The organism is Rhodoglobus sp. GW821-FHT12B09, assembly GCF_058809925.1.
Window position 1 is genome coordinate 56,957 of the sequence record NZ_JBXATB010000002.1, and the last position, 57,218, is coordinate 114,174.

Here is a 57,218-nt window from a genome sequence, read left to right on the forward strand (position 1 = left end):
AGCTCCGCCTGGCCGAAGCCGGTGAGCCACTCGATGAGCTCGTCGAGCTCGGCCCGGGTGCGGCCCTTCTTCTCCACCTTGGCGACGTACAGCGGGTACACGCGGGCGAAGGGCATCGAGAAGAACCTGCTCACCGTTCCAGCGTAGCTATCATTCGAGGATGCTCGTCGAACACCGCGGAATCCGGCCCCAGGTCCACCCCACCGCGTTCATCGCGCCGACCGCGGTCGTGAGCGGGGAGGTGTCCGTGGGCGCGGGCGCGCGCATCCTGCACGGGGCGGTGGTGACCGCCGAGGACGGCGCTGTCGTGCTGGGCGAGAACGTGGTGGTGATGGAGCAGGCGCTCGTGCGCGGCCGGGCGGGTCACCCCGCGACCGTCGGCAACGCCGTCATGATCGGGCCCCACGCGCACGTCAACGGCGCGACGATCGGCAGCGGAGTCTTCATCGCGACCGGCGCCTCGCTCTTCCCCGGGGCGGTGGTCGGCGACGGCGCCGAGGTGCGCATCAACGCGGTGGTGCAGGTCAACACCCGTCTGGATCCCGGGGCCGTGGTGCCGATCGCCTGGGTCGCGGTGGGCGACCCCGCACAGCTCTTCCCGCCCGACCAGCACGACGCGATCTGGGCTGTACAGCGCGAGCTCGACTTCGTGGGCACCGTCTACGGCGCCACCCGCGAGACCACGATGGCCGAGCTCATGGCCGCCCAGTCCGACTTCTACGGCGCGCACCGCGATGACACTGTTGTCGGCTGACGAGCCCTCCACCCGGCTGCGGTTCGGCCGCGGTGCCGAGGGCATCGAGCGCATGGAGGCCACGTTCCGGGGTGGCGGCTTCGAGCCGCACCGGCACGACCGCTACGCCATCGGCGTCACGCTGCAGGGGGTGCAGAGCTTCGCGTACCGGGGGTCGCAGCACGCGGGGCTGCCCGGCGAAGGGCACATCCTCCACCCCGACGAGCTGCATGACGGCGTGCCGGGCACCGAGGCCGGCCTGCGCTACCGCATCGTCTACGTCGACCCGGCGCTCATCCACCGCGCCCTGGACGGCGGCGCCCTTCCGTTCGTCGCCGACCCGGTGGTCGAGCGCCGTGCGGTGGCGCCGGCGCTGCTCTCCAGCCTCCGCGACCTGGACGAGCCGCTCGGCGAGCTCGAGGCGGTGGAACTGGTGACGGCGCTCGCGGACAGCCTTCGGCAGGGCTCGTCGGAGCGCCCGGCGCGGCGCGGGCCGCTCGCGGTGGACGCACTCGCGCGCGTCCGTGGGCTCATCAGCGACGACCCCGCCGCGCAGCACTCCCTCGCCGAGCTCGAGGCCGTCTCCGGCCTGACCCGCTGGGAGCTGGCCCGGCAGTTCCGCGCGGCGTACGGCACGAGCCCCACGCAGTTCCGCATCATGCGCCAGCTCGATCAGGCCCGTCGGCTGCTGATGACCGGCGCTGCCGTAGCGACGGCCGCAGCGGAGTCCGGGTTCGCCGATCAGAGCCACCTGTCGAGGCTGTTCAAGCGGACCTACGGCATCACGGCCGCCGCGTGGCGCAGCGCCGTCGCACAACCGTTCACGACGGGCAGCACCGCCGCCCGCTAGAACGGGAGCATGGCAACCGGATTCATCGGCCTCGGCATCATGGGACAGCCGATGGCGCTCAACCTCGCGCGCGCCGGCGAGGAGCTCGTGGTGTGGAACCGCTCCCCCGCCCGGTGCGAGCCCCTGCGCGCTGCGGGGGCGCGAGTCGCGGCGGATCCGGCCGGGGTGTTCGCCGCGGCATTCACCGTCATTCTCATGCTCATCGACGAGGCGGCCACCGACGCCGTGCTCGCGCGCGGCACGCCCGACTTCGCGCGGCTCGTCGCGGGCCGCACGGTCGTGCAGATGGGCACAGTCTCGCCGGGCTACTCGCGCGACCTCGAAGCCGACGTGCGGGCCGCGGGCGGGCGCTACGTCGAGGCGCCCGTCTCCGGCTCGAAGGTGCCCGCCGAGAACGGCATGCTGGTCGGGATGCTCGCGGGCGACCCGGAGGCTGTGGCGGAGGTGTCCGCTCTCCTGGCACCGATCTGCCACGAGCGCATCGAGTGCGGCGCCGTGCCGGGCGGACTGCTCACGAAGCTCGCCGTGAACATCTACCTCATCACGATGGTCACCGGTCTGATGGAGTCCGTCCACTTCGCGCAGCGGCAGGGACTCGATATCGCGACCGTGGCCGCCGTCCTCGACGCCGGCCCCATGGCGAGCCCGATCTCGCGCCTGAAGCTCGCCAAACTGGCCGCCGGCGACTACTCGGCCCAGGCGGCCATCGCGGACGTGCTCAAGAACAGCCGCCTCGTCGCCGAGTCGGCGCGAGAGGCGGGCATTGCCGCGCCGCTGCTCGAGGAGAGCTATGCGCTCTACGCGGAAGCGCTCGACCTCGGGGAGGGAGCGTCGGACATGATCGCGGTGCTGCGGGCGATCGAGGCTCGGGAGAAAGAGTAACTCTCTCCATTTTCAAGGTATATCCGAGTGGGGGGCTTGCCGCAAGACCCCCTCGCGGCGGATGATCGATGACCGTGACTACCAGCGCCTTCGACCTGCCCGCCCGACTCTCCGCCAAAGCCGACCCCGCCCTCATCGCCACCGACGAGGCGCACTTCGCCGCGCTGGGCGCGAGCCTCGAGCACTCGGTCGCAGAACTCTCCGCCCGGCTGGACGCGGAGCGCAGGGCCCCCGGCGGCACCGGCCAGGCGGCACTGGAGCGCGATCTGGAGGTCCACCGCCTCACCGCCCGGCTGCGCGCGCTGCGGCGCTACGGCCTCGACCTGTGCCTCGGGCGCATGGTCGCCGACGACGGCTCCGAGCCGGTCTACGTCGGCCGCTTCGGGCTGACCGACAGCGACGGTCGGCGCCTCCTCCTGGACTGGCGCTCCCCCGCCGCGGAGCCGTTCTTCGGCGCCACCCACGCCAACCCGATGGGCCTCGTGAGCCGCCGCCGATACCGCTGGACCCGCGGGCGCATCAACGACTACTGGGACGAGGTGTTCACGGCCGACGGCCTCGAGGGGCACGCCGCCGCGCTCGACGACCAGTCGGCGTTCATCGCCAGCCTCGGCAGCAGCCGGTCGCCGCGGATGCGCGACGTGCTGGGCACGATCCAGGCGGACCAGGACGCGATAATCCGGGCGGGCGCGCGCGGCGCCCTTGTCGTGGACGGCGGCCCCGGCACCGGCAAGACGGTCGTGGCCCTGCACCGGACCGCCTACCTCCTCTACTCCGACCCGCGCCTGAGCCAGAGCCGCAGCGGCGTGCTCTTCGTCGGGCCGAGCCAGGGCTACCTCGCCTACGTCGACGACGTGCTCCCGAGCCTCGGCGAGGAGGGTGTGCACACCTGCACCCTCCGCGACCTCGTCACCGAGGGGGCTGCCGCGATCAAGGACACTCCGGATGCGGCCAGGCTCAAGTCGTCCGCCGAGCTCGTGGGCGCGGTCGAGACCGCGGTCCGCGTCTTCGAGCTCCCGCCGACGAGGACCGTGACCGTGGAGACCGCGTGGGCCGACATCCGGATCACCCCCGCCGACTGGGCCGAGGCCTTCGAGGCCGCCGACGCCGGGACCCCGCACAACGAGGCGCGCGAGGAGGTCTGGGACGCGCTGCTCGACATCCTCCTCGACCAGCTCGGGGAGGAGCGCGAGGAGGAGTCCGCCGACTTCGACGCGTACGGCCTCTCCCGCGACCGGGACGGCGGGCTCCGCGAGGGGCTCGCGGACGACCCCGAGCTCGCCGCCGCGTTCGCCCGGGCCTGGCCGCTGCTCGAGGCGGCGGACGTCGTGGCCCGGCTCTGGACGGACCGGTCGTTCCTACGCCGGTGCGCGCCGTGGCTCGGTCCCGACGACGTGGAGGCCCTGCAGCGGTCGGATGCCCGGGCGTGGACGGTCTCCGACCTGCCGCTGCTCGACGCCGCCCGCCTGCTGCTCGGCGACCCCGAGGCATCCCGACGCCGCCAGCAGCAGAGCGCCGCGGCGGCCGCCGAGCGCAGGCGGATGTCTGACGTGGTGGACGACCTCATCGCGAGCGACGACTCCGATCTGAAGATCATGTCCATGCTCCGCGGGCAGGATCTGCGCTCCACGCTCGTCGACGAGGCCGCCCTGCCGAGCATCGACCCGGACGTGCTGGCCGGCCCGTTCGCGCACATCGTCGTCGACGAGGCGCAGGAGCTTACGGATGCCGAGTGGCAGATGCTCCTCGCCCGCTGCCCGTCCCGCAGCTTCACCATCGTGGGCGACCGCGCGCAGGCGCGGCACGGGTTCACGGAGTCGTGGCGCGAGCGGCTCGAGCGGGTAGGACTCACCCAAGTGTCGCTGAGCTCCCTGAGCATCAACTACCGCACGCCCGAGGAGGTCATGGCCGAGGCGGAGCCCGTGATCAGGGCGGTGCTGCCGGATGCCAACGTGCCCACCTCGATCCGGAGCAGCGGCATCCCCGTGCTGCGCGGAGCGGTGGAAGAGCTGCGCGCGATCCTCGACGCCTGGCTCGCCGCCCACGACGAGGGGATCGCGTGCGTGATCGGCGAGCCCGCGCTCCCCTCGGGGCCGCGGGTGCAGTCGATCGCGCCCGAGCTGTCGAAGGGGCTCGAGTTCGACCTCGTCGTGCTCGTGCATCCGGAGCGCTTCGGAGCTGGCATCGAGGGCGCCGTCGACCGGTACGTCGCCATGACGCGGGCGACTCAGCAGCTGGTACTGCTCAGCTGAGCGCCGCCGCCTTGGCCATAAGCAGGTCGCGCTGGCGGTCGTTGCCCGCGAGCCCGGCCGCCGTGACGAGCTCTGACCGCGCCTCCTCCGTGCGGCCGAGCCGCGCGAGCAGCTCGCCCCGCACGCTCGGCAGCAGGTGCGACCCGCGGAGGGTGCCCTCCGCCGCCAGCCGGTCCACGATGAGCAGAGCGTTTGCCGGCCCGGTCGCCATCGAGACCGCGACCGCGCGGTTGAGCTCGACGACCGGGTTGGGCGCGAGCTGGCCGAGGGCCTCGTAGAGCAGGACGATCCGCTCCCAGTCCGTCTCCTCCACACTCGGCGCGGTCGCGTGGCACTCCGCGATCGCGGCCTGCAGCGCGTACGCGGTGCGCCCACGGCCCAGCGCGTCTGCGTGGGCGAGGGCCGCGGAGCCGCGGGCGATCTGGGCGCGGTCCCAGCGCGACCGGTCCTGGTCGGTGAGCAGCACCGGGGTGCCGTCGCGCCGCGTCCGGGCGCCGAACCGGGAGGCCTGCAGCTCCATCAGTGCCACCAGCGCGTGCACCTCCGGCTCCCGCGGCAGCAGCACCGCGAGCACCCGGCCCAGTCGCAGCGCCTCATTGGCGAGCTCGGTGCGAATCAGGCGGTCGCCGGATGTCGCGGCATACCCCTCCGTGAAGATCAGGTACACCACCGCGAGCACGCCGGCCAACCGCTCCGACCACTCACTCGGATCCGGAACCTCAAACGGCACTTTGGCGAGCGAGAGCGTCCTTTTCGCCCGCACGATGCGCTGCTGGATGGTGGCCACCGGCACGAGGAACATCCGCGCCAGTTCCTCCGTGCCGAGACCGCCCACAACACGGAGGGTGAGGGCGACCTGCGCCTCCCGGGTGAGCACTGGGTGGCAGGCGGTGAAGACGAGACGCAGGAGGTCGTCGTCGATCGGCTCCCACTCGTCTTCCGCCGTCCGGCTGGCCAGGTCGTGCGCGATCGCCTCGTGGCGGGCATCCAGCCGCTCTCGCCGGCGCCAGCCGTCGATGGCCTTGCGCTTCGCGACGGCCGTGAGCCAGGCGCCCGCGTTCTGCGGGACGCCCGACTCCGGCCACTGCACGAGCGCGTCGGCGACAGCCTCCTGCGCGAGGTCCTCGGCGAGGCCGAGGTCGCCGGTCATCTTCGCGAGCGTGGCCACAATGCGCCCGCCCTCGATGCGCCAGACGGCGTCGACCGTGCGACGGATGTCGGTCACGCCTTCTTCGCCTCCTCGGCCCGCCAGCCCTTCTCCTTCTGGATGAACTCGTTGTCGGCGTAGTCGGCGAAATCGCTCTCGTCGGTCACGCGGCGCACCTCGAGCTTGTTGCCGGGCGTGAGCGGAGCGCGGCTCGCCCACTCGGCGGCCTCCTCCTTGGAGGACGCCTCGATGATCCAGAAGCCGTTGAACAGCTCGTTGATCTCGCCGTAGGGGCCGTCGGTGATGATCGGCTTCTCTGCCGAGAAGTCGACGACGAAGCCCTGCGCCGCGTCGGTGAGGCCCTCGCCCGCGAGCAGCACGCCCGCCTTGATCATCGACTCGTTGTAGGCGCCCATCGCATTGATGACCTCCTCGAAGTCGAGCTTCTCGTACGCCGCGACTGCCTCTGCCGAGCCGCGCATGATGAGCATGTACTTCATGGTGTTTCTCCTTAGACCGGGGCCGCCCGATGCGGCCTCATACTCACACGTCGACTGGCGAGAGCGGATATCGACATCGTCGCGAAACTATTTTCCTAGCGCCACCTGAAGCTCCCGGATGACCTCGCCGAGGCCACCCTTCGCTAGCAGCCCTGCGCCCAGCGGGCCGGCTGAATCCGTGCCCAGCGCGGGCAGCCTGCGGAGCGCCTCACGGACCTCCTCGGTCATGTGCTCAAGCTGCCACCCCACCTCGTCGTCGCGCGTGCCCGGAGCCGCGAGCTCCGCCGCCTTCGCTGCATAGGCTGCCGCGCCGAGGGCATGCGCCCCCATGTGAGCAACGCCGGATGCCTGCCCGGCGGCTCGGGCGGCGGCGATCGCGGCCGGGCTCGTGGCGGAGTTCGCGGCCCGTCCCGCCTCGAAGCGGCGGCGGATCTCCCCCACCGCGGTCAGCTCGCCGCGGCCGAACGCCCGCGCGCGGGCGATGCCGTCGCGCGCCCGGTCATCCTCCGGCGCCTCGGCCTCGAAGAGGTGGAGCACGCGCTCGGCGCAGTCGGCCGCCCAGAGTGCCACGATGCGGCGGTCGGTCTCACTGAGGGACTGCGGGGAGGGCATGGGACTACTCTGGCAGGCTGGGTCGGAGCGGGCACGTCAATCCAGGGATCGACGAACGCGAACCGGACCTCCCTCGAGGACCGCTCCAGAGTGACCAGCTCCTGATGAGTGATGTACTCCACCCCGCGTGCGCAGCGGGCTACATTCGCCAGTGAGGTCTCTTCATATGCCGGTCCGCCACGTCGTAGCTCAGCGTCTGATCCGCCAGCAGCGTCGTGTTGCCGTGCCCGTCGTACTCCAGCGTCGGGATCGGCCCGACCGTGGTCAGCGTCCCCGCCGACACCGGCGACACGGCGTCGACGATCGCCGCCTTGACCACCACTCGTACCCGGAGACTGACGTCGGTTCTCTGCGTCTCAGTCCAACCGGTTTAGTTTCTCGTCCACCTACCCGACAGTTCATCCGCCATGGAAACTAGTTCGACAGCCGGCTGCCGGGCGGATGGGGCGAATACGGATGGCACCCCGGCGTCAGCAGTCGAGACCAGGATTTCATTGCCCGACCTGGTGTGCTCGATCCACCCACGATTCTCGGGTAGGTCAGGGCGGCCGTAGTACGGCCACTCCCACCGAACCCGGCGCGCGTCGCCTATTCGAAACGAGTCGTGGTCGACAGTAACGTCAGTCGGATTCCATACCTCAAGTGTCTCACCGAGGTTGAACATGACGACTAGCTGCCCGGAGTCGCCGACGGTCGCGGCGACGACAGAGTGGATGTTGTCGATCCGGCCACCAAAAACGTCGCCGAAGACCACGAGGGAACCCGACTTTACGCTAGGAAGCAGGCCGTAGATGGTTTCTGCAACTTTGACAGGATCAGACACCGCATCTTTCATCTTCCCATTCTCTTGCGCCTCAATAGTTTCCAGGCAGCGTAACGATCATCTCCAATTGACCTGAGACGTCGGTGGGCGAAATATGCATGACACCAGACACAAGAGCGTCGTACTCGGTCGCTGCTTCATCCCGAAAATCTCGGACTCCGGCTGGGTCAAATTCCCACAATAGATCCCGGATCTGGTCTCGCACGCTCTGATCGTGCACGCTCAAAAAGCTCGCCTCCCGTCCGACCTAGCCCACATAGTGATGATCAACCTAGTCGTTGGGTTCACGGCCACGACCGCGATAGTTCTCGGGGTGCCATCCGCAAGAAAACTGGATCGCCATAGCCTGCCCGAGAGCAGTGTTGACGACTACGAAGGCGTCCGCCAGGAAGGCGATCATCGTGACGACGCTCACTTCGCGACAAAGCTGGTCAACTCGGCGTCGAGCTTCTTGCCAGACCCGTCAACATGAACTGTGCATGACCATTGGTAGGTAAGGGTGTTGCCCGCCCGCACTTGGGTGTCACCTGTCACGTCATAATAAAGGCCATCAGCGACCCGCTGATCGGCGGATGTAATTGTAAGGATCACGCTATTGACTGGTGCCTGATCCTCACGTAGCTGCGCCGAGGTCGCAAGTTGCACGCACGGGCCCACCTCCAATTCGAACGGACCTGCTTGGTCCAGGTTCACGCGCAGAGCGTCGGATGAACAACCACCTAGAAGGGCAATCAATCCGAGCAAGATGGCTATTGCGAGCATCGCCGAGCGGTTGCCTGGCCTCATTTGACTCATCCTTTCGCCATTGTGATCCGACTCACCAGTTGCAAGCTCCTGCAGGCGTCCCTTGATCCCACATGCGCCCTGGAGCCGTAGCCAACCAACCCGGATTGTCCGAGCGGTATGCCCCCCGTTGAAGGGATGGCGCCTTTGGATTCCTTATAAGTCTCGAGACGACGCCGTGCCGACCATGCGGTGCAGGAGTACCTCAGTCGTCGTCGTGCCTCTTCGCGGCGGCACGACGACGTTCACGGTCAAGCCAGATGGCAATTGGTGCGAATATCGCGATAAGAAGCAAGGACGCAGCCCACACCCAGAGGCGCGGCAGGTTCGAAGGCGGAAATCCCGCGATGAGACCTGCGAACACGACGACCGTCGCCGAGACCCACCACAAGATTTGTTTGCCTGTGCTCACCGTCCCACACTCTCTCTTCTGATTGCTAGACCGCTCCCACGTCCCATTACTACTTCCGACCCATCAGGTGACCCCAGAAGACCTTCGAAACTTTCGGAGGTTTAGGGGCGAGCCCAACGCGAATTCTGGCACCGTCCACAATTCCCTCTCTAAGCGCTCTCATGACCGCTCCGCTTGTTCCGCGCGTCACCGGATCCACAAGATAGCTCACAGCCTCTAGCGGTTCCGTCTTGTGCCCAAAAGCACCGTCAATCAGGAACTGCCCAGGCACCATGATCGGCATCGCGATTGCTATCGCTCCGATGGCGACACATCCCAATCCCGCTGTCGCCCCACAAACCGCGGCGGCCCCTGCGACTGCTAGCGACGCAACCGCGTACGTGAAGAGTACCTGCGTGACGACGCGGAGCGAGATATCAAATCCGAAGATGTCGAACGTGACGTCCGACTCGGCGGCGCCGGTCAGGTCCCAGCGCCCAATCGGATCTATGGCGTACGCATAGCTGTCACTTGTGCCACGCCTCGACGGCGTCGACGGAGAGGAACCGTCCAAGCGCGGCGACGTACTGCCGCACGCCCATCTCGATGGTCGCGATCGACCCTTGATGCTCGAGGAGTTTCCTAGCGCCGCCGACCCAGGCGTAGTCCACCTCCCCCGGCGAGTTGTCCGCCACAGAGTCGTCCGCGGTCAGGGTCCCGATGCATCCCGTGACCGGGTCGATCGGCTGCCCGAACGGGTCATAGCTAGCCCGCACCCCGACCCGCACACCAGCACTGTCGGCGGTGAGGATGCTGTCGCCGTGCAGATTCGGATACGACCACGACTGCGTACCGCCCGACACCGGGATGGACACACTGGCCCCGCCCGGCAGCGACAGATCCCGCTGGATCAGCGTGCCGACACTGTTGAGCACCCCGAACTGGGCCCCGTTGCCGAACGTGTACTTGATCGTCGTCGCGCCCGTCGGACCGGGCGGGTCGTCCGTGCGGGCAACGACGCGCCCCGTGGCATCCCGCTGGTACTCCACCGTCGTGCCATCGGCCAGCACCGTCTTCATGTGCCGGTCCGCCACGTCATAGGTCAGCGCCTGATCCGCCAGCACCGTCGTGTTGCCGTGCCCGTCATATGCCAGCGTGGGGTTCGGCCCGACCGTGCTCAACGTCCCGGCCGACACCGGCGACGCCCCTACCGGTGGGTTGGTGACACTGGTCGACACCAGCCGGTCCGCGTTGTCGTAGCAGTACGACGTCACACTCGGTGTTCCGCCGTCCTGCACATCCGTGAACGAGGTGCGGTTGCCGTCTCCCGTAGCGAGACACTAGACCCGACCCGGGCATCTCTAGTCGTCGATGACAACGTCCTTGAGCCAGTGATTCCACAAATTTTCGGAATAGTTGCTCTTCGGGAGTATCCCGATGCTCTCCTGTGAAAGGAACCTGCGGAGTTCGGCCATCGTCAGGCCCCCGCTGTCAGGGGGTGTCATTCGTCGCCATCCACCGGGGACGAACTTGCAGTCAGCGCGCAATACATCCGACTGCGTCCAACGAATCGATACGTAGGAACCCTTGTACCGACCGTCGGTGACGATTCCGATTAGCGGTTCGTCGAGGTCAATTGAGGAAGCCGACGGCAAGGCCGGGCTGGAGCGTTTGACTGATTCGGCCTCGCTGAACACTTCTCGTTTAGTTTGGGCGCGGCGATACTGGACAACCGACGCGAGGAGAATGGCCGCCGAGACTAACGCCCACGTGAGTACCCTGGTCACAACCGGACCGCCAAAGAAAACGAGAAGAACTGGCGGAATGAGCAATACCCAGACCCACCCTGCGCGCCACAGGTGAAGCAGCCAACCGCTCATTTCATCCCCATTTGGCCAAGCTTCGCATAAGTCCATCGAACTGACTCAACGGCGCGTCATCCGTGCGGGCCACAATCCGCCCCGTGGTATCCCGTTCATACTCCACCGTCGTGCCGTCGGCCAGGGCCGTGCCCACGTGCCGGTCGGCCACGTCGTAGGTCAGGGTCTGGTCCGCGAGGACCGTCGTGTTCCCGTGCCCGTCGTACACCAGCGTGGGGCTCGGCCCGACCGCGTCGTGCCAGTACGACGACGTCTCCGCTACAGAACCATTCGTGAGCGTGTTCTGGCCTAAGGCCATCTACCCGCCGACCCGGAGATTGATCCGAGTTCGCCTCGCGCGTCAGGGACCGCGGTCGAGTAGAACGGCGAGCCTGCCAGAGCGAATTTCCGGCGTAGGCCCATGACGCGGTCCTCGATTTCGAGATCGAGGTCGTCGGGTGCCCAATCCACCTTGAGTTCATCAACAACCTTCTGCATTAGACCTGAACGATGGTCCACGAAGATCTCGCCACCGAACTCGTCGGGACTGGGTTCGAAGAACGCCTGCCAGAAGGCGGCGTTAGGATCTCGATCTTCAGTTGCGAGGTGAAGGAACACGTACCGCCCCACCATGTCTCCGTCATGGCAGTACCCAATTCGGCCAGTTCTCGGCCACGTTAGAGGGTTCAGGTCATGGATGCTCATGCGTCCGTCCGTTCCTAACTAAATTCGGTGCATCACGTGCAGCCCGCCGCGAACGCCCACCGCACCGAATACTGATCTCCACTGTCCCTGAACATTGAGATAGGGAATGCGATACGTATTCCCTAAAGTTGCCGCACGAGTCGATGTAAGCAAAATTCCACCACCGTCCGCGGTGATTCGCACGGTTGGATTGCTGCCGACCCAGTCCTTTCCTGCCTGAATCGAGGCTTCGACTGACCCCGGCATACTCTTATTGGCCTTGATCGACTGAGCCGCGTATCTTGCCGCCGCCGCCGAGATGGCAAGCGCTTCGCGATCCAATGCACCGGCCGCGGTTGAGAAGGCCATCCGACCGGCACGGATGGTTGAACTCGCCCATCCAGCCTCCGCAAGGCTATACATCTCAAGGAGTTGCAACCCCTGATCCATCGCAACAGCCTGCACGTACAGGTCCTGGTCGGTCCAGTTTCCGGCAGCCAGAAATCCTTCGCACTGAAAGTACTCCATACCAGCCATACCACCGCAAACGCTGCGACCGGAAAGGTCCGAGCTGTTGATGGGGTCGGCGGGGTAGTCGTAGCTGTTGCTCACCCCGCCCTCTACGGGGTCGACGGACAGGAACCGTCCCAACGCTGCGACGTACTGCCGCACCCCCATCTCGATCGTCGCGATCGAGCCCTGGTGCTCGAGGAGCTTTCTAGCGCCGCCGACCCAGGCGTAGTCCGCCTCCCCCGGCGAGTTGTCCGCGACGGAGTCGTCCGCGGTCAGGGTCCCGATGCATCCCGTGACCGGATCGATGGGCTGCCCGAACGGGTCATAGCTAGCCCGCACCCCGACCCGCACACCAGCACTGTCAGCGGTGAGGATGCTGTCGCCGTGCAGATTCGGGTACGACCACGACTGGGTGCCGCCCGACACCGGGATGGACACACTGGCCCCGCCCGGCAACGACAGATCCCGCTGGATCAGCGTGCCGACACTGTTGAGCACCCCGAACTGGGCCCCGTTGCCGAACGTGTACCGGATCGTCGTCGCACCCGTCGGACCGACCGGGTCATCCGTGCGGGCAACGATCCGCCCCGTGGCATCCCGCTGGTACTCCACCGTCGTGCCATCGGCCAGCACCGTCTTCATGTGCCGGTCCGCCACGTCATACGTCAGGGTCTGATCCGCCAGCACCGTCGTGTTGCCGTGCCCGTCATATGCCAGCTTGGGGTTCGGCCCGACCGTGGTCAGCGCCCCGGCCGTCACCGGGCTCGCCCCGGCTGGCGGGTTGGTGGCACTGGTCGACACCAGCCGGTCGGCGTTGTCGTAGCAGTACGAGGTCACCGACGGTGTTCCGCCATCCTGCACATCGGTGAACGAGGTGCGGTTGCCGTTCATCCCCGCGTTCGGGTTCGACACGCACCCGCCCGTCGAGGCGAACGCGTACGACAGCGTGTGCCGCGGGATCACCGCCGAGATCAACCTGCCCGCCGCGTCGTACCGGTAGGACGACACCTCCACCGTGGCACCGTCCGTGAGCGTGTTCTGCAGGATCCGGCCCGACTGCGACCGGATCACACTGTCGGTCACCGACGCCTGAGGCGCAGTGCCCGCCGGGACCTCCTCGTCCCACGCATCCTCGACCACCGAGATGTCATCGACCAGGATGCTCGCATCCTCCGTCACCGCCAACCCCGACACCGTCACCTCGTGACTGGCCGCCGTCGCCGTGAACGTGTACGTCGACTCCGCCCACACCGGCACACCCGACACGGCACCCGCCGCCAGCACACCATCACCAGCGCCGACATCAGTGACGCCGAGCGAGGAAGTCGTGACCACCGTCGCATCGTCGACCGAGGCCAGCCACGCGTGGACCGTGTACGACCGGCCAACCGTCAGACCCTCGACGATGCGGGTCAGGGTCACCGGGTCCGGTCCAGTCTGCTCCAGGACGGCAGACAGAGCTCCGCCGTGCGCGTTTGCGCTGGTGGCCTCGCCGGAGCTCGCGACCCATCCGTCGTGGCCCGCCTCGAACCCGGCCTCATACACAGTTGAGTCCGAGTGCGGAACCGTGGATGCCGCGGTCGCGACATCCGGGAACGACCAGGTGATCCCGTCCGTCGACCCGGTCGCACCGCGGGTGATCGCCGCCAACGTGCTGCCGTTGACGTAGTTCACCGACGCCAGCAGCTGGTCAGAGCCGTAGACGGGGTCGGCGTACTCCACACCGTCGAGGTAGAACTTCTCCACCTTGCCGTCGAGGTCGTAGTCGAACGACTGCACCGACGCCGCCCCGCCCGGCGGAGTGGTCGACACCGACAGCACCCGGCCGGTCAGCGGCTCGTAGCTCGGGGTCGTGACGGTGTTCCACACGTCGGTGTACGACACCACCCGGCCCAGCAGATCGGAGACGGTCGTGATGCGGGAGCCGTTCGGGGAGCCATCGACCGCGCCGTCACCGACGGAGGTGACAAGCGGGTTGAAGGTGGTCGCGTCGCGGTACGAGTTCGTCACCGTCCGCGCGGCGGTCCCGTTGAACGACGACAGCACGGTCGAACTGACTCGGCCGCGAGCGTCGAAATAGGTGCACGACCAGCCGTCGTCCCCCGTGCGCTTCGTGCCGACGGTGCGGCCGAACAGGTCGTACACGTACTCCGTCACTACCGCAGCGCCGGTGCCGGGGGTCGGGCCAGTGCTGGACTTGAGGAAGCCGTACTGCGGTGTGTTGGCGGGAAGGCCGCAGATGATCGAGCCGAGCTTCTCGGTGTCTCCCCAGTACGTGAAGGTGGAGCCAGCAGTGTCGGCGGGCAGATCCTGGGCTACGGCGGAGGGCAGCCTTTTCGTGAGTCGGCGCATCCACCCGGTGGGGTTGCCGCTGTTGACCTTGAGGTCGCCGGTCGCTGTCGGGATCGAGAGCAGGGTCATCTGTCCAGATCCGTTGTTGCTGCGCGCCCAGAGGAGGGACTTGAGCCCCGACCAGCCGGAGCCGAGGAGAACACCGGTCGCGCTGACCCCGCCGCTTCCGGTGCCGGCGTGAACTTTCAGGGAGCCGTCGGAGAGTGCGGCGAGCACGTCTGCGTTGCCGTCACCGGTGAAGTCGCCCGCACCGACGAAGGCGCCGTAGCTCGCGAACCCCGAGCCGATCGTCGGGTACGGCCCGCTGAATCCTCCGGTTCCGGTGCCGGGATACAGCTGCAGGGTTCCGTCTGTTTTGACGGCGATCAGGTCGGAGGTGCCGTTGCCGTTGAAGTCGCCGGGGGCGATCACGATCCTGAACGTCTCCCAGCTCGAGCCGATCTGCGGGTACGACCCGGTCCACCCGCCCGCCCCGTTTCCGGGGTATAGGTAGAGCGCGCCGTCGGAGGCGAGGGCGAGCACGTCGACCTTTCCGTCGCCGTTCCAGTCGCCAGGAGTGATGACCTGTTTGAAGCCCGCCCAGCCGGTACCGATGGTGGCCCCCGCGCCATACCCGCCGACGCCGTCGCCTGAGAAGAGCTTGAGCACGCCGTCGGTCTGGATGGCCATGAGGTCGGAGTTGCCGTCGCCGTTGAAGTCGCCCGGAGCGAGGACGGACTTGTAGCTCGCCCATCCCGTGCTGACTGTCGCCGCGGAGCTCGCCTGGAACGCGTTGGTCGCCGTGAGCCCCTCGTAGGTGTTCTCGGTGCGAAGTGCGAGCCCGTCCGGGTCGACGGTTGTCGACAGAGCGGTGCGCATCCACGGTTGGTCCCCGTAGCCGTTCTCGATAACCGTCGATGGCACATCAGCGCTGGTGAAGCCAGCGGGCGCAGAGTCGTCCGTCGTTGACCTCACCGCAAGCCCGTAGTCCGGCGAAAGGTTGCTGACGGGAACCGGTGTATACGTCAGGGAGCCGGGCGTCTTCCAGTCGAGCCGGAGTCTGGCGGTGCCCGTGAAGTCGGCGTACTCGATGCGGATGCGGTGCTTCTGCCCGGCCGTCGTCGAGATGGGGACACCCGTGGGCGAGTCCTTGATCGCGGTACTGGTGTTCCAGTTGTCCACGACAAGGAGGTCGTCCACCCACACGCGGGTAGCGTCGTCGGAGAAGGTGCTGAGCGTGTACGCGCCCGCGTCCGGGAACGTGATCAGACCGCTCATCCTGACCGAGAAGTTGTCGTTGGCGCCCACGCCGTACGGCCCCAGCCTCGCCCAGTCCTCGTCTACCGCACCGTCGTCCGCGTCGACAGCTGCCGACCCGGTCAAGCCCAGGCTGAAGAGGCGGGGCTGGCCCGACAGCCTCGAGTTCGCGTAGTAGGCGGTGTGCAGACCGCTGAGGCTGTCGTACGCAGTCGAGCTGTGCGCTGGGGTGATCGGGCAGGAGGAGGGCGTGTCGAAGCAACCAACGGGAGCCGGCCCTGTCGTGCCCACTGGGCGGTCCTGGTCGTCGTAGGTCGTCGTGGTCCTCAACCCCTGAGGGCTGGTGGAGGTCGCGATTGCGTCCTTCGCTGTCCAAGTCTGCGAGGCGGTCAGCCCCATCGGACTGGTCACCGTCTCCTGCCGCCAGGAAGCGTCGTAGGTCACCGTTGAGACGGGCCCGGTCACGCCCGCAGCCGTCACGACGGTCGTTCCAGCGCCTTCGTTCGTCGGCTTGCCGTAGTCGTAGAAGCGCGCCGGCCGCTCGACCGGGCTCACGCCGTCTGGGTCGGGCAGAGTCACGGAGGTGATGCGCCCCACCGTGTCGTACACGATCGAGGTGTGGTGGATCGCCGTCTCGCTCACCGACGGCTGGGTGGCGAGCCACTCCGTCACTAGCGGGTTGGTGATCTCGGATATGCGGCCCGTGCCGTCGTAGACGAAGCTGACAACGCTCATACTCGTTGCAGCGGTGCCCGGATCCTGGATGCGCACCAGCTGGCCGTTGGCGTTGTAGAACAGCTGAGTGGTGTCGTCCGTACCGGGCACATGGCCGGGGTAGACGATGCGGCACAGCATCCCGACGGGGGCGTTGACCGTGCCCGTGGCCGTCTTGCACGCGGAACTGGACGCACCGGCGTCCGCCGCCCCCAGACCTAGCGAGGTATTCGTCACAAGGTCTCCGCCGTAGACGAACTGCACCTTGCGCTGCGTACCGCCCGACCGGACTGTCACGGCGTCGGTGATCTTGTCGGCCTGGCCCGTCGGCCGGTAGGAGATCACGGGCGCAGCCGATTTCAGGATGTCGGCCGCCCCGGTGACGCTGGAGACCTTGCCCTGCGCAGTGAACTGGTAGACGGTGCCGCTGTCGTCGGTCAGCACCACTAGCCCGCCCTTGTCGAGCGACAGGATGCCGTACTCCCCGTACGGCGCGGTATACCCGCCGGTGTCGTTCTTGGCGTAGGTGTGTACCCCGCCGCTACTGTCGGTCAGGATGACGGCGCTCTCCGTGATCCGCGCCGCCGAGTAGGCGCTGCCTGCGCCGGCGATCGCCGTGGACGTCGACCACCCCTCGGGAAGCGTCCGGATGTCCGGCGAGAACCACTCCGACGGCACCCGCTTGTCGTCAGAGCCCGTGGACGAGCCGCCGGGCGGGCGGTACCAGAGGTCCACCGACGCGGAGCCGGTGTCTTCGAAGTAGTCGAGCTGGAACTTGTACGGAGTGCCCGGCGTGATCGCCGCTGTAGTGGTCGCCCACTGCTTCGTGGATCCGGTCACGTTGCCGACCACCCACGACTTCAGAAGTTCGATCTTGGTCTGCCCCCAGAGGATCTTCACACCGTTGTCTCGAGTGACGCCGAAGGTGTAGTTGCCGTTCTTGAGCAACGGGTCAGAGCTGCCGGTGGGCACAGTCAGGTACCCCGACCAACTCGCCAGGAACTTGTTTGGATCGACAGCCTCGGCCGGCGACTTGTCCTCCCAGTTGAAGTTGATCGACGGGTCGGTGCGCACCATCACCGGAGTCTTGTTCGTGATGTCGTACGTCGGTGCCGTCGCGCCCGGGCCCTGCGCGTTGTAGTACGAGCCGACAAGCCCGTGGTAGCTCTCCGGCGTGCGGAGGGAGTTGTACGTGAACGTCAGGCCCATCGGGCCGCCCAGCGTGGTGACCGTCGGCGACGAGAAGCTCAGGTTGCCGTTGCCGTTGGCCAGATTCACTGAGACCGCCCCGGCCTGGTCATATGGCGAGGGGCCGGATGCCCCCAGGCGCAGATTGACCTTGAAGTGACCGGTGAACGCGGGCGCCGTGACGTCCCTCTTGTTGTAGGTCGATACCGACCAGGTGTAGGTTCCGCCGTCCTGCAACGCACCCATCGGAACCTTGTCCCAGAACGGCTCGTCCAACCAACCTGAGCTGGCGATCGCGCCGCTCTGCCCGTCGCTACCGGTGGCAATCCGGAACTGGTACTGCGGGATCACCGCATCGGGCGACGTGACGGCGGCGACGGACAGTTTCGGCTGCAAGGTGGTCAGTGTTGCGTTGTCCAGGGGTGCGAGCGCTGCTGGCGGTGCGGGCATCCGGGGCTGCTCGGTGAAGGACGTCGTCGCGCTCACCGTCGTGCATCTCTCAGTGGTCTGGTCGAGCCGGCCCTCATAGAAGGCATCTCGTACGCAGCCCTGCCAGTAGTACAGCGCCCCTGGGACAAGCCCTGCGGTGGAAGGCACCTGATACTGCGGCTTGTCGGACCAGGTGCTCACGTGCAGCGGTGTACCGCCCGCACCGAGGGAAGCGACAGTCGTCCCGACTCTGAATCTGTACTGCAGCGCGTTTGGCCCGGTCGAGGCAACTTGGAACTTTGCGCCGCCAATGCCGCCGCTGACGGTCGAATAGGGCGTGACGACAGTGGGAACAGTGGGCATGTTCTGGTAGATGATTACCAGCCGGGTATCCATCGCCTTGCGGCTGTAACTACTTCCTTCGTCCCCTGTCATCAGCAGGTTTCCCGCCGGTGCCGATGCTTTCACCCACGCTGCCAGGTACCAAGCCAGGGAGCCGTGTGCCAGGTTCTGGGTATCCGTCGCCCAGTCGACATCACCAGTGAACGTGAGGGGCTGCATGTAGGCCGCGGACGGGCAGGAGTACGCCCAACAACTCGTCGCGTAAAGACCGCCGGTGAACGTCGATTCGCTCCCGTTGAGGTACGCGGCCTGGATTCCGGCCCCGAGGACCTGCTTGCCGAAGAGCGCGTCATACGGGTAGTGGACGACCGTGCGCCAGTACTTCGCGGTCGCCTCACCGCTGTTGCCCACTTGAACGTAACTGGAGTCGACGGGCCCGTCGGACTTGTAGGCGATCAAGCTGCTGGCGGCTATCGGATCGGTCTGGAGGGTCGGGTCAACGAACACCGGGTACACGCGCTGCGGGTCGTCCAGCCACTCATCGCTCGCGATCGCGGTCAGTCGCCAGATGTCGCCGTACTTCGCGAGCGACGTCGCCAGAGGGAACGCATCCTGCCGCTCCCCGTCCGTTCCGGACGAGTCCCACATCACCATCGCCGGAATCGTCATCACAACCCGGTTGTCGGAATCCTTGAACCTGATGTCGCCTGCCGCGCCGCGCACCAGGGTCAGATCCGGGGCGGAGATGTCCCACACCCAGCGGTTGTCGCCGGGCGCCGGCGCGGAGTTGAGCACGATGGTCTCTTTGATCCTGCCCGCGTCCACGTTGTAGGTCAGGTCGGCATCTTCTAGGGCGTCCTCGTACACAATCTCGTCGCGCCAAGTGCCGTCGTCCGAGTCATGGACTCGCGCGGATGCGGCTTCCGCACCCACGAGGGAGATCGCTACCGTGTGCCCGTCGCGCGTGACAGTGAATGCGCCGTCCTCATCTGCATGGTCGGCGAACTCAGGCTGTAACGGGTGCGCCTCGACACCCCAGTTGCCGTCGCTCCCCCGCGTGATGACCGTCGTGACGTCCTGCCACTGACCGTCGACGAGCGCGTTGATCGGATCGGCGGACAGCTCGGCGATCATCCTGCCGTCGCCTAGTTCGTATGCGTTGGACCACTCGGTCTGCTCCACAGGCGGCTGAGCATCCGGATCGAAATCGAAGTTGCTCGGCTCAGTGGGACGGTAGCCCGTGCCTCGACCGACCTCCTCGGATACCGGCACCGGAAGCTCCTGGGCGACCGTGTAGTCGCCGTCCTGGGGCGTTGGAACCTCCGGCACCACCGGTGCGGAGGGCAGCACCGGAACGTCCGCTGCTGACGGCAGCACGACCTCCTCCGCGGTCGCCGGGACCGGCGTCAAGAGGGTGACGACCAGTGCCCAAGTTGCAGCGATCGCGACAAATGGCACAGCACGGAGCAGCTTCAATTTCACCAGACCCAGGACGACCCGAGCTCGGGAGCGCTGCGGGAGTGAGGCCAACGTATGGGGCGAGCTCACAGGAACGCCAGAGTGAACGCAAAGATTGCTCGGAAGTGGGCTACCCCACTTCGGGGGTCACGGAGTCGAGGGCTTCCGCAGCGCATCGGAACACACTCGGGACGGCCAGAAATCCGCAAGGTCTCGCGGAGATGAGCGGTGTTGGCTGAAGACAACAGCAATGCCCCGCAGGTAAGACGGAAACGGCCACCGATATCGGTGGCCGTTTCTGTCATCTCGGTCGGGCTGACAGGATTTGAACCTGCGACCCCCTGACCCCCAGTCAGGTGCGCTACCAAGCTGCGCTACAGCCCGTGACAACTCGAATAGCTTAGCGTGTTCGCGAGGGGCGAAAGCTCAGTCGCCGATTCCAGTGGAGCAATGTCGGTGGAATAAGACATGATGTTCACAACGTTTACTTTCCGTGCGGGCCGGGTTGCCCGTGTCCTCCGCAGCTCAATCGACGGGAACATCCATGTCTGACGACACCCTTACAGCACCAGCCGCCACGGGCGTGGCTCCCGACCACCGTCGGCGCAACAGCCTCGTCATCAACCTGATGCTCGTGGCCACCTTCGTGGTGTTCCTCAACGAGACCATCATCAGTGTCGCGATCCCGGCAGTCATGGCCGACCTCAGCATTCCCGCGAGCACGGCCCAGTGGCTCACGACGGCATTCATGCTGACGATGGCCGTCGTCATCCCGACTACCGGGTTCCTCATGCAGAGGCTCAACACGCGCACCGTGTTCATCCTCGCTATGAGCCTCTTCAGCCTCGGAACGGCGATTGCGGCAATCGCGCCCGGGTTCGAGATCCTGCTCGCCGGCCGCATTGTCCAGGCGAGCGGCACCGCGATCATGATGCCGCTGCTCATGACGACGGTGATGACCCTTGTCCCGCCGCACGAGCGCGGCAAGACCATGGGCAACATCTCCATCGTCATGTCGGTGGCGCCGGCCCTCGGCCCGGCAATCGGCGGTGCCATCGTGCAGGGCCTCCACTGGCGCTTCATCTTCATCATCGTGCTGCCCATCGCGATCGCCGCGCTGGTGCTCGGCGCGATGCGCGTGCAGAACGTCACCGAGCCGCGCAAGGTGCCGCTCGACACCCTGTCGGTCATCCTCTCGGCGTTCGCATTCGGCGGCCTGATCTACGGGCTCTCGAGCCTGGGCGAGTCGGCCGCGGGCGCCGCCCCGGTCGCGCCGTGGATCCCGCTCGCCGTCGGCGGCACGGCACTGGTCCTGTTCATCGTGCGGCAGCTGGTGCTGCAGCGCGGCGACCGCGCGTTCCTCGACCTGCGCACCTTCAAGTCCCGCGGGTTCACCGTCGCGATCGTGCTCATGGTCATCATGATGGGCGCGCTGTTCGGCACCGTCTTCCTGCTGCCGATCTACACGCAGAAGGTGCTCGGCATCGACCCCGTCTACAGCGGGCTCCTGCTCGTGCCCGGCAGCCTCCTGATGGGTGTGGCCGGCCCGTTCATCGGTCGCCTGTACGACCGCTTCGGGCCGCGGCCGCTGATCGTGCCCGGCGCCGTTGTCGTCAGCATCGCACTCTGGGGCTTCTGGATGCTGCTGGGCGAGGGCACTCCGTGGGGCGTCGTCCTCGGGCTGCACGTGTTCCTCAGTGTGGGTCTCGCGTTCATGTTCACGCCGCTGTTCACGTCGTCGATGGCCGCGCTCAACCCGCGCCTCTACTCGTACGGCAGCGCCACGATCGCCACCGTGCAGCAACTCGCGGGTGCTGCCGGAACGGCGCTCTTCGTCGCGCTGTTCACCATCGGCTCGATCACGGCCGGCGGCGATCCCGACGGCGTATCCGCGGAAGCGGTCGGCGTGCACAACGCCTTCATGGCCGGCGCGTTCATCTCGCTGCTCGCCATCGTGGCCGCGCTCTTCGTGCCCAAGCCGGTCGAGTTCGACCACGCCGGCGCCGAGGGCGGGCACTAGTCCTCAGGCGGTTGAGTAGGGCGCTCTGGCGCTCGTATCGAGACCAGGTTTCGATACGGCCGCGGGCGGCCTACTCAACCCGCCTACTCAACCAGCAAGAGGCGCAGGGCGGGCCAGCTCGCCGCGAATCCGGGATGCAGCGGCAGCCCATCCACGTCGGCGACCGCGACCCACGCGAGAGCCTCGCTCTCAGCATCCCCGATGACCGGAGTGAACTCCTCGAGCGCCTCCGCCACCACCGTGGTGTAGCTCCACACCTCGCGGTCGTACACGCTCGTGGACATCACGCGCAGGAGGTCGGCGGGAACGCCGGCCTCCTCGTTGGCCTCGCGGAACGCGGCATCCACCGCGCTCTCTCCCTCTTTGCGGGCGCCACCGGGCAGCCCCCAGGTGCCGCCGAAGTGGCTCCACTCGACCCGGTGCTGCAGCAGCACGCCGAGCGTGCGGTGCCACACCAGCAGCCCGGCCGCGCCGTACGTGCCCCAGTACCGCTCCCCGCCCGGGCCGAACACCCACGCGTCGCCCTTGTCGTGGGGGCGGCGTGGCAGGTCGTTGGGCGGCGTCATCGCTAGCGCTTGCGCTTCTCGCGCACCCGCATGTTCACGTTGATCGGGCTACCCTCGAAGCCGAAGATCTCGCGCAGGCGCCGCGTGATGAAGCGGCGGTACTGCGGGTCGAGGAATCCGGTCGTGAACAGCACGAACGTCGGCGGGCGCGAGGCGGCCTGGGTGCCGAACAGGATGCGCGGCTGCTTGCCGCCGCGAACGGGGTGGGGATGCTCGGCAGTGAGCTCGGCGAGCAGCGCGTTGAACTTGCCGGTGGGAATGCGGGTGTCCCACGACTCGAGCGCGAGCTCGAGCGCCGGCACGAGCTTCTCGAGGTGTCGGCCCGTCTTCGCGGAGATGTTGACGCGCGGGGCCCACGACACGTGCGAGAGGTCCTGCTCGATCTCCCGCTCGAGGTATATGCGGCGCTCGTCGTCGAGGAGGTCCCACTTGTTGTAGGCGAGCACGAGCGCGCGGCCCGACTCGAGCACGAGGTCGACGATCTTGAGGTCCTGCGTGCTGATGGGCTCGCTCACGTCGAGAACGACGACGGCGACTTCGGCCTTCTCCAGCGCGGCAGAGGTGCGCAGAGTGGCGTAGAAGTCGGCGCCCTGCGCGAGGCTCACGCGGCGGCGGATACCGGCGGTGTCGACGAAGCGCCAGAACTTGCCGCCGAGCTCGATCTGCTCGTCGACGGGATCGCGGGTGGTGCCCGCGAGCTCGTTGACGACGACGCGCTCCTCCCCCGCGGTCTTGTTGAGCAGGCTGGACTTGCCGACGTTGGGGCGGCCGAGGATCGCGACGCGGCGCGGACCGCCGACCTCCTCCTTCGCGACCGAGGAGACGGTCGGGAGGACGGTCATGACGTGGTCGAGCAGGTCGGCGACGCCGCGGCCGTGGACAGCGGAGACCGGCCACGGCTGGCCGAGCCCGAGCGACCAGAGCACGGCCGCCTCTGGCTCCTGGCGCACGTCGTCGACCTTGTTGGCGACGAGCATCACGGGCTTCTTGGTGGCACGGAGCATCCGGACGACGTGCTCGTCGGTGGCTGTAGCGCCCACGGTCGCGTCGACGACGAAGAGGACGGCGTCCGCGAGGTCGATCGCGACCTCGGCCTGGGCGGCGACGGAGGCGTTGATGCCCTTGGCATCCGGCTCCCAGCCACCGGTGTCGACGATGGTGAACTTGCGGTCGGCCCACTCGGCCTTGTAGTTGACGCGGTCCCGCGTAACGCCAGGGGTGTCCTGCACGACGGCCTCGCGGCGGCCGATGATGCGGTTCACGAGCGCGGACTTGCCGACGTTGGGCCGCCCCACGATCGCGAGCACGGGAAGGGCGGGCAGGTAGACGATCGCATCGGGGTCGTCGGTGACGGTCTCGAGGATGTCGAGGTCTTCGGCATCGAGCTCGTAGTCGGCGAGGCCCTGGCGGAGGGCGCTCGCGCGCTGCGCCGCCTCCTGGTCGTCGAGCCCGCGGATGCGGTCGGCTAGAGCGGTATCGAGCTCGGGGAAGTCATCCTCGTCAGCCATGTTCAGTCCTTAATGGTTTCGATACGCTCCGCTACTCAACCAGCAGAACGTACGAGACTCACGACAGCCGCTACGGTCTGGTCGAAGTCGAGATCGGTGGAATCGATGGTGGTCACACCATCTGCTGCGTTCATGAAGTCCACGACGCGCGAGTCCTGTGCGTCCCGGTCTGAGAGGGCCTTCGCTGTTGCCGACGCATCGACTCCGGCGAGTTCCGCGGAACGCCTGCCCATTCTAGCTTCCTCGGATGCCGTGAGCAGAATCCGCACCGGCGCATCGGGTGCCACGACAGTGGTGATATCCCGCCCCTCGATGATGATGCCGGGCCGGTCGGACGCCGCGATGATGCTCCGGAACAGCTCGACGAGGTAGCCGCGCACCTCGGGAACGCGCGCGACAGCGCTCACGATGTGGGTCACGCGGGGCTCGCGGATGTCCTCCGTGATCACATCCGCGCCCACGCGGACGAAGTAGTTGTCGGGGTCGGTGCCGATCGTGTACTCGAAGCGGGGCAGCTCGTCGGCGATGTCGCTCGGGTCGAGGGTGTCGACTCCGACTTCGAGGCAGTGCCACGCGAGTGCGCGGTAGGCGGCGCCGGTGTCGAGGTAGCCGAAGCCGAGCGCTCGGGCTGCCGCTCGGGAGACACTCGACTTGCCGCTGCCGGCGGGCCCGTCGATGGCGACGACTACGGTCATGCGAACGCTCCTACGATCTTCCAGCCCCGGCCCTCGAGCTCGGAGACGAGGCGCTCCTCGGCCTCCGGCAGCACCGAGATCTCGGCCAGGCCGATCTGCGCGCCCGGCGAGTGCTCGAGCCGAAGGTCCTCCATGTTCACTCCCGCCTCGCCGATCTCGGTGAGTAGCCGGGCGAGCTCGCCCGGGGTGTCGTCGACCTTGACGACGATCTGGCTGAAGTGGCTGGCCTGGCCGTGCTTGCCCGGGATGCGCGCAACCCCCGCATTGCCGCCGGCCAGAGTCTCGGCGATGGCCCGGCGCGCCCCCGGCGCCGACGGGTCGTCGAGCGCGGCGAGCACGGTGTCGAGGTCGGAGCGCAGCGCGCGCAGGATCTCGGCCACGGGAGCGGAGTTGGCGCCGAGGATCTGCACCCACAGCTCGGGGTCGCTCGAGGCGATGCGGGTCGTGTCGCGCAGTCCCTGCCCGGCGAGTGAGACAGCGGAGTCCGTCGCTCCTCCCAGACGGCGCGCGAGCAGTGTCGAGACCAGCTGCGGCGCGTGCGACACGAGCGCCACGTTGCGGTCGTGCTCCGCGGCATCCATCTCGATGGGCTGGGCTCCGAGGTCGAGCGCGAGCTGCTCGACGGCGGCCGCGCGGCGGTACGTGATCGCATCGTGGCCGGCGATCACCCACGGCCTGCCGATGAAGAGGTCCGCGCGGGCGGCGATGGCGCCGCTGCGCTCACGCCCGGCCATCGGGTGCGAGCCGATGTAGCGGGAGAGGTCGGCGCCGCTCGCGCGCAGCTCCTCGAGCGGGGCGACCTTCACGCTCGCGACGTCGGTCACGAGGGCGTCGGGATGCGCGGCGAGCTCCGCCGCCACCACCCGCGCCGTGACATCCGGGGGCACGCACACGACGACGAGCTCGGGCGCGTCGTCCGGCAGCGCGCGACGGCCGGCGCCGTAGTCGATGGCGAGGCTGAGGCCGGAGGGCGAGCTGTCGTCGAGGATGACGTCCACCCCGTGCTCGCGGAGGGCGAGGCCGATGCTCGTGCCGAGCAGCCCAGCGCCGACGATGCGCACGGGGCCCGCGAGGCGTCGTTCAGGCACCGGTCTCCTCTTTCTCGCCGCCCTGCGGCGGGCGGCTCAGCGTCAGCAGTTCGCCGAGTTCAACCTTAGTGAGATCCCGGGTCTGGCCGACCTTGAGGCTGCCGAGGTGCAGCGGACCGAACTGGCGCCGGACCAGCTCGAGCACCGGGTGGCCGACGGCGTCGAGCATCCGGCGCACGATGCGGTTGCGGCCCGAGTGCAGCGTGATCTCGACCTGGGATGCCCCGCCCGATGCCGGCCCCAGCATGCGGGCCTTGTCGGCGACGATGAAGCCGTCGTCGAGGTCGAAGCCCTTGGTGAGCTTCGAGATCGTCTGCGCGCTCACTGTGCCGGACACCTTCGCGATGTAGGTCTTGGAAACACCGAACGAGGGATGCGCGAGCACATGCGCGAGGTCGCCGTCGTTGGTCAGCACGAGCAGGCCCGAGGTGTTGGCGTCGAGGCGGCCGACGTTGAACAGGCGCTCCTCGTACTCGCGGGTGAACTCGCGGAGGTCGGGCCGGCCGCTCTCGTCGGCCATCGAGCTGACCACGCCGACCGGCTTGTTGAGCATGACGTAGCGCTTGGTCGTGTCGGTCTGGATCGCGGTGCCGTCGACCGTGATGCGGTCGGTGGGCAGCACGCGGCGGCCCGGCTCGTCGACCACCTCGCCGTTGACGGTGACCCGCCCCTGCGCGATGAGGTCCTCCGAGACGCGGCGGGATGCCACGCCCGACGCGGCCATGACCTTCTGCAGCCGCTCGCCCTCAGGGTTGGTCGAGCCCGTCGAGAAATCAGCGTCGCTCATCGAAACCGTCCGCGCCGTCCTCGAGCAGCGGCGAGATGTGCGGCAGCTCCTCGATCGAGTTGATGCCCAGCTGGGTGAGGAGGAGGTCTGTCGTCTCGTAGTGGATCGCACCGGTCTCGTTGTCGGTGAACGCCTCCGTGATGAGGCCGCGACCGAGGAGGGTGCGCACGACGGAGTCGACGTTCACCGCGCGGATCGAGGCTATCGCGCCGCGGCTGATCGGCTGCTTGTACGCGATCACCGCGAGGGTCTCGAGTGCTGCCTGGCTGAGTCGCGTGGGGTTCTGCGTGAGTACGAAGTCGCGCACGAGGTCGTCGTGCTCGGGGCGCACGTAGATGCGCCAGCCTCCGCCCACCTCGCGCAGCTCGAACCCGCGGCGGATGCCCCCGCCGACGCCGTCGTAGTCCGCGACGAGCCGCTCGATCGTCTGCCGCACCGCGGGCACGGGCGCGTTCACGGCGGTCGCGAGAGAGACGAGGCTCTGCGGCTCGTCCGCCACCATGAACACGGCCTCGAGCGCCCGCTCGAGGTCGGCGACGGTGCGCGTGGGCGTCTCTATCTCGTCAGTTTCCATAGTCGTTCCCCAAATTGGCGAGGCTGTCGTCCGACCAGTGCTCGGCGGACCAGTGGATGGTGAGCTCACCGAGCGGCTCGAGCTGCTCGAATCCCACGAACGCGCCGCGGAAGAGCTCGAGGATCGCCAGGAAGCGCGCGATGACCACGCCCTTCTGGTCGGCGCCCGCGATGAGCTGGCGGAAGGTCATCGGCTCGCCGCGGCGCAGCAGCGCGACGACGTGCGCCGCCTGCTCGCGGATCGACACGAGCGGCGCGTGCAGGTGGTCGAGCCCGACGGAGGGGATCTCCCGCGGCGTGAAGGCGAGCGCGGCGATGGCGGCGAAGTCCTCAGCCGTCAGCGTCCAGACGAGCTCCGGAGTCTGCTTGCGGTACTTCTCCTCGAGGCGGACAGCGCGGAAGTGCCGCGTCGACTCGGCCTCGAGGTGCGACGAGAACCAGGTCGCCGCCTCCTTGAACGCGCGGTACTGCAGCAGCCGGGCGAACAGCAGGTCGCGGGCCTCGAGCAGGGCGACATCCTCGGCGTCGACGAGTTCGCCCTGCGGCAGGAGCCCCGCGACCTTCAGGTCGAGCAGAGTCGCCGCGACAACGAGGAACTCGCTCGCCTGATCGAGCTCCTCGTCGGAGTCGAGCCCGCGCAGGTACGTGATGAACTCGTCGGTGATCTTCGAGAGCGACACCTCGGTGATGTCGAGCTCGTGCTTGGTGATGAGCGAGAGCAGCAGGTCGAACGGGCCGTCGAAGTTGGACAGCGAAACGGAGAAGCCCGCGGCCTCCGACTCCACCTCCTCGACGTCGCTAGGCGACGGCGCCACGGTGGATCAGTTCTCGGGCCAACTGGCGATAGGCGTCCGACGCGCTGTGGTCGGGGGCGAAGCTCGTGATCGGGGCCCCCGCGACGCTCGCGTCGGGGAACTTGACCGTGCGGCCGATGACCGTCTCGAGCACCTGGTCGCCGAACGTCTCGACCACGCGCTCCAGCACCTCGCGGGAGTGCAGGGTGCGCGCGTCGTACATCGTGGCGAGGATGCCGTCGAGCTCGATCGCCGGGTTGAGGCGGTCGCGCACCTTGTCGATCGTCTCGACGAGAAGTGCGACACCGCGCAGTGCGAAGAACTCGCACTCGAGCGGGATGAGCACGCCGTGGGCCGCCGTGAGCGCGTTGACTGTCAGCAGCCCGAGCGAGGGCTGGCAGTCGATGAGGATCACGTCGTACTGGTCGCTGACCTTGCGCAGTACCCGGGCGAGGATCGTCTCGCGGGCGACCTCGTTGACGAGGTGCACCTCGGCGGCGGAGAGGTCGATGTTGGCCGGGATCACATCGAGGTTCGGGTAGTCGGTGTGGACGATCGCCTCGGCCGGGTTCTTGATCGTGCCGAGGAGCAGGTCGTAGATGGTCGGCACATCGTGCGTCGGCACGCCGAGCCCCGCGGAGAGCGCGCCCTGGGGGTCGAAGTCCACGGCGAGCACGCGCCGGCCGTACTCGGCGAGCGCCGCACCCAGGTTGATGGTGCTGGTCGTCTTGCCGACGCCGCCCTTCTGGTTGCTCAGCGAGATGATCCGCGCGGGACCGTGGCCCTTGAGGGGCGGCGGGTCGGCGAAAACAGTCTGCCTGCGCCCGGTCGGGCCGATCACGGGAGCCTCGAGACCGGGCAGTACCGCCGCATCTTCTCTCTGGGCCGTCATAAATCGAGTGTACGGCGGCAGATTTGAACCCCCGGCCTTCGACGCGTCTTCGCGGCCCGGTTCGCCTCTACCAGAGGTTGAAGGTTATAGGTCACCGTAACCTATGCCATGATGGCGGGATGGCCGTCGAGATCATCATGCTGAGCGTGCTGCGCGCAGGCCCGATCCACGGCTACGAGCTCAAGCGCCGCGTGCAGCGCACGACCCTCACCTCTCTGAGCAACAACTCCCTCTACCCCGTTCTGCGGCGGTTCGAGGAGGCGGGCGCGGTGACCAAGTCGGTCGAGGAGCAGGAGGGCAGGCCCGACCGCAAGGTCTACACGATCACCGAGACCGGCCGGCGCCTGTTCTCCGACCTGATCGCCACCCTCCCGGCCAAACTGGCAGCCAGCGAGGAGGAGTTCCTCGCGCGGGTGAGCTTCTTCCACGAACTGTCACCCGAGCAGCGCCTCGGCATCCTCGACGCCCGCGCGGCAGTTCTCGACCGCGGCATCTCGCAGGTGCGCACCCTCATTGCGGAGAGCGAGAAGTCCCCCTCCCGCGAGTGGCGCAACCTCAGCATGGCCCACCTCGTCGAGCGGTTCGAGCGCGAGCGCCAGTGGATCACCGACCTCACCACGAAAGCAGGATCATGAGCACCGCTACCGGCTCACCCCTCGGCGCCGTCGCACGCTACGGGCTGCTCATCGGCCCGCTCCTGAGCATGATCGACTCGAGCATCGTGAACGTCGCGGTGCCCGACATCGCGACCGAGCTGGAGGCGCAGCTGGACGACGTCCAGTGGGTGGTCAGCGGCTACCTACTGGCTCTCGGCGTCTCGCTCGCCCTCACCGCCTACCTGGCCAAGCGCTTCGGCACCCTGCGCGTGTACACCATCAGCATGATCCTCTTCGTGATCGTCTCCGCGGCCTGCGCCATCGCGCCGAACATCGAGTTCCTCATCGCCTTCCGTGCCCTGCAGGGGTTCGCGGGCGCTCCCCTCGTGCCGCTCGCGCTGAGCATCCTGCTCGGCAAAGACGGCATCGGGGGCGGCAAGATCCCCATCTCCGCGGCGCTCGTGCTGTTCCTCGCGCCCGCCCTCGGCCCGACGCTGGGCGGCCTGCTCATCGGCGCCGGCGGCTGGCGCTGGATCTTCCTCGTGAACGTCCCCGTGGGCGTCGTCGGGCTGCTGCTCATGCTGCGCGTGCCGCGGAGCATCGGTGCGCAGCCGGATGCCACGACTCGATTCGACCCCGTCGGCTTCGTGCTGCTCGCTCTGGGCCTCACCGCCGCCCTGCTCGGGGCGACCGAGGGAACCTCGGAGGGCTGGGACTCCCCACTCGCCTGGGCGCCCCTCGGCGGCGGGCTCCTGCTGCTCGTGGCCTACACGCTCTGGGCACTGCGGCGCGCGCATCCCGCCGTCGACGTGAAGATGATCCTGCACCGCAACTCGGCCCTCGCCCTCGTGCTGCAGATCTTCTGCTCGGTCGTCGCCTTCGGCACGGTGTTCCTCATCCCCGTGTTCACGCAGTCGGTGCAGGGCTACTCCGCGGTAGAGACCGGCATCGCGCTCCTCCCCCAGGGCATCATCATGGGCCTCGGCACGTTCGTCGGCCAGAAGCTCTCCGGCCGCGTGCCCCTCCGCGTGCTCGTCGTCACCGGCTTCGTCGCCCTCGCCGTGTCGAGTGTCTACCTCCTGTTCCTCGAGCAGGACACGCCGCTCTGGCTCACGGCGGTGGCGCTCTCCGTGCGCGCCATAGCTATCGGCTTCGTGACGACTCCCCTGCTCGTCGCCATGCTCGCCCCGCTGCCCGAGGAGGAGCTGGCCGATGGCAACACCCTCTTCAACATCACACAGCGGCTCGGCGGGTCGATCGGCGTGAGCATCCTCGGCTCGATCGTGGCGGGCGGCGCGACCCTCGCGGCGACTATCGACAACTTCCACCTCGTGGGCGGCATCCTCATCGCCATCGCCGCGGTGTCGGCCGTGCTCGCACTGTTCCTGCAGCAGGAGAAGGGCGCCGCGGTGCCCCTGGTCAACACCGTCGGCGAGTAGCTACCGCGCTCGGGGGTGCGCGGTCGTGTACATGTCACGGAGCGTGTCGGCAGTCACCATCGTGTAGATCTGCGTGGTCGCGACCGACGAGTGGCCGAGCAGCTCCTGTACTACGCGCACGTCGGCCCCGCCCGCGAGAAGGTGGGTCGCGAAGGAGTGGCGGAACGTGTGCGGTGAGATCTCCACCCCGAGCTTCGCCTTCTCCGCGGCCGCCCGGATGATCAGCCACGCGTTCTGCCGCGACACCCGTTGGCCGCGCGCGCCCAGGAACAGCGCGGGCGTCGCTGTGCCGCGCACGGAGAACCCCGGCCGCGCGCGCACGAGGTAGGCGTCGATCGCGGCGCGGGCGAAGCTGCCCACCGGAACGATGCGCTGCTTGCTGCCCTTGCCGAACAGGCGCACGATGTCGCCGTCCACGAGGTCGTCGACGTTGAGCGCGACGGCCTCCGAGACGCGCGCGCCCGTGGCGTAGAGCAGCTCCAGCAGGGCGCGGTCCCGGAGCGACTGCGGGTCGTCCCCGCCCACCGCGTTCAGCACCGACTCCATCTGCTCGATCGAGATCGCCTTCGGCAGGCGCATCGCGAGCTTGGGCGGCTTCGTCTCCGCGGCGGCATCGACGGCCACGAGAGACTCGTCAACGAGGAACCTGTGGAAGCCGCGGACCGTGGACAGCATGCGCGCCATCGACGAGGCCGCGAGCGGGCGGTCGGGGCGGGTGCGCAAATCGTGGGCGAACGCCGTGACATCCTCGGGGCCGATGCCCTCCGGCGTCAGGATGCCGCGTGCCGCCAGTGACTCGGCATACGACTCCAGGTCGCGGCGGTAGGCCTGCAGGGTGTTGCCCGAGAGCCCGCGCTCGATCGAGACGTGCCGGAGGAAGCGGTCGACCGCGACCGCGAGGGAGACCTGCTCGGTCATCGCCGTTCTAGGGGATGCCGCGGCCACGCCGCGTTCGGATCCCCGAGGGTCGACCATCCTCTGGCCCGCCCGGCCGCCGCGCTCAGAGCCGCGATCGCGAGGATCGAGTTCTGCAGGCTCCGGGAGAGCACGCCGTCCACGACCTCGTCGAGCGGCACCCAGCGCAGCTCGATGCCCGCCTCCTCCTCGGTGCGCGCGAACGTCTCCGGGGCCGCGCTCACGCCACGGGCGAGGTAGACGCGCAGCACCTCGTTGCTCCCGCCCGGGCTCGTCATGAACTCCGCGAGGAGGTCCCAGGTCTCGGCGACCAGGTCGGCCTCCTCGGCGAGCTCGCGCTGCGCCGCCAGGAGCGGCGCCTCACCGCGGATGTCGAGCAGTCCGGCGGGCAGCTCCCAGTCGCGCATCCGCACCGGGTGGCGGTACTGCTTGATCAGAAGCACGCGCTCGCGCTCGTCGAGGGCGAGAACGGCGACGGCACCCGTGTGGTCCACGTACTCACGGACGATCTTGTCGCCCTCGAGCAGGAAGGTGTCGCGGCGGATGTCCCACACCTTGCCGCCGAACACGATGTCGCTCTGGACTATCTCCGGAGTGACGGGGTCATCGCTGAGCATCAGCAAGCACCGCGCTCAGGCATCGGTCGGCTCGGGCACCTCGAACAGGCGGGTGGCGTTCTGGCGGTCGAGCGCGGCGGCGATGAGGCCGCGGAACAGCGGGTGCGCGTTGTTGGGCCGCGAGCGCAGCTCCGGGTGGGCCTGCGTGCCGACGTAGTACGGGTGCACCTCGCGCGGCAGCTCGACGAACTCGACGAGGGTGCGGTCGGGCGAGATGCCGGAGAACACGAGGCCGGCGTCCGCGATCTGCTCGCGGTACGCGTTGTTGACCTCGTAGCGGTGGCGGTGGCGCTCGGCGATCCGCTCGCTGCCGTACACCTCCGCCACGATCGAGCCGGGCTCGAGTGCCGCCTCGTACAGGCCGAGTCGCATGGTGCCGCCGAGGTCACCCCCCGCGATGATGTCGACCTGCTCGGCCATGGTGGCGATCACCGGGTACTGGGTGTCGGGGTCGAACTCGGAGGATGACGCGCCACTGAGGCCGGCGACATCCCGAGCGTATTCAATGACCATGCACTGCAGGCCCAGGCACAGCCCGAGAGTGGGGATGCCGTTCTCACGGGCGAACCGCAGCGCGCCGAGCTTGCCCTCGATGCCGCGCACGCCGAACCCGCCGGGGATCACGATGCCCTCGAGGTCGCTCAGCATGCGCGCCGCGCCCTCCGGGGTCTCGCACTCGTCGGACGGCACCCAGCGGATGTTCACCTTGGCCTGGTTCGCGAACCCGCCGGCCTTGAGCGCCTCGGTCACGGAGAGGTAGGCGTCCGGCAGGTCGATGTACTTGCCGACCAGGCCGATCGTGACGGTGTGCTTGGGGTCGTGGACCGTGGCGAGGAGCTCGCTCCAGCCGTCCCAGTTGACCTCGGATGCCACGAGACCGAGCTGCTCGATGATGTAGGCGTCGAGGCCCTGGTCGTGCAGCATCGTGGGGATGTCGTAGATGCTGGGAACGTCGACCGCATTGACGACCGCCGCCTCGTCGACGTCGCACATGAGCGCGATCTTGCGCTTGTTGCTCTCGGAGACGGGCCGGTCGCTGCGCAGCACGAGCGCGTCGGGCTGGATGCCGATCGAGCGGAGCGCGGCGACGGAGTGCTGCGTCGGCTTGGTCTTCTGCTCGCCGGACGCGTTCATGAACGGCACCAGCGACACGTGCACGAAGAACACGTTCTTGCGGCCGAGCTCGTGGCGCACCTGGCGTGCGGACTCGATGAACGGCTGGCTCTCGATGTCGCCCACCGTGCCGCCGATCTCGGTGATGATCACGTCGGGGGCGGCCTCGCCGTTGGGCCCGGGCTGGGCCTGCAGTCGCATCCGGCGCTTGATCTCGTCCGTGATGTGCGGGATGACCTGCACCGTGTCGCCCAGATACTCGCCGCGTCGCTCGCGCGCGATCACCGTGGAGTAGATCTGGCCGGTCGTGACGTTGGCGGCCTGGTCGAGGTTGATGTCGAGGAATCGCTCGTAGTGGCCGATGTCGAGGTCGGTCTCGGCACCGTCGTCGGTGACGAACACCTCGCCGTGCTGGAACGGGTTCATCGTGCCCGGGTCGACGTTGAGGTAGGGGTCGAGCTTCTGCATCACAACGTGGAGGCCGCGCGCGGTGAGCAGATTGCCCAGACTCGCGGCGGTGAGGCCTTTTCCGAGGGAGGAGACGACACCTCCGGTGACGAAAATGTGCTTGGTCACGTGCTGCTCAGATTTATCCACCACGGGGTTTCATCCTATGCCCCCGCGCTGTGCCGGCGCTGTGACGCGCGGTGCGCTCGCGGCGAACAGCCTCAGTCGGTGCGGGTGCGGGCCATCTCGAGCAGTTCGCGCGCGTGGGCGAGGCCGCTCTCGGAGTCGGAGAGTCCCGACAAGAGCCGCGCCATCTCGACGATGCGCTGCTCTCCGTGCAGCTGTTCCACACTGCTGGCGGTCACATAGCCGCCGTCGTCCTTGAGCACGCGGAGGTGGTTCGTGGCGAACGCGGCGACCTGCGCGAGGTGGGTGACCACGATCACCTGCGCCGTGCGGCTCAGCTGCGCGAGGCGCCGACCGATCTCGATGGCGCTCGCCCCGCCCACGCCCGCGTCGACCTCGTCGAAGATGAAGGTGGGCACGGGGTCGTTCGCCGAGATGACGACCTCGATCGCGAGCATCACCCGGGAGAGCTCGCCGCCGGAAGCGCCCTTCGCGAGCGGCAGCGGCTCGGAGCCCTGGTGCGGCTGCAGCAGGATCGACACCTGGTCCTTGCCGGTCAGGGAGTACTCCGGCCGGTCCTCGACCTCGACGATCAGGCGAGCGTTCGGCATCGCCAGAGCCGCGAGCTCGGCGGTGACGCCGGCCCCGAGCCGCTCGGCCGCGGCGCGCCGCACGTCACTGAGCTGCCCCGCGAGGGCGATGACCCGATCGCGGTCGGCCTCAACCTGCGTGCCGAGTGCGGCGATGCGGTCCGCGTCGTTGTCCAGCTCGAGCAGGCGACCGCTGCCGCTCTCGAGGTAGTCGATCACCTCGTCGAGGTCCGCTCCGTACTTGCGGACGAGCTGGTTCAGCTGGGCACGGCGCTCCTGCACCACCTCGAGCTCGCGCCCGCCGTCGGTGTCGAGGTCGCCGAGGTAGCTGGAGAGCTGGCCGGATATCTCGGTCGCGACGACCACGGCACCCTGCAGCGCCTCGACGATCGGAGCCAGTGAGGTGTCGTGGGCTACGACGCGCTCAAGAGAGCGGCGCGCAACGTCGAGGAGGGTGAGCACATCGGCGCCGTCCTCCGCAGACTGCGCCGAGATGACCTCGTGGGCCTGGCTCGCCGCCACCCTGAGGTCTTCGAGATTGGTCAGGCGGTCCGAGCGCTCGCTGAGCTCCACGTCCTCGCCGCGGAGGGGTGCCACCTGCTCGATCTCGGTCATCGCGATCCGGAGCTCTTCGGCCTCGCGGGTACGGCGGTCCTGCTCGGCGACGAGCACGTCCAGCTCGCCCTGCTTCGACTGCCAGCCTCGGTAGGCCTCCTGGTAGTCCCCCAGCAGTCGGGCGAGTTCGGCGCCGGCGAACCTGTCGAGAGCCTCGCGCTGTGCTGTCGCGGAGCGCAGCCGGACCTGGTCGGACTGCCCGTGAACCACCACGAGCTGCTGACCGAGCTCATTGAGCACGCCCACCGGGGTCGTGCGGCCGCCGATGATGGCTCGGCTGCGGCCCTCGGTCGACACGGACCGCGCGAGGATCAGCTCCGAGCCGTCGAGGTCTCCCCCGGCGTCACGGGCCCGCTCGGCGACAGCGCCGTTCGGGTCGACGATCCAGCGGCCCTCCACGACCGCCTGGCTGCTGCCCGAGCGGATCACCGTCGCGTCCGACCGCTCCCCGAGTAGGAGCCCCAGCGCTGTGACGACCATCGTCTTGCCGGCGCCGGTCTCGCCCGTGATCGCGGTGAAGCCGGGGCCGAGCGGAAGACGGGCATCGCCGATAACACCGAGGGAGCGGATCCAGATCTCCTCGATCACGCGCGGCCCTCCTCGCCCACGGGGCCGCGCCAGCCGTGCACTGGCAGGTTGAACTTGTTGACCAGGCGGTCGGTGAACGGCCCCTGGCTCAGGCGCGCCAGTCGCACCGGGACGGGCGAGCGGCGCACCACCACGCGAGCGCCGCGCGGCAGGTCGTGCGTGCGGCGGCCGTCGCACCACAGCACGCCGGTGCCCTGCGTGCGGTCGAGAACCTCCACGGCCATCGCGGAGTCCGGCCCTACGACGAGCGGGCGGGCGAACAGTGCGTGCGGGCTGAGCGGCACGAGAAGGAGGGCGTCGAGGCTCGGCCACACCACGGGGCCGCCCGCTGAGAAGGAGTACGCGGTCGAGCCGGTCGGGGTGCTCATGACGACGCCGTCGCACCCGAAGGAGGAGAGGGGGCGGCCGTCGATCTCGATCACCACTTCGAGCATCCGCTCGCGGCTGGCCTTCTCCACGGTGGCCTCGTTGAGCGCCCAGGTCTCGTAGACGACCTCGGCATCGACCTTCACCCGGACGCTGAGAGTCATGCGCTCCTCGACCAGGTAGTCCTGCGCGAGAGCCCGCGCGACGGTCTCGGTCAGAGCCTCGCGGTCGCTCTCGGCGAGGAAGCCGACGTGCCCGAGATTCACTCCCAGAAGGGGAGCACTGCATCCCCGCGCCAATTCCGCCGCGCGCAGGATCGTGCCATCGCCGCCGAGCACGATCACGAGCTCGAGGTCGCCGATCTTCACGGCGTCGCCGAGAAGCGCGATCGGTTGGAGGTCGTGGGCTGCCGCCATGATGTGGGCGTACTCGTCCTGCGAGAGCACCGGGGTGAGGCCCGCCGCGATGAGCTGCCGGCAGACCGTGATGGCGGCCTCGAGCGAGTCCTGCCTGCCGGTGTGCGCGACGATGAGGATGTGCCGATCGGATGTCACGGGCCACACCTCTTCTTCACACGATCGCGGAAACCTGCCTTGTCCATTCTGTCGGATTCCCACCGACACGTGCGCTCAACCAGACCAGATACTCCCGGTTGCCCGAGTTTCCGGCGATTGGGGAGGGCAGGACGCCCGCGGTCGGCAGCGAGAGGTCCCACGCGGCCCACAGCACGCCCATGACGGCGTCGTCGCGCAGGCCCGCGCTGCGCACGATCCCCTCCCTGATCCCCGTGCGCCCGACCTCGAACTGCGGCTTCACCAGCAGCACGAAGTCCGCCTCGAGCCCGACCGTCTCGACGAGCGCCGGCAGCACCGTCGTGAGGGATATGAAAGAGAGGTCGGCGACCACGAGCGTCGGCACCTCCGCGGTCCCGCTCTCCTCGGCCAGGGTCGCGGCGGTGAGGTATCGCGCGTTGGACCCTTCCACGACCGTGACACGGGCGTCGCTCCGGATGCTCGGCGCAAGCTGCCCGTGGCCCACATCGGTGGCGATCACCCGGCGGGCACCGCGCTCGAGCAGCACCTGCGTGAACCCGCCCGTGGACGCACCGACGTCGAGCGCGAGCCTGCCGGAAGGGTCGACGCCGAACCCGTCCAGCGCCGCGACCAGCTTGTGCGCCGCGCGGCTCACGTAGTGGTCGGAGGGCGCGACCTCGATGACCTGCTGCTCCCCCACCGGCGAGGACGGCTTCACCACGGGAGCGCCGTCGACCGTGACGAGGCCGTCCGCGATCAGCTTCGCCGCGTGGGTCCGCGACCGCGCGAGCCCGCGCGACGCGAGGGCGGCGTCGAGCCTCGACTCGCCCCGGCCCCCGGTCTCAGGCAGAGTCCCCGCCCTCCAGGCGGTGCTGCAGCTCGTCGTGCAACTGCGTGAACGCGGCCGCCCGCGACTCGAGCGGCTGGTCCTCGATCACGAGCAGGCGCGAGAGAAGGGCGTCCGTCTCCGTGGTCGGTTCGGTCGGTGAGGTGTCGCTCATGCTCACGAATATAGTTCGGCGGGCACGTCGAGCGCGTAGATCGCGGCGCCCGAGTTCCAGATCGCGGCCGCGCCGGCGCGCAGCAGGTCGATACCGCTTCCGCTCTCGACGGTCAGGGTGCCGCCTTCGCGGCGCACCGTCGCCGAGCCCACGGTGGTCCGGGTCACGCCCGGTCCTTCCACCACGACAGTCTCGGGGTACGGCTCGTGCAGCTGTCGCAGGTCTTCCAGGATGTAGGTGGGTCGCTCCTGAGGCACCGCTCCCAGAACCTGCTTGGCCTGGTCGATCCCGGTGAGGACGAGCACCGACGGGATGCCCGCCCGGTTCGCTCCCAGAATGTCCGTGTCGAGGCGATCCCCGATCATGAGGGCGGCTTCGGTGCCGAACCTCGTCATCGCCTCGCGGTAGATGGCGACCTCCGGCTTGCCCGCGACGATCGGCAGACGCCCGACCGCGGTATGCACTGCCGAGACGAGCGTGCCGTTGCCCGGCGCGGTCCCTCGCGCCTGCGGAATCGTCCAGTCGGTGTTCGTGGCCACCCACGGTAGGTCTCCCGTGGTGCCCTCGCCGTTCAGGGCGAACGCGGCCTCCGCGAGATGCACCCAGCCGACGTCGGGCGCGAAGCCCTGCACCACTGCCGCTGGCGCATCGAGAGCAGAGCGCGTCACGGCGAACCCCGCCTTCGTGACTTCGTCGACCAGGCCGTCGCCGCCCACGACGAGGATCGTCGAGCCCGCCGGCACGATGTCCTTGAGCAGGGTCATCGCGGCCTGCGGTGACGTGACGATGTCCTCAGCGCTGGCGCGAAGACCCAGCTCGGTGAGATGCGCTGCGACCGTGGCATCCGTCCGCGAGGCGTTGTTGGTGAGGTACGCAACGCGGACCGAGTCGTCGATCGCGTTTATGCTCTCAACGGCATATGGGATGGCGGCGGGGCCCTTGTAGACCACGCCATCAAGGTCGGCAAGCACAAGGAGCACCCCGTCCAGCGGCGAACTACCGCTCATCGGACCCCTCCGGCACGTCGGTGGACTCGTCCTCGTCCTCGTCGAACTCCTCGACGACCTCGATGACCTCGTCCTCATCGTCCCCCTGCTCGAGCGCATCCGCGGCAACCTCGGCGCGGGCGTACCACTGCTCAGCCTCGTCGTTGCGGCCGAGCTCCTCGAGCACGGCGGCGTACGCGTCGAAGAGCCCCGTGCTGTAGGAGAAGGCGGTCTCGGGATCGAGCTGGGGAATCTGCAGCTCGTTGAGGGCCGCCTCGGCATTGCCGAGGTCGAGGCGCGCACCGGACATCGCGATCGCGAGTTCGACCTGGACGGGCACGCTCAACGACGAGCGCGGGACGGAGCGCCCGAGCTCGAGCGCCTTCTCGGGGCGACCGAGACCGCGCTCGCTGTCGACCATCATGGGCAGCTGGTCGTCCCGGCCGGTGATGCGGCGGTAGGTGCGCAGCTCACGAAGCGCGAGCGCGTAGTCCTCGGTGGCGTACGCGGTGATGGCCAGCGTCTCGCGCACGACGCCAATCCGGCCGGCGCGACGCGCGGCAGAGATCGCGTGCTGGTGGGCGAGCTTCGGATCGGACTCGATGAGCCGTGCCGCCATCACCAAGTGCTTGGCGACTCCCTCGGCGTTCTCCTTGCTCAGGGTCTTGAGCTCGTTCAGCGCAACGCGGTCGAGCTGCTTCGGAGTGACGTCGTCAGGGATCTCGGGCGCCTCGTGGAACGCGCGGACTGACCGGATGCCGAACGGGTCGCGATCCTCCGGCGTCTCGCGCTCGCGAGCGGAACTGTCACCGCGGGCGGGCGCGCCGCCCTTGGTCCAGAGTCGCTTCTCCTCGGGCTTGTCCTTCTTCCAGGCAGGCTTCGAACCCGCGCCGTCGCGAGCGGGCTTCCCGTCCGCGGGCTTGCCCCGGTACGGCCCGCCTTCGGCGGGCTTGCCCTCGGCGGGCTTGCCCTTGTACGGGCGACCCTCCGCGGGCTTGCCGGATGCCGGCCGACCTGCTCCCGGACGACCCGAGCCCGGGCGTCCACCAGTGGGCCTGCGACCCTCGTTTCTCGGGGTATCGCTCATCGGAATCTCCTAAAAGGTGCTGTTCACGTGACTTAACGCAAAATGGCCGCCCCGATAAACGGGGCGGCCATCTTACAAAGAAGTCCGGCGGTGTCCTACTCTCCCACAAGGTCACCCTTGCAGTACCATCGGCGCAGAGAGTCTTAGCTTCCGGGTTCGGAATGTAACCGGGCGTTTCCCTCTCGCTATGGCCGCCGAAACACTATTGATTTATGTATCGAAACAGCCAGATCGAAGATCTGGCGTAGTTCCCGACCGTAAATCGGGAACCACAAAGTGGACGCGAGGACATCTTCTCATTCACCCTCTAGGGGTGGAAGTGTTATCAATTTATCGGCTTATTAGTACAGGTCAGCTCCATGCGTCTTTAGTCCGCACTTCCACATCCTGCCTATCAACCCAGTAGTCTAGCTGGGAGCCTCTCGACCGAAGTCATGGAAATCTCATCTTGAAGCCGGCTTCCCGCTTAGATGCTTTCAGCGGTTATCCGTTCCGAACGTAGCTAATCAGCGGTGCTCCTGGCGGAACAACTGACACACCAGAGGTTCGTCCATCCCGGTCCTCTCGTACTAGGGATAGCTCTTCTCAAATTTCCTGCGCGCGCAGAGGATAGGGACCGAACTGTCTCACGACGTTCTAAACCCAGCTCGCGTACCGCTTTAATGGGCGAACAGCCCAACCCTTGGGACCTACTCCAGCCCCAGGATGCGACGAGCCGACATCGAGGTGCCAAACCATGCCGTCGATATGGACTCTTGGGCAAGATCAGCCTGTTATCCCCGAGGTACCTTTTATCCGTTGAGCGACAGCGCTTCCACAAGCCACTGCCGGATCACTAGTCCCGACTTTCGTCCCTGCTCGAGTTGTCACTCTCACAGTCAAGCTCCCTTGTGCACTTACACTCGACACCTGATTGCCAACCAGGTTGAGGGAACCTTTGGGCGCCTCCGTTACTTTTTGGGAGGCAACCGCCCCAGTTAAACTACCCACCATGCACTGTCCCTGAACCGGATTACGGTTCGAAGTTAGATATCCAGAGTGACCAGAGTGGTATTTCAACAATGACTCCACCTGAACTAGCGTCCAAGCTTCACAGTCTCCCACCTATCCTACACAAGCCACACCGAACACCAATACAAAGCTATAGTAAAGGTCACGGGGTCTTTCCGTCCTTCTGCGCGTAACGAGCATCTTTACTCGTAGTGCAATTTCGCCGAGTTCGCGGTTGAGACAGCTGGGAAGTCGTTACGCCATTCGTGCAGGTCGGAACTTACCCGACAAGGAATTTCGCTACCTTAGGATGGTTATAGTTACCACCGCCGTTTACTGGGGCTTAAATTCTCAGCTTCGCCTTGCGGCTAACCGTTCCTCTTAACCTTCCAGCACCGGGCAGGCGTCAGTCCGTATACATCGTCTTGCGACTTAGCACGGACCTGTGTTTTTAGTAAACAGTCGCTTCCCACTGGTCTCTGCGGCCTTCAAACGCTCCAGGAGTAAATCCCTTCACGCCTCAGGCCCCCCTTCTCCCGAAGTTACGGGGGCATTTTGCCGAGTTCCTTAACCACGATTCTCTCGATCTCCTTGGTATTCTCTACCTGACCACCTGAGTCGGTTTGGGGTACGGGTGACTTGAACCTCGCGTCGATGCTTTTCTTGGCAGCATAGGATCACTGATTTCGTCCGTGAGGACTACCCATCGGGTCTCAGGCTATGTGAACGACGGATTTGCCTATCGTTCGCCCTACATCCTTAGACCGGGACAACCATCGCCCGGCTCAGCTACCTTCCTGCGTCACACCTGTTAATACGCTAACCGCACCAGCATAGGGTCGTGTGCTAGGCCCAACGCTTCACCCCGAAGGGATCCGTCAAAGGGATTCAGACACTTAGCATTACTGGATTAGTTTGGGCGGTTCTTCGTCAGTACGGGAATATCAACCCGTTGTCCATCGACTACGCCTGTCGGCCTCGCCTTAGGTCCCGACTTACCCAGGGCGGATTAGCCTGGCCCTGGAACCCTTGGTCTTTCGGAGGACGGGTTTCTCACCCGTCTTTCGCTACTCATGCCTGCATTCTCACTCGTGTGGCGTCCACGGCTGGTTTACACCGCCGCTTCACTCGCCACACGACGCTCTCCTACCACTCCATGCGCCTGGACATAAATGCCGGGCTAATACATGAAATCTACAACTTCGGTGGTGTGCTTGAGCCCCGTTACATTGTCGGCGCGGAATCACTTGACCAGTGAGCTATTACGCACTCTTTCAAGGGTGGCTGCTTCTAAGCCAACCTCCTGGTTGTCTGTGCAACTCCACATCCTTTCCCACTTAGCACACGCTTTGGGACCTTAGTTGGTAGTCTGGGTTGTTTCCCTCTCGACGATGAAGCTTATCCCCCACCGTCTCACTGCTGCGCTCTCACTTACCGGCATTCGGAGTTTGGCTAACGTCAGTAACCTTTTGGGGCCCATCAGCTATCCAGTAGCTCTACCTCCGGCAAGAAACACGCAACGCTGCACCTAAATGCATTTCGGAGAGAACCAGCTATCACGAAGTTTGATTGGCCTTTCACCCCTATCCACAGCTCATCCCCTCCATTTTCAACTGAAGTGGGTTCGGTCCTCCACGACGTCTTACCGTCGCTTCAACCTGGCCATGGATAGATCACTTCGCTTCGGGTCTACGCCCAGCGACTAAAACGCCCTATTAAGACTCGCTTTCGCTACGGCTGCCCCACACGGGTTAACCTCGCCACTGAGCAGTAACTCGCAGGCTCATTCTTCAAAAGGCACGCTCTCACCCCTACTAGGGAGGCTCGAACGGTTTGTAAGCAGACGGTTTCAGGTACTATTTCACTCCCCTCCCGGGGTACTTTTCACCTTTCCCTCACGGTACTTGTCCGCTATCGGTCATCTGGGAGTATTTAGGCTTACCAGGTGGTCCTGGCAGATTCACACGGGATTTCTCGGGCCCCGTGCTACTTGGGATACTCTTCGCGCCATTGCTACATTTCGACTACGGGGCTGGCACCCTCTATGGCGTGGCTTTCAATCCACTTCGTCTATATAACGTTGTAACGCTTGCTGTACGGCAGTAACAGCTGAAAAGTCCCGCTACCCCGACCATGCAACGCCTGCCGGCTATCACACATGATCGGTTTGGCCTCTTCCGGTTTCGCTCGCCACTACTAACGGAATCACGGTTGTTTTCTCTTCCTGTGGGTACTGAGATGTTTCACTTCCCCACGTTCCCTCTACCCGCCCTATATATTCAGGCGGGAGTCATTAGGTCGTCTTGCAACGCCTAACGGGGTTTCCCCATTCGGAAATCCTCGGATCAAAGCTCTATTATCAGCTCCCCGAGGCTTATCGCAGATTTATACGTCCTTCTTCGGCTCCAGATGCCAAGGCATCCACCGTCTGCTCTTAGAAAATTGATATCACATGAGTTTGAATCGATCGCGAGCTCCGAAGAGCTCGAGATAGACCAATGATTTGTTGATCGAAATCAACAGTCATCGTTTATGTGATCCGAACATTGCTGTTCGAATCTAAGATGCTCGCGTCCACTGTGTAGTTCTCAAAATACGGGCGGTACTCCTTCTGCCTGGGCCGAAACCCAACCAGACCGAAGTCCGAAGACCGTGACTCCGAAGAGTCGGTGGTCCAGAGGTCCGATCGACATCTTGCGATGCCGGCCCGGTCCCTCAGGACCCAACAGCGTGCAGAAGACCAGACTCGAGTCGAGCATCCGTTCCTGTACCGCAAGCGGCACGTACTAAGAGGCAAGATTCTTACCTGGTCACAATGTCAATGTTCCACCCATGAGCGCTGTCTGACCCGAACAGGTCAGTACAGCTTGGCTGCTTTTATGTCCCTGTATACAGAGGACGCAGCGCGTGCTCCTTAGAAAGGAGGTGATCCAGCCGCACCTTCCGGTACGGCTACCTTGTTACGACTTAGTCCTAATCACCGATCCCACCTTCGACAGCTCCCTCCTTGCGGTTGGGCCACTGGCTTCGGGTGTTACCGACTTTCATGACTTGACGGGCGGTGTGTACAAGGCCCGGGAACGTATTCACCGCAGCGTTGCTGATCTGCGATTACTAGCGACTCCGACTTCATGAGGTCGAGTTGCAGACCTCAATCCGAACTGAGACCGGCTTTTTGGGATTCGCTCCACCTTGCGGTATTGCAGCCCTTTGTACCGGCCATTGTAGCATGCGTGAAGCCCAAGACATAAGGGGCATGATGATTTGACGTCATCCCCACCTTCCTCCGAGTTGACCCCGGCAGTCTCCTATGAGTTCCCACCATTACGTGCTGGCAACATAGAACGAGGGTTGCGCTCGTTGCGGGACTTAACCCAACATCTCACGACACGAGCTGACGACAACCATGCACCACCTGTATACCGGCCTTGCGGGGAGAACATTTCTGAACTTTTCCGGTATATGTCAAGCCTTGGTAAGGTTCTTCGCGTTGCATCGAATTAATCCGCATGCTCCGCCGCTTGTGCGGGCCCCCGTCAATTCCTTTGAGTTTTAGCCTTGCGGCCGTACTCCCCAGGCGGGGAACTTAATGCGTTAGCTGCGACACAGAAACCGTGGAATGGTCCCTACATCTAGTTCCCAACGTTTACGGCATGGACTACCAGGGTATCTAATCCTGTTCGCTCCCCATGCTTTCGCTCCTCAGCGTCAGTTACGGCCCAGAGATCTGCCTTCGCCATCGGTGTTCCTCCTGATATCTGCGCATTCCACCGCTACACCAGGAATTCCAATCTCCCCTACCGCACTCTAGTCTGCCCGTACCCACTGCAGGCTGGAGGTTGAGCCTCCAGTTTTCACAGCAGACGCGACAAACCGCCTACGAGCTCTTTACGCCCAATAATTCCGGATAACGCTTGCACCCTACGTATTACCGCGGCTGCTGGCACGTAGTTAGCCGGTGCTTTTTCTGCAGGTACCGTCACTTTCGCTTCTTCCCTACTAAAAGAGGTTTACAACCCGAAGGCCGTCGTCCCTCACGCGGCGTTGCTGCATCAGGCTTGCGCCCATTGTGCAATATTCCCCACTGCTGCCTCCCGTAGGAGTCTGGGCCGTGTCTCAGTCCCAGTGTGGCCGGTCACCCTCTCAGGCCGGCTACCCGTCGTCGCCTTGGTGAGCCATTACCTCACCAACTAGCTGATAGGCCGCGAGTCCATCCCAGACCGAAATTCTTTCCAGCTCCTAGCCATGCGGCTGAAGCTCGTATCCGGTATTAGACACCGTTTCCAGTGCTTATCCCAGAGTCTGGGGCAGGTTACTCACGTGTTACTCACCCGTTCGCCACTGATCCAAAGGAGCAAGCTCCTCCTTCACCGTTCGACTTGCATGTGTTAAGCACGCCGCCAGCGTTCATCCTGAGCCAGGATCAAACTCTCCATAAATGTTTGATTGCACAGCGAGCACTGCAGTTAAGCAACACATCGCCGGCACATCTAGCGCAGGGATCAGCCGGAATAGGCATCAACCCTGCAAGTTTGAAACTGACAAGAACAAATCAATACTGACTTGCTTTTGTTGTTAATCATTTTCCAAAGGAATCCGTACGCTCGTGATGCATCAATCCGAAGTGGATTGATCAGTCATCGAACGCCGGGTTTTGGCATTTGACATTGTGCACGCTGTTGAGTTCTCAAGGATCGGACGCTCCTGCAACTCAACCTCGCGGCGTGTTGTTCCAGGGCATTTGCCTTAGTTGTCACAGAATGAATCTGTGTGCTACCCTCACGCTCTCGCGCTGGGCAACTTGTCTAACTTAGCACCTTCGCGGCAGTTGTCAACTTGAGCGATTCGGGCCTTTCGGCGCGACTCAACTCAGCTGAATTGCTTCAACGAGGTGGGTATCCATCCTAAGATCTGAAGACAACTTCCTGCAAGAGGACTGCTGCTGTTTGACTTAGGATTTTGTCCCTCTTGAGGCCGGTAAGCCGAGTGACTCTCGCGAGCCGCTCCGAACTTTCCGCACCTTTGGGGTGACAAGTAAGAACTTTACGTGCGACGTGAACGGCTGGCAAATTCCAGCGCATCCCGGGCGTGTCGCGCCGTTCGGGGCCTATTTTCGTGGCGGGCGCGGCGCGTCATTCCGCGAGGCTCTGAGCGACGTGCTATCGCTCATGACAGTCGGATTCCCGCAAGAGACTTCTTCCCGCGGCGCAGCACGGCGATGCCTCCGGCCAGTGACCTGCCCGCGAGGGTGGAAGTCTCGTCGCCGATCTTCTCGTTGTTGAGGTACACCCCGCCCTGCACGATCGCGCGGCGGGCCTCCCCCAGGCTCGAGGTGAGCCCGGTATCCACCAGCGCCTGTGCGACAGTCGTCTCCCCCGTGGCGTCGGCGGTGGGCAGTTCGGCGATGACGGACTCGAGGGTCGCGGCATCCAGCGCAGCCAGGTCTCCGTCGCCGAAGAGCGCGCCGGCGGCGGCTATTGCGGCGGCAGTGGCGGCCGCACCGTGCACGAGCGCTGTGACCTCCCAAGCGAGAGTCCGCTGGGCCTCGCGCTTGAAGGGCTCGGAAGCTACCGCCGCCTCGAGCTCGGTGATGCGCTCCCGCGTGAGGAACGTGAAGATCTTGAGGCGCTCGATCACGTCGGCATCGTCGGTGTTGAGCCAGAACTGGTAGAAGGCGTAGGGGCTGGTCATCGTGGCATCCAGCCAGATGGCATTGCCCTCGCTCTTGCCGAACTTGGTTCCGTCAGAATTGGTGATGAGCGGCGTGCCGATGGCGTGGGCGCTCACCCCCTCGGCCTTGTGGATGAGGTCGGTGCCGCTGGTGAGGTTGCCCCACTGGTCGCTTCCGCCGGTCTGGAGCACGCAGCCGTAGCTGCGATGAAGCTCGAGGAAGTCCATTCCCTGCAGGATCTGGTAGCTGAACTCGGTGTAGCTGATGCCCGCGTCGCTGTTGAGACGGGCGCTCACGGCGTCCTTCTTGAGCATCGTGCCCACCCGGAAGTGCTTGCCGACATCGCGGAGGAAGTCGATGGCGCTCAGGGGCGCCGTCCAGTCCAGGTTGTTGACGAGCCGGGCGGCGTTGTCGCCGTCGAAGCTCAAGAACTTGGACACCTGCGCCTGCAGGTAGCCGACCCATTTCGCGACGGTACTCGCGTCGTTGAGGGTGCGCTCGGCGGTCGGTCGCGGATCACCGATCAGGCCGGTGGAGCCGCCGACGAGCCCGAGCGGCTTGTGCCCGGCCAGCTGGAGCCGGCGCATGAGCAGGAGCTGCACGAGGTTGCCCAGGTGCAGGCTCGGCGCCGTGGGGTCGAAGCCGCAGTAGTAGGTGATGGGCGGCCCGGCCAGGAGATGTTTCAGCTCCTCGGCGTTCGTCGAGACGTGGACGAGCCCGCGCCAGTTGATCTCCTCCCACACGTCGGGGAAGGAGGGGTCATTGCGCTGGGTGCTGAGCGATTCTGATGCGGGGGCTGACACGCGTTCAACCGTAGCGGAGCGCGGGGACCTACTCCGTCTTGTCGAACAGCCCGATCACGTTGCCCTCGCTGTCTTTGAGGTACACCCAGCGCGAGTTCTCAGTGAGGGGCTGGATGTCGCCGAGCTGTGAGCCGCCGTTCGCGACCGCGCGCGCCACCGTCTCCTCGATCTTGTCGACCGTGAACACGACCGTGGGGTGCGAGATCACGCCCGCGACGTGGAGGTCGCCGTTGATCCCCTTCTCCTCGGGCTGCAGGAGCATGCCCATGTCGTCGCCCCAGGGCTCGTAGTTGAAGTCGAGCACCTCCTTGTAGAACGACTGCGCGCGTTTGATGTCGGTGGACGGAATCTCGAAGTGCTCAACGAATGCCATGGTTACAGGGTCCCGGTTCTGTCCTGCGCACGCTACTTGCGCCTCTGGGCTTGAGCAGACTCTAGTTGCGCCTATAGACTTTATTAATGTCTAGTTGCTCCTCCATACTTGATTAGCTAACGATCAAGCTAGAAAGCTTGAGGTACCCGTGTTCATCATCACCGCAGATCAGATCGACAGCCGTCATCAGGAGGATCTCGCCGGCCCGGCAGTGACCGACCTGAACGAGCGGTACCGCGAGCGCATCGCCCTCCCGGTCGACCGGAACGCCGGCGATGAGATCCAGGCGCTCACCGCCGACGCATCCACCGCGCTCGCGATCATCGCCGATCTCACCCGCAGCGGACACTGGAGCGTCGGGTGCGGCGTCGGCCATGTGCGCACTCCGCTGCCCGCCAACACCCGGGAGGCGAGCGGGCCGGGCTTCATCGCCGCCAGGGCGGCGGTCGAGCGCGCGAAGGGAATGCACTCCCGCTTCGCGCTCGAGAGTGAGTCGCCTCACGACGCCTCCGGTGTGGAAGCGCTCATCGAGTTGCTGCTGCTCATCCGGGCGCGGCGAACCGCCGAAGGGTGGGAGCTGTTCGACCTCGTCGCCGGCGGCCTCACCCAGACGGCAGCCGCCAAGGCCCTGGGCATCACCCCGCAGGCGGCGAGCCAGCGGGCGCGGACTGCAGCGGTCAGAGCCGAGATAGCGGCGGTACCGGCGCTCGCGGACGCGCTTTCGCGCCTCGACGCCCGGGAGTAGGGCTGCGGGCTGACGGTAGCGCTGGTTAGCCTGAGCGCATGATCCTCTGGCACATCGCTCTCGTCGCCGTCGGCGCCGCGATCGCGCTCTCGGTGCTCGCAGCGGCGCTCAACCGGGACTGGCTGGCCCTCCCGATCCTGCTCGCCATCGGCTACGTGCTCGCGCTGCGCGTGGCGGGAGTCGCGAGCCCGGCGGAGGCGTGGTTCTCCCCTGTGCTCGGCGCGGAGCTCGTCGCCCTCGCAGCGGCAGGCGGCGGGCCGCTGGTCGGCTTCGTGCTGCGCGTGATCGTCAAGTCGCCCCACACGGCGGGCAAGCACGGCGGAATCGTGCTGGCCGATGACGAGCGCGATGCGCTCCGTGAGAAGAAGCGCAGGACGAAGGCGGGCCACGAAGTGCTCCGCGGTGGCGCGACAATCGGCTATCTCGAGCGGTTCGGCCTCGCAGGCGCGATCCTCGTCGGCCAGCCCGCCGCCGTCGCGATCATCGTGGCGGTGAAGGGCCTCGGCCGCTTCACCGAGCTCGACAGCGCCGCCGCCCGCGAGCGGTTCATCGTCGGCACTCTGGCCAGCCTGATCTGGGCGGCCGTGTGCACCGCGGGCATCATCTCGGCGTGGTGAGGGGCTCGTCCGGCTTGCGCGGCGGGTACACCCAGGCCACGAGCACCACCGAGATGATCATCAGCAGGAACCACGAGATGAACTTGGCCGGCGAGACGAGCTCCCAGCCATCCTCCTGGTTGGGGTAGATCCACGCGTTCGACCAGGTGGCGAGGTTCTCGGCGAGCCAGATGAACGCCGCCACCAGCGCGAAGGACACCACCAGAGGCATCCGGAACCGCACTCGGAACACCCGCACGTGCATGGTGCAGAGTCCGAACACCGCGAGGACCGCGAAGAGCAGCACCCAGCGCGCATCAGGGATGAAGTGGTGAGTGAAGAAGTTGGCGTAGATGAGGGCGGCGAGGATGCCCGTCAGCCAGCGGCGCGGATACCCGTCGAACCTCAGGTCGAACAGCCGGTACACCCGCACCATGTACGACCCGACCGCGGCGTACATGAACCCGCTGTAGAGCGGTACCGCGCCGAGGTGCAGCACTCCCCCGCCCTCGTAGGTCCACGAGCCGACCGCCGTCTTGAACAGCTCCATGCCCGTGCCCACGATGTGGAACAGGATCACGACGCGCAGTTCGCGCAGCGTCTCCAGCCGGAACACGACCATGAGCACCTGGATGACGACCGCCGCGATCACGAGGAAGTCGTTGCGGGCCAGCGCGATGCCCTCCGGATACCAGACTCGCGTCGCGAGCAGCACACCGAGCATGGCCGCGGCGAACACGCTCGCCCACGCCTGCTTGAGGCCGAAGACCAGGAACTCGACGACGAACGACCGGACGCCGCGCGCAGGTGCGCCGTCGAGGCGGCGGTGCGCCCAGTCGTCGATCCGCTGCTCGATCGGCGTGAACCTGGCCGCCATCAGCCGCGCCTCTTCGGCACCGAGGCCTTGTACGGCGATACGGTCGGGTCGCCGGGGATCCAGAACCGCCACGGGTAGTCGAGCGTGCCGCCCTCGCCCGAGACGCCGGTGCGCGGCCCGGTGGCGAAGGGCGAGGGGGATGCCGCGGGCTCGAGCTGGAACCGGGGGCCGGCGAGGTCCGCTCCCCCGTCGGCCAGGGTGATCCCGAGGGCGACGCAGAGCCTCGCGGGGCCGCGCGCGAGATCGGCGTCGGACTTGCTCGTCACGCGGCGCAGCCGGGCCGCCTCGATCCCGTCGACGATCTCACCGGCCCGCAGCAGCACGGCAGTCGCCGTGCCCGCGGGCGAGCAGACCACGTTCGCGCACACGTGCATACCGTACGTGAAGTACGTGTACAGGTGCCCGGGAGGCCCGTACATCACGGCGTTGCGGTTGGTGCGCCCGCGGAACGCGTGCGAGCCGGGATCTGCCTCGCCCAGGTACGCCTCCACCTCGGTGATCCGCAGGGTAACGCCGTCGACGGTGAGCAGGCCGCCCAGCAGGAGCGGGGCGACCTCGGTGGAGGGGCGGTCGAGGAACTCGATCACGGGATCAGAAGAACGGCACGCCCATCGCCACCGCGACGATGATGCCCGCGACGATGATCGCGGCGCACACGGCGACCACGATCGTGATGCCGCGCGAGGTCATCCCGCGCCGCCACCAGCCGGGGTCCTGGTCGTTCTGCAGGGTCATTCGGTGCTCCTTCTGGTGAGGGTGCGCACGCGCGCGACGAGCGCGGCCCGCTGTTCGGCGACGCGCTCGGGAGCCGTGCCCCCGGCGCCGTTGCGGCTGGCGACGGAGCCCTCCACGGTCAGAACGGCCCGCACACCGGCCGTGAGGTGCGGCGAGATCGCGAGGTACTGCTCGTCGGTAGGGCCGTCGAGGTCCAGGCCGTTCTCCTCGCAGAAGCGCACGAGCGCGCCGCTGATCTCGTGGGCCTCGCGGAACGGCACCCGCTGGCGCACCAGCCAGTCGGCGACGTCCGTAGCGAGGGAGAATCCCTGCGGCGCAAGCTCTGCCATGCGGTCCGTGTCGAACGCGAGAGTGGAAACCATCCCCGTGAACGCGGGCAGCAGCACCTCGAGCGTCTCGACCGAGTCGAAGACGGGCTCCTTGTCCTCCTGCAGGTCGCGGTTGTAGGCCAGAGGCAGGCCCTTGAGGGTGGCGAGCAGCCCGGTGAGGTTGCCGATCAGGCGGCCGGACTTCCCGCGCGCCAGCTCGGCGATGTCGGGGTTCTTCTTCTGCGGCATGATCGACGAGCCCGTGGAGTATCCGTCGTCGAGACGGACGAAGCCGAACTCGCGTGTGTTCCAGATGATGATCTCCTCGGCGAACCTCGAGAGGTCGATGCCGAGCTGTGCCGCGATGAAGGCGAACTCGGCCACCACGTCCCGGCTCGCCGTCGCGTCGATCGAGTTCTCGGTCGGGCCGCTGAGCCCCAACTCCGCGGCGACGAGCGCGGGGTCGAGGCCGAGAGAGCTCCCCGCGAGGGCGCCGGCGCCGTAGGGCGACAGGGATGCCCGCACCCGCCAGTCCCGCAGGCGCTCGAGCGTGCGCACGAGGGGCCACGCGTGGGCGAGGAGGTGGTGCGCCAGCAGTACGGGCTGGGCGTGCTGCAGGTGCGTGCGGCCCGGCATGATCGCCGAGCCGTGGCGCTCCGCCTGTGCCGCGATCGCGTCCACGAGGTCGATGACGAGCTCGCCGATCGCGGCCGCGTGGTCGAGCAGGTACAGCCGGATGAGGGTGGCGATCTGGTCGTTGCGGCTGCGGCCGGCGCGCAGCTTTCCGCCGAGCTCGGCCCCCGCGAGCTCGATGAGGCCGCGTTCGAGGGCGCCGTGCACGTCCTCGTCCGTGTCGAGGGCGGTGAACTCGCCCGATGCCGTGGCCGCAGCCAGGGCATCCAGCGCACCGAGCATTCGCTCGAGCTCGGAGTCGTCGAGGTAGCCCGCCGACGACAGGGCTTTCGCGTGCGCCTTCGAGCCGAGGAGGTCGTACGGTGCGAGCTGCCAGTCGAAATGCGTCGAGCGGCTCAGACGCGCGAGCTCGGGCGAGGGGCCGCTCGCGAAGCGCGCTCCCCAGAGCGAGCCCTCACCCGTGCCTGCCATGCCTACGCCTTCAGGTCGCGGCGAGCGCTGATCTTGGACGGCAGCGACCAGATCTCGATGAAGCCCTTCGACAGCGACTGGTCGAACGTGTCGCCGGTGTCGTAGGTCGCGAGGCTGAAGTCGTAGAGGCTCTGCTCGCTCTTCTGGCCGGTGACGACCGCGCGGCCGCCCTGCAGGCTGAGGCGGATCTCGCCGCTGACGTAGCGCTGCGTGTCGTCGATGAAGACGTCGAGCGAGCGCTTGAGGCCCGAGTACCAGAGTCCGTCGTAGACCAGGTTCGCCCACTCGGCCTCGACGCCGCGCTTGTAGCGGTTGAGATCGCGCTCCATGGTGAGGCTCTCGAGGGCCTCGTGCGCGGCGATCAGCGCGATTGCGGCGGGGGCCTCGTAGACCTCGCGGCTCTTGATACCGACCAGGCGGTCCTCGACGACGTCGATGCGGCCCACGCCGTGCTTGCCCGCGAGCTCGTTCATCTTCTCGATGATGCCGAGGGCCGAGTACGCGACGCCGTCGATGGCAACGGGGATGCCCGCCTCGAACGTGATCGTGATCTCATCGGCGTCCTTGTAGACCGACGGGTCCTGCGTGTACTCGTAGAGGTCTTCGATGGGGGCGTTCCACGGGTCCTCGAGGAAGCCGGTCTCCACCGCGCGGCCCCAGACGTTCTTGTCGATCGAGTAGGGGTTGGCCGCCGACTGGCGGATCGGGAGGTTGTGCTCGTTGGCGTACACGATCGCCTTGTCGCGCGTGAGCGCGAGGTCGCGCACCGGCGCGATGCTGGTCAGCTCGGGGGCGAGCGCGGCGACGGCGGCCTCGAAGCGCACCTGGTCGTTGCCCTTGCCGGTGCAGCCGTGGGCCACGCTGTCGGCGCCGAGCTTCTTCGCCGTGATCGCGAGGTGCTTGGCGATCACCGGGCGGCTGAGCGCGGAGACGAGCGGGTAGCGCTTCTGGTAGAGCGCGTTCGCCTTGAGGGCCGGCATGAGGAAGTCGTCCGCGAACTCGTCCTTCGCGTCCACGACGATCGCCTCGACGGCGCCGCAGTCGAGGGCGCGCTGGCGGATGTCCTCCATGTCCTCACCGCCCTGGCCGACGTCGACGGCGAGGGCCACGACCTCTTTGCCCGTGGCATCTTTCAGCCAGCCGATACCCACCGAGGTGTCGAGTCCGCCCGAGTAGGCGAGGACGACGCGTTCTGCCATGTGTGCTGCTCCTTGTAAGTCGTTGTTCAGTCTAGGGATGTCGAGGTTTCGATACGGCCGCGGGCGGCCTGCTCAACCGGCCTGGTGCTCCAACAGCCAGACCATCAGCGCCTTCTGGGCGTGCAGGCGGTTCTCCGCCTCGTCCCAGATCACGCTCTGCGGGCCGTCGATGACCTCGGAGGTCACCTCGTATCCCCGGTCGGCGGGCAGGCAGTGCAGGAAGATCGCGTCCGGCTTGGCGAGAGCCATCATGTCGGCATCGACCTTGTAGGAGGAGAGGGATGCCACGCGCGCGGCCTTCTCCTCCTCCTTGCCCATCGACACCCAGGTGTCGGTCACCACGACGTCCGCGCCGGCGACCGCCTCGAGCGGGTCCGTGTAGATCGTGATGGACCCGCCGGTCTGCACCGCGATCGCGTCGGCGTCGGCCACCACCCGCTCGTCGGGCATGTAGTCCGCCGGGCAGGCGACGCGCACGTGCATCCCGGCCGTCGCGCCCGCGAGCAGGTAGGAGTGCACCATGTTGTCCGCGCCGTCACCGAGGAACGTGACAGTGAGCCCGGCCAGCGCGCCCTTGTGCTCGCGGATCGTGAGCAGGTCGGCCAGCAGCTGGCACGGGTGGAACTCGTCGCTCAGCGCGTTGATCACCGGGACCGTCGTCTCGGCCGCCATCTCGACCAGCCCCGACTGGGCGTAGGTGCGCCACACGATCGCGGCGACCTGGCGCTCCAGCACGCGGGCGGTGTCGGAGGGGCTCTCCTTGCCGCCGAGCTGGCTGTTCGCCGTCGAGATGATGAGCGGCTGCCCGCCGAGGTCGGCGATGCCCACGGCGAAGCTCACGCGCGTGCGGGTCGACGACTTGTCGAAGATCACCGCGACGGTCTGCGGGCCGGCGAGCGGCTTGCGGCCCCACCGGTCGGCTTTGATCTGCTCCGCGAGGTCGAGGATCGCGGTCTGCTCGGCCTGGGTCAGGTCGTCGTCGCGCAGGAAGTGGCGGGTCATGCGTTGGCCTCCAGTGCCTTGGTGAACTTTACGATGAACTCGGCGACCTCGGCGTCGCCGATGATCAGTGCGGGTGCGAGCCGGATGCTCGTGTCGTTGGGCGCGTTGACGATCAGCCCTCCGGCCGCGGCCGACGCGACGACGGCCGCGCCCACCGGCTTCGACAGGCCCACGCCGATGAGCAGCCCCTGCCCGCGGATCTCGGCCACCAGCGGCAGCCCGGCGAGAGCCTCGCGGATCTCGCGCCCCCGCCGCTCGGCGTTCTCCACCAGCCCGGCGCGCTCGATCTCCCCGAGCACGGCGTTCGCGGCCGCGGTCACGAGCGGGTTGCCGCCGTAGGTGCTGCCGTGCTGGCCCGCGACGAGAAGGTCCGCCGCGGCGCCGTAGGCCACGAGGGCGCCGATCGGCACGCCGCCGCCGATGCCCTTCGCGAGGGCGATCGCGTCCGGCACGATGCCCGTCTTCTGGAACGCGAACCACGATCCGGTGCGCCCGGCACCGGTCTGGATCTCGTCGAGGATCAGCAGCACGCCGTGGCGGGCGGTGATCTCGCGCGCCGCCTCGAGGTAGCCCTCGGGAAGGTCGATCACCCCGGCCTCGCCCTTGATGGGCTCGACGAAGAGGGCGGCGACATCCGGGCCGATCGCCCTTTCCAGCGCCTCGATGGTGGAGTCGATGTGCTCCACGTTGGGCAGCAGCGGCTCGAACGCCTCGCGCAGGACGGGCTTGCCGGTCAGGGAGAGGGAGCCCATAGTGCGGCCGTGGAAGCTGTTCTGCAGGGACAGGATGCGCGGGCGACCCGTGCGGCGGGCGAGCTTGATGCCGGCCTCGATCGCCTCGGCGCCCGAGTTGCAGAAGTACACCCGGTCGCCGCCGGTGAGGCGGAGCAGCCGCTCGGCTAGCTCGAGCTGCGGGGGCGTCGCGAAGTAGTTGGACACGTGGCCGAGGGTCGCGATCTGCTCGCTGACGGCCTTCACCAGCACGGGGTGGGCGTGCCCGAGCGAGAGCACCGCGATACCGCCGAGGAAGTCGAGGTACTTGTTCCCCTCCGAGTCCCAGACGTAGGCGCCCTCGCCGCGCACCAGTTCGGCACTCGGCAGCGCCGCGGACTTCATGATCTTCTGCCGGTAGTCCTCTTGCCAGGTCATGCGGGTACCACCTCCGTGCCGATGCCGCTCTGGGTGAAGACCTCGAGCAGGATTGAGTGCTTCTCGCGGCCGTCGATGATGGCGGCCTTCGGCACTCCCCCGGCGACGGCCTCGAGGCACGCCGCCATCTTCGGGATCATGCCCGACTCGAGGCTCGGCAGCAGCCGCTCGAGCTCGGTCGTGGTGATGACGCTGACGAGGGAGTCGCGGTCGGGCCAGTCGCTGTAGAGGCCGGCGACGTCAGTGAGGATGACGAGCTTCGCGGCTCCGAGCGCCACGGCAAGCGCGGCGGCCGCGGAGTCGGCGTTGACGTTGAGCAGGGAGTCCGGCCCGTTCGCGACGGTCGAGATGACCGGGATGTGGCCTGCGCCGATGATCTCGAGCACGCGCGCGGGGTCGACGGCCGTGACATCCCCCACCAGGCCCAGGTCGCCGCGGACCTCGCCTGTGAAGAGCCCGTGCTCGTCGCCCGACACTCCCCTGCCGAGATCGCCGTGCTCGTTGATCAGCCCGACCAGCTCGCCGCCGACCTGCTCCTTGAGCACCTGCCTGATGACGGGCATGCTCTCCGGCGTGGTCACGCGGTAGCCGCCGCGGAACTCGCTCGGGATGCCCCGGCGCGTGAGCTCGGCGGTGATCTGCGGCCCGCCGCCGTGCACCACGACGGGCTTCACGCCCGCGTACCGGAGGTACACCATGTCCTCGGCGAACGCGCGCTTGAGCTCGTCGTCGACCATGGCGTTGCCGCCGAACTTCACCACGATGATCTCGTCGTGGAACCGCTTCAGCCACGGGAGGGCCTCGATGAGCACTGCGGCTTTGGCCGCCGCCTGGTCCTGGGAGGTCATCAGCTGGAGTACGCGGAGTTCTCGTGCACGTAGTCGTGCGTGAGGTCGTTGGTGAGGATCGTGGCGCTCTCCGTGCCGACCCGCAGGTCGATGAGCAGGTCCACGCGCCGCGGCGTGATGTCGACCTCGTCCCGCGGGCGGTCCGGCGCACCCTGGTGGCACACCCGCACCCCGTTCATGCTCACGTCGACGTCGTAGGGGTCGAACGCGGCATCCGTTGTCCCGATCGCGGCCAGCACCCGGCCCCAGTTCGGATCGTTGCCGAACACGGCGGCCTTGAACAGGTTGTTGCGGGCGACGGAGCGGCCGACGACGACGGCGTCGTCCTCAGTGAGGGCGCCGACCACCTCGATGCGGATGTCGTGGCTCGCGCCCTCCGCGTCGCCCTGCAGCTGCTCGGCCAGGTCGAGGCAGACCTCCGTGAGCACTGCAGTGAAGGCGTCGAGCTCGGGCTCCACGCCCGAGGCGCCGGAGGCGAGCAGCGAGACCTGGTCGTTGGTCGACATGCACCCGTCGGAGTCGAGCCGGTCGAAGCTCACCCGGGTGGCCTTCCGCAGCGCGATGTCGAGCTCGGCACTGCTGAGCACCACGTCCGTCGTGATGACGACCAGCATCGTCGCGAGCCCCGGCGCGAGCATCCCGGCGCCCTTCGCCATGCCGCCGACCGTGTAGCCGTTGCCGGCGCGGACGCTGCGCTTGGGCTTCGAGTCGGTGGTCATGATGGCGCGGCTCGCGTCGTCGCCGTGGTCGCCGAGCGCGGAGACCGCGGCCTCCACTCCCGCGAGCACCTTGTCGAGCGGCAGCTGGTCGCCGATGAGGCCGGTGGAGCACACGAGCACGTCGCCCGCGCTCACGCCCAGGGCGGCGCCCACCGCCTCGGCTGTGGAGTGCGTGACCTGGAAGCCCTGGGGGCCGGTGAAACAGTTCGCCCCGCCCGAGTTGAGCACGATCGCAGAGACGGTGCCGTCGGCGATGACCTGCTGCGACCAGATGATCGGGTTCGCCTTCGAGCGGTTGCTCGTGAACACGGCGGCCGCGTTCGCGAGCGGACCCCGGTTGACGACGAGCGCGAGGTCGAGGTTGCCGCTCGACTTGAGGCCGGCCGCGACTCCCGCGGCCTCGAAGCCCT

The 57,218-nt window shown here is 67.0% G+C and carries 50 protein-coding genes, 1 tRNA gene and 3 rRNA genes (2 of these 54 running past the window's edge); 9 read left to right on the forward strand and 45 right to left on the reverse strand.

Annotation, left to right across the window (positions count from 1 at the left end; all coding sequences use genetic code 11):
* On the reverse strand, window positions 1–134 hold the start of the coding sequence (locus AC1RTC_RS04795) for a DUF2200 domain-containing protein (RefSeq protein WP_493154336.1). It extends 223 nt beyond the left edge of the window; 134 of the gene's 357 nt are visible here — the first part of the coding sequence; the start codon lies at window positions 132–134; the stop codon falls past the left edge of the window.
* Window positions 135–160: 26 nt separating this feature from the next.
* Between AC1RTC_RS04795 and AC1RTC_RS04800 the strand changes: the two genes are divergently transcribed.
* The 4 genes from AC1RTC_RS04800 (at window position 161) to helR (ending at window position 4,717) form a co-directional block, all read left to right on the forward strand.
* Complete coding sequence (locus AC1RTC_RS04800) at window positions 161–754, forward strand: gamma carbonic anhydrase family protein (RefSeq protein ID WP_493154337.1); 594 nt, start codon at window positions 161–163, stop codon at window positions 752–754.
* A complete protein-coding gene (locus AC1RTC_RS04805; RefSeq protein WP_493154338.1) occupies window positions 735–1,583 on the forward strand; it encodes an AraC family transcriptional regulator in 849 nt (282 codons plus the stop codon). The genes AC1RTC_RS04800 and AC1RTC_RS04805 overlap by 20 nt, the downstream gene beginning before the upstream one ends.
* A 9-nt stretch (window positions 1,584–1,592) precedes the next feature.
* The gene (locus AC1RTC_RS04810) at window positions 1,593–2,465 is read left to right on the forward strand and encodes an NAD(P)-dependent oxidoreductase (protein WP_493154339.1); all 873 of its coding nucleotides are present in this window, start codon (window positions 1,593–1,595) and stop codon (window positions 2,463–2,465) included.
* 68 nt (window positions 2,466–2,533) lie between these two features.
* Window positions 2,534–4,717: an RNA polymerase recycling motor ATPase HelR gene (gene helR / locus AC1RTC_RS04815; RefSeq protein WP_493154340.1), complete on the forward strand. Its 2,184-nt coding sequence runs from the start codon at window positions 2,534–2,536 to the stop codon at window positions 4,715–4,717.
* Here the strand turns inward: helR and AC1RTC_RS04820 are convergent.
* The 13 genes from AC1RTC_RS04820 to AC1RTC_RS04880 all read right to left on the reverse strand — a co-directional run bounded on the left by AC1RTC_RS04820 (window position 4,710) and on the right by AC1RTC_RS04880 (window position 20,132).
* Entirely contained in the window at window positions 4,710–5,942 is a 1,233-nt protein-coding gene (locus AC1RTC_RS04820) for an RNA polymerase sigma factor (RefSeq protein ID WP_493154341.1), read from the reverse strand. The two genes, helR and AC1RTC_RS04820, sit on opposite strands and share 8 nt — an antisense overlap.
* Window positions 5,939–6,364, reverse strand: a complete 426-nt coding sequence (locus AC1RTC_RS04825; RefSeq protein ID WP_493154342.1) for a YciI family protein — start codon at window positions 6,362–6,364, stop codon at window positions 5,939–5,941. Before AC1RTC_RS04825 ends, AC1RTC_RS04820 begins: the two co-directional genes overlap by 4 nt.
* 87 nt (window positions 6,365–6,451) lie before the next feature.
* Window positions 6,452–6,976, reverse strand: a complete 525-nt coding sequence (locus AC1RTC_RS04830; protein WP_493154343.1) for a putative immunity protein — start codon at window positions 6,974–6,976, stop codon at window positions 6,452–6,454.
* 139 nt (window positions 6,977–7,115) lie between these two features.
* On the reverse strand, window positions 7,116–7,298 hold the full coding sequence (locus AC1RTC_RS04835) for a hypothetical protein (RefSeq protein ID WP_493154344.1): 183 nt from the start codon (window positions 7,296–7,298) through the stop codon (window positions 7,116–7,118).
* Between the two features lie 48 nt (window positions 7,299–7,346).
* Window positions 7,347–7,811, reverse strand: a complete 465-nt coding sequence (locus AC1RTC_RS04840; protein WP_493154345.1) for a hypothetical protein — start codon at window positions 7,809–7,811, stop codon at window positions 7,347–7,349.
* A 399-nt stretch (window positions 7,812–8,210) separates the two neighbouring features.
* A complete protein-coding gene (locus tag AC1RTC_RS04845) occupies window positions 8,211–8,585 on the reverse strand; it encodes a hypothetical protein (protein WP_493154346.1) in 375 nt (124 codons plus the stop codon).
* 458 nt (window positions 8,586–9,043) lie between these two features.
* Window positions 9,044–9,547 carry a hypothetical protein gene (locus AC1RTC_RS04850; RefSeq protein ID WP_493154347.1) on the reverse strand — a complete coding sequence of 168 codons (504 nt, stop codon included), beginning with the start codon at window positions 9,545–9,547 and terminating at the stop codon, window positions 9,044–9,046.
* Window positions 9,501–10,247: an RHS repeat domain-containing protein gene (locus AC1RTC_RS04855; protein ID WP_493154348.1), complete on the reverse strand. Its 747-nt coding sequence runs from the start codon at window positions 10,245–10,247 to the stop codon at window positions 9,501–9,503. The genes AC1RTC_RS04850 and AC1RTC_RS04855 overlap by 47 nt, the downstream gene beginning before the upstream one ends.
* Before the next feature lie 87 nt (window positions 10,248–10,334).
* Window positions 10,335–10,853: a hypothetical protein gene (locus tag AC1RTC_RS04860; RefSeq protein WP_493154349.1), complete on the reverse strand. Its 519-nt coding sequence runs from the start codon at window positions 10,851–10,853 to the stop codon at window positions 10,335–10,337.
* A 1-nt stretch (window position 10,854) separates the two neighbouring features.
* Window positions 10,855–11,151, reverse strand: coding sequence for a hypothetical protein (locus tag AC1RTC_RS04865; protein ID WP_493154350.1), 297 nt, complete (start codon window positions 11,149–11,151; stop codon window positions 10,855–10,857).
* On the reverse strand, window positions 11,142–11,537 hold the full coding sequence (locus AC1RTC_RS04870) for a hypothetical protein (RefSeq protein ID WP_493154351.1): 396 nt from the start codon (window positions 11,535–11,537) through the stop codon (window positions 11,142–11,144). Before AC1RTC_RS04870 ends, AC1RTC_RS04865 begins: the two co-directional genes overlap by 10 nt.
* A gap of 18 nt (window positions 11,538–11,555) precedes the next feature.
* A complete protein-coding gene (locus AC1RTC_RS04875; RefSeq protein WP_493154352.1) occupies window positions 11,556–19,748 on the reverse strand; it encodes a PA14 domain-containing protein in 8,193 nt (2,730 codons plus the stop codon).
* Between the two features lie 310 nt (window positions 19,749–20,058).
* Window positions 20,059–20,132 (reverse strand) — tRNA-Pro (locus AC1RTC_RS04880).
* Between the two features lie 160 nt (window positions 20,133–20,292).
* Between AC1RTC_RS04880 and AC1RTC_RS04885 the strand changes: the two genes are divergently transcribed.
* Window positions 20,293–21,768, forward strand: coding sequence for an MDR family MFS transporter (locus AC1RTC_RS04885; RefSeq protein ID WP_493154353.1), 1,476 nt, complete (start codon window positions 20,293–20,295; stop codon window positions 21,766–21,768).
* Between the two features lie 83 nt (window positions 21,769–21,851).
* Here the strand turns inward: AC1RTC_RS04885 and AC1RTC_RS04890 are convergent, their stop codons facing one another.
* Genes AC1RTC_RS04890 through AC1RTC_RS04925 form a run of 8 tightly spaced genes read right to left on the reverse strand, consistent with a single transcriptional unit; the run spans window position 21,852 to window position 28,671 of the window.
* Window positions 21,852–22,334, reverse strand: coding sequence for an NUDIX domain-containing protein (locus AC1RTC_RS04890; protein ID WP_493154354.1), 483 nt, complete (start codon window positions 22,332–22,334; stop codon window positions 21,852–21,854).
* Window positions 22,335–22,336: 2 nt separating this feature from the next.
* Complete coding sequence (gene der / locus AC1RTC_RS04895) at window positions 22,337–23,842, reverse strand: ribosome biogenesis GTPase Der (RefSeq protein WP_493154355.1); 1,506 nt, start codon at window positions 23,840–23,842, stop codon at window positions 22,337–22,339.
* A 35-nt stretch (window positions 23,843–23,877) separates the two neighbouring features.
* A complete protein-coding gene (cmk, locus tag AC1RTC_RS04900; RefSeq protein WP_493154356.1) occupies window positions 23,878–24,537 on the reverse strand; it encodes a (d)CMP kinase in 660 nt (219 codons plus the stop codon).
* Window positions 24,534–25,625, reverse strand: coding sequence for a prephenate dehydrogenase (locus AC1RTC_RS04905; protein WP_493154357.1), 1,092 nt, complete (start codon window positions 25,623–25,625; stop codon window positions 24,534–24,536). The genes cmk and AC1RTC_RS04905 overlap by 4 nt, the downstream gene beginning before the upstream one ends.
* Complete coding sequence (locus AC1RTC_RS04910) at window positions 25,618–26,412, reverse strand: pseudouridine synthase (RefSeq protein WP_493154358.1); 795 nt, start codon at window positions 26,410–26,412, stop codon at window positions 25,618–25,620. Before AC1RTC_RS04910 ends, AC1RTC_RS04905 begins: the two co-directional genes overlap by 8 nt.
* Window positions 26,399–26,986 (reverse strand): SMC-Scp complex subunit ScpB, encoded by a 588-nt coding sequence (scpB, locus tag AC1RTC_RS04915; protein ID WP_493154359.1) that lies wholly within the window; start codon window positions 26,984–26,986, stop codon window positions 26,399–26,401. Before scpB ends, AC1RTC_RS04910 begins: the two co-directional genes overlap by 14 nt.
* On the reverse strand, window positions 26,976–27,800 hold the full coding sequence (locus AC1RTC_RS04920) for a segregation and condensation protein A (RefSeq protein ID WP_493154360.1): 825 nt from the start codon (window positions 27,798–27,800) through the stop codon (window positions 26,976–26,978). The genes scpB and AC1RTC_RS04920 overlap by 11 nt, the downstream gene beginning before the upstream one ends.
* Window positions 27,784–28,671: a ParA family protein gene (locus AC1RTC_RS04925; RefSeq protein ID WP_493154361.1), complete on the reverse strand. Its 888-nt coding sequence runs from the start codon at window positions 28,669–28,671 to the stop codon at window positions 27,784–27,786. Before AC1RTC_RS04925 ends, AC1RTC_RS04920 begins: the two co-directional genes overlap by 17 nt.
* A 119-nt stretch (window positions 28,672–28,790) precedes the next feature.
* Between AC1RTC_RS04925 and AC1RTC_RS04930 the strand changes: the two genes are divergently transcribed.
* On the forward strand, window positions 28,791–29,306 hold the full coding sequence (locus AC1RTC_RS04930) for a PadR family transcriptional regulator (RefSeq protein WP_493154362.1): 516 nt from the start codon (window positions 28,791–28,793) through the stop codon (window positions 29,304–29,306).
* The gene (locus AC1RTC_RS04935) at window positions 29,303–30,706 is read left to right on the forward strand and encodes a DHA2 family efflux MFS transporter permease subunit (protein ID WP_493154363.1); all 1,404 of its coding nucleotides are present in this window, start codon (window positions 29,303–29,305) and stop codon (window positions 30,704–30,706) included. The genes AC1RTC_RS04930 and AC1RTC_RS04935 overlap by 4 nt, the downstream gene beginning before the upstream one ends.
* Here AC1RTC_RS04935 and xerD read toward each other — a convergent pair whose 3' ends face one another.
* The 14 genes from xerD to AC1RTC_RS05005 form a co-directional block, all read right to left on the reverse strand.
* Window positions 30,707–31,624, reverse strand: a complete 918-nt coding sequence (gene xerD, locus AC1RTC_RS04940) for a site-specific tyrosine recombinase XerD (RefSeq protein ID WP_493154364.1) — start codon at window positions 31,622–31,624, stop codon at window positions 30,707–30,709. It abuts the gene before it with no gap.
* Window positions 31,621–32,238 carry an NUDIX domain-containing protein gene (locus AC1RTC_RS04945; protein WP_493154365.1) on the reverse strand — a complete coding sequence of 206 codons (618 nt, stop codon included), beginning with the start codon at window positions 32,236–32,238 and terminating at the stop codon, window positions 31,621–31,623. Before AC1RTC_RS04945 ends, xerD begins: the two co-directional genes overlap by 4 nt.
* Window positions 32,239–32,253: 15 nt before the next feature.
* Entirely contained in the window at window positions 32,254–33,927 is a 1,674-nt protein-coding gene (pyrG, locus tag AC1RTC_RS04950) for a CTP synthase (protein ID WP_493154366.1), read from the reverse strand.
* A gap of 92 nt (window positions 33,928–34,019) precedes the next feature.
* The gene (gene recN / locus AC1RTC_RS04955) at window positions 34,020–35,717 is read right to left on the reverse strand and encodes a DNA repair protein RecN (protein ID WP_493154367.1); all 1,698 of its coding nucleotides are present in this window, start codon (window positions 35,715–35,717) and stop codon (window positions 34,020–34,022) included.
* Entirely contained in the window at window positions 35,714–36,637 is a 924-nt protein-coding gene (locus tag AC1RTC_RS04960; protein ID WP_493154368.1) for an NAD kinase, read from the reverse strand. Before AC1RTC_RS04960 ends, recN begins: the two co-directional genes overlap by 4 nt.
* A gap of 16 nt (window positions 36,638–36,653) precedes the next feature.
* Window positions 36,654–37,466: a TlyA family RNA methyltransferase gene (locus AC1RTC_RS04965; protein WP_493154774.1), complete on the reverse strand. Its 813-nt coding sequence runs from the start codon at window positions 37,464–37,466 to the stop codon at window positions 36,654–36,656.
* A complete protein-coding gene (locus AC1RTC_RS04970) occupies window positions 37,459–37,617 on the reverse strand; it encodes a hypothetical protein (RefSeq protein WP_493154369.1) in 159 nt (52 codons plus the stop codon). Before AC1RTC_RS04970 ends, AC1RTC_RS04965 begins: the two co-directional genes overlap by 8 nt.
* A gap of 2 nt (window positions 37,618–37,619) precedes the next feature.
* Window positions 37,620–38,624 carry an HAD-IIA family hydrolase gene (locus AC1RTC_RS04975; RefSeq protein ID WP_493154370.1) on the reverse strand — a complete coding sequence of 335 codons (1,005 nt, stop codon included), beginning with the start codon at window positions 38,622–38,624 and terminating at the stop codon, window positions 37,620–37,622.
* The gene (locus tag AC1RTC_RS04980) at window positions 38,614–39,690 is read right to left on the reverse strand and encodes a hypothetical protein (protein WP_493154371.1); all 1,077 of its coding nucleotides are present in this window, start codon (window positions 39,688–39,690) and stop codon (window positions 38,614–38,616) included. The genes AC1RTC_RS04975 and AC1RTC_RS04980 overlap by 11 nt, the downstream gene beginning before the upstream one ends.
* Before the next feature lie 82 nt (window positions 39,691–39,772).
* A 5S ribosomal RNA gene (rrf, locus tag AC1RTC_RS04985) occupies window positions 39,773–39,889 on the reverse strand.
* Window positions 39,890–40,011: 122 nt separating this feature from the next.
* A 23S ribosomal RNA gene (locus AC1RTC_RS04990) occupies window positions 40,012–43,128 on the reverse strand.
* A 470-nt stretch (window positions 43,129–43,598) separates the two neighbouring features.
* Window positions 43,599–45,119 (reverse strand): 16S ribosomal RNA (locus AC1RTC_RS04995).
* Together the 16S, 23S and 5S rRNA genes form the textbook arrangement of a ribosomal RNA operon.
* 727 nt (window positions 45,120–45,846) lie before the next feature.
* On the reverse strand, window positions 45,847–47,154 hold the full coding sequence (tyrS, locus tag AC1RTC_RS05000) for a tyrosine--tRNA ligase (RefSeq protein ID WP_493154372.1): 1,308 nt from the start codon (window positions 47,152–47,154) through the stop codon (window positions 45,847–45,849).
* A 28-nt stretch (window positions 47,155–47,182) separates the two neighbouring features.
* Entirely contained in the window at window positions 47,183–47,527 is a 345-nt protein-coding gene (locus AC1RTC_RS05005) for a VOC family protein (RefSeq protein ID WP_493154373.1), read from the reverse strand.
* A 148-nt stretch (window positions 47,528–47,675) separates the two neighbouring features.
* Here AC1RTC_RS05005 and AC1RTC_RS05010 point away from each other — a divergent pair, with 148 nt between their 5' ends.
* Window positions 47,676–48,272: a DNA-binding protein gene (locus tag AC1RTC_RS05010; RefSeq protein WP_493154374.1), complete on the forward strand. Its 597-nt coding sequence runs from the start codon at window positions 47,676–47,678 to the stop codon at window positions 48,270–48,272.
* Between the two features lie 38 nt (window positions 48,273–48,310).
* Complete coding sequence (locus tag AC1RTC_RS05015) at window positions 48,311–48,889, forward strand: hypothetical protein (RefSeq protein WP_493154375.1); 579 nt, start codon at window positions 48,311–48,313, stop codon at window positions 48,887–48,889.
* On the opposite strand, the gene AC1RTC_RS05020 is transcribed toward AC1RTC_RS05015, so the two are convergent.
* The 9 genes from AC1RTC_RS05020 to argJ all read right to left on the reverse strand — a co-directional run.
* A complete protein-coding gene (locus tag AC1RTC_RS05020; RefSeq protein WP_493154376.1) occupies window positions 48,873–49,745 on the reverse strand; it encodes a DUF817 domain-containing protein in 873 nt (290 codons plus the stop codon). The genes AC1RTC_RS05015 and AC1RTC_RS05020 overlap by 17 nt on opposite strands.
* Window positions 49,745–50,332 carry a DNA-3-methyladenine glycosylase gene (locus AC1RTC_RS05025; RefSeq protein WP_493154377.1) on the reverse strand — a complete coding sequence of 196 codons (588 nt, stop codon included), beginning with the start codon at window positions 50,330–50,332 and terminating at the stop codon, window positions 49,745–49,747. The genes AC1RTC_RS05020 and AC1RTC_RS05025 overlap by 1 nt, the downstream gene beginning before the upstream one ends.
* 4 nt (window positions 50,333–50,336) lie before the next feature.
* Window positions 50,337–50,480: a hypothetical protein gene (locus AC1RTC_RS05030; RefSeq protein ID WP_493154378.1), complete on the reverse strand. Its 144-nt coding sequence runs from the start codon at window positions 50,478–50,480 to the stop codon at window positions 50,337–50,339.
* Entirely contained in the window at window positions 50,477–51,892 is a 1,416-nt protein-coding gene (gene argH / locus AC1RTC_RS05035; RefSeq protein WP_493154379.1) for an argininosuccinate lyase, read from the reverse strand. Before argH ends, AC1RTC_RS05030 begins: the two co-directional genes overlap by 4 nt.
* 2 nt (window positions 51,893–51,894) lie before the next feature.
* On the reverse strand, window positions 51,895–53,091 hold the full coding sequence (locus tag AC1RTC_RS05040; protein WP_493154380.1) for an argininosuccinate synthase: 1,197 nt from the start codon (window positions 53,089–53,091) through the stop codon (window positions 51,895–51,897).
* 72 nt (window positions 53,092–53,163) lie between these two features.
* Entirely contained in the window at window positions 53,164–54,093 is a 930-nt protein-coding gene (gene argF / locus AC1RTC_RS05045) for an ornithine carbamoyltransferase (protein ID WP_493154381.1), read from the reverse strand.
* Entirely contained in the window at window positions 54,090–55,241 is a 1,152-nt protein-coding gene (locus tag AC1RTC_RS05050) for an acetylornithine transaminase (protein ID WP_493154382.1), read from the reverse strand. The genes argF and AC1RTC_RS05050 overlap by 4 nt, the downstream gene beginning before the upstream one ends.
* On the reverse strand, window positions 55,238–56,089 hold the full coding sequence (gene argB / locus AC1RTC_RS05055) for an acetylglutamate kinase (protein ID WP_493154383.1): 852 nt from the start codon (window positions 56,087–56,089) through the stop codon (window positions 55,238–55,240). Before argB ends, AC1RTC_RS05050 begins: the two co-directional genes overlap by 4 nt.
* Window positions 56,089–57,218 carry the 3' portion of a bifunctional glutamate N-acetyltransferase/amino-acid acetyltransferase ArgJ gene (argJ, locus tag AC1RTC_RS05060; RefSeq protein ID WP_493154384.1) on the reverse strand. Its footprint extends 19 nt past the window's final position, so the window shows 1,130 of its 1,149 coding nt (coding positions 20–1,149); its start codon lies beyond the right edge, outside the window; the stop codon is at window positions 56,089–56,091. The genes argB and argJ overlap by 1 nt, the downstream gene beginning before the upstream one ends.

Coding starts and splice junctions, on each gene's coding strand:
- AC1RTC_RS04930 (WP_493154362.1), top strand. CDS start 28,791: ATGGCCGTCGAGATCATCATGCTGAGCGTGCTGCGCGCAGGCCCGATC.
- AC1RTC_RS04830 (WP_493154343.1), bottom strand. CDS start 6,976: ATGCCCTCCCCGCAGTCCCTCAGTGAGACCGACCGCCGCATCGTGGCA.
- xerD (WP_493154364.1), bottom strand. CDS start 31,624: ATGACCGAGCAGGTCTCCCTCGCGGTCGCGGTCGACCGCTTCCTCCGG.
- AC1RTC_RS04975 (WP_493154370.1), bottom strand. CDS start 38,624: ATGAGCGGTAGTTCGCCGCTGGACGGGGTGCTCCTTGTGCTTGCCGAC.
- AC1RTC_RS05030 (WP_493154378.1), bottom strand. CDS start 50,480: ATGACCCTGCAGAACGACCAGGACCCCGGCTGGTGGCGGCGCGGGATG.
- AC1RTC_RS04845 (WP_493154346.1), bottom strand. CDS start 8,585: ATGAGGCCAGGCAACCGCTCGGCGATGCTCGCAATAGCCATCTTGCTC.
- AC1RTC_RS04890 (WP_493154354.1), bottom strand. CDS start 22,334: ATGACGCCGCCCAACGACCTGCCACGCCGCCCCCACGACAAGGGCGAC.
- AC1RTC_RS04970 (WP_493154369.1), bottom strand. CDS start 37,617: ATGAGCGACACCTCACCGACCGAACCGACCACGGAGACGGACGCCCTT.
- AC1RTC_RS04840 (WP_493154345.1), bottom strand. CDS start 7,811: ATGAAAGATGCGGTGTCTGATCCTGTCAAAGTTGCAGAAACCATCTAC.
- argF (WP_493154381.1), bottom strand. CDS start 54,093: ATGACCCGCCACTTCCTGCGCGACGACGACCTGACCCAGGCCGAGCAG.
- AC1RTC_RS05015 (WP_493154375.1), top strand. CDS start 48,311: ATGATCCTCTGGCACATCGCTCTCGTCGCCGTCGGCGCCGCGATCGCG.
- argB (WP_493154383.1), bottom strand. CDS start 56,089: ATGACCTCCCAGGACCAGGCGGCGGCCAAAGCCGCAGTGCTCATCGAG.
- der (WP_493154355.1), bottom strand. CDS start 23,842: ATGGCTGACGAGGATGACTTCCCCGAGCTCGATACCGCTCTAGCCGAC.
- cmk (WP_493154356.1), bottom strand. CDS start 24,537: ATGACCGTAGTCGTCGCCATCGACGGGCCCGCCGGCAGCGGCAAGTCG.
- AC1RTC_RS04910 (WP_493154358.1), bottom strand. CDS start 26,412: ATGAGCGACGCTGATTTCTCGACGGGCTCGACCAACCCTGAGGGCGAG.
- AC1RTC_RS04945 (WP_493154365.1), bottom strand. CDS start 32,238: ATGCTCAGCGATGACCCCGTCACTCCGGAGATAGTCCAGAGCGACATC.
- AC1RTC_RS04800 (WP_493154337.1), top strand. CDS start 161: ATGCTCGTCGAACACCGCGGAATCCGGCCCCAGGTCCACCCCACCGCG.
- AC1RTC_RS04860 (WP_493154349.1), bottom strand. CDS start 10,853: ATGAGCGGTTGGCTGCTTCACCTGTGGCGCGCAGGGTGGGTCTGGGTA.
- helR (WP_493154340.1), top strand. CDS start 2,534: ATGACCGTGACTACCAGCGCCTTCGACCTGCCCGCCCGACTCTCCGCC.
- AC1RTC_RS04980 (WP_493154371.1), bottom strand. CDS start 39,690: ATGAGCGATACCCCGAGAAACGAGGGTCGCAGGCCCACTGGTGGACGC.
- AC1RTC_RS05020 (WP_493154376.1), bottom strand. CDS start 49,745: ATGGCGGCCAGGTTCACGCCGATCGAGCAGCGGATCGACGACTGGGCG.
- AC1RTC_RS04865 (WP_493154350.1), bottom strand. CDS start 11,151: ATGGCCTTAGGCCAGAACACGCTCACGAATGGTTCTGTAGCGGAGACG.
- argH (WP_493154379.1), bottom strand. CDS start 51,892: ATGGCAGGCACGGGTGAGGGCTCGCTCTGGGGAGCGCGCTTCGCGAGC.
- scpB (WP_493154359.1), bottom strand. CDS start 26,986: ATGGAAACTGACGAGATAGAGACGCCCACGCGCACCGTCGCCGACCTC.
- AC1RTC_RS04825 (WP_493154342.1), bottom strand. CDS start 6,364: ATGAAGTACATGCTCATCATGCGCGGCTCGGCAGAGGCAGTCGCGGCG.
- AC1RTC_RS04935 (WP_493154363.1), top strand. CDS start 29,303: ATGAGCACCGCTACCGGCTCACCCCTCGGCGCCGTCGCACGCTACGGG.
- AC1RTC_RS04925 (WP_493154361.1), bottom strand. CDS start 28,671: ATGACGGCCCAGAGAGAAGATGCGGCGGTACTGCCCGGTCTCGAGGCT.
- AC1RTC_RS05040 (WP_493154380.1), bottom strand. CDS start 53,091: ATGGCAGAACGCGTCGTCCTCGCCTACTCGGGCGGACTCGACACCTCG.
- AC1RTC_RS04810 (WP_493154339.1), top strand. CDS start 1,593: ATGGCAACCGGATTCATCGGCCTCGGCATCATGGGACAGCCGATGGCG.
- AC1RTC_RS04885 (WP_493154353.1), top strand. CDS start 20,293: ATGTCTGACGACACCCTTACAGCACCAGCCGCCACGGGCGTGGCTCCC.
- AC1RTC_RS04870 (WP_493154351.1), bottom strand. CDS start 11,537: ATGAGCATCCATGACCTGAACCCTCTAACGTGGCCGAGAACTGGCCGA.
- AC1RTC_RS04805 (WP_493154338.1), top strand. CDS start 735: ATGACACTGTTGTCGGCTGACGAGCCCTCCACCCGGCTGCGGTTCGGC.
- AC1RTC_RS05050 (WP_493154382.1), bottom strand. CDS start 55,241: ATGACCTGGCAAGAGGACTACCGGCAGAAGATCATGAAGTCCGCGGCG.
- AC1RTC_RS05005 (WP_493154373.1), bottom strand. CDS start 47,527: ATGGCATTCGTTGAGCACTTCGAGATTCCGTCCACCGACATCAAACGC.